The sequence below is a fragment of the Bradyrhizobium sp. MOS001 genome, from assembly GCF_004634465.1.
GTDB classification, from domain to species: Bacteria; Pseudomonadota; Alphaproteobacteria; order Rhizobiales; family Xanthobacteraceae; genus Bradyrhizobium; species Bradyrhizobium barranii.
Map to the genome: position 1 here is coordinate 57,672 of NZ_SPVJ01000028.1, position 47,757 is coordinate 105,428.

The following is a 47,757-nucleotide window of genomic DNA, read 5'->3' on the forward strand; positions in this document are numbered from 1 at the left end:
GGTGGTCTCGCCGATCGACGACACCCCCGCTTCGCGCGCCGGCGTCATGGCCAACGACATCATCACCAATCTCGACGACGAAGCCGTGCAGGGCCTGACCCTGAACCAGGCGGTCGAGAAGATGCGCGGTCCGGTCAACACCAAGATCAAGCTCAAGATCATCCGCAAGGGCCAGGACAATCCGATCGACGTCACCCTGGTGCGCGACAACATTCGCGTCCGCTCGGTGCGCGCGCGCATCGAGGCCGACGACATCGCCTATATCCGCATCACCACCTTCAACGAGCAGACCACCGAAGGCCTGAAGCGCGAGGTCGCCAACCTCTCGAATCAGATCGGCGACAAGCTCAAGGGCTACATCATCGACCTCCGCAACAACCCGGGCGGCCTGCTCGAGGAAGCGGTCACCGTCTCCGACTCGTTCCTGGAGAAGGGCGAGATCGTCTCGACCCGTGGCCGCAATGCCGAGGAGACCCAGCGCCGCACCGCGCATGCGGGCGACCTCACCAAGGGCAAGCCTGTCATCGTGCTGGTCAATGGCGGTTCCGCTTCGGCATCGGAAATCGTCGCCGGCGCGCTGCAGGACCACAAGCGCGCGACCATCGTCGGCACGCGCTCGTTCGGCAAGGGCTCGGTGCAGACGATCATTCCGCTCGGCTCTGGCAACGGCGCGCTGCGCCTGACCACGGCGCGCTACTACACGCCGTCGGGCAAGTCGATCCAGGCCAAGGGCATCGTGCCCGACATCGAAGTGCTCCAGGACGTGCCGGACGAGCTGAAGTCGCGCACCGACACCAAGGGCGAGGCTTCGCTGCGCGGCCATCTCAAGAACGACGGCGACGAGAAGACCGGCTCGCAGTCCTACGTCCCGCCGGACGCCAAGGACGACAAGGCGCTCAAGCTCGCGGACGATCTGCTCCACGGCATCAAGAACAGCGCCTCCGCGGCGCCGACGCCGGGCGACAACAAGGCCACGACCGACAAGCCCAAAGCGGCGAACTAAGTCGGCGCGTCACCTCATCTCTCGAAAAGGGCGGCTCCGGGAGCCGCCCTTTTTGCTTGGGGCTCCTGCTACCCCCGGCCTATCCCGGCCTGACGCCGCTTGACCTCGGCGTGGTATCGTCGGCGGGAGTGATTCGGGATCTCGCATGACTGAAACGGCCGATGATCTGAGCGCCCCGCTCGGACAGGACAAGCCGCGCCGGAAACGGCGGCTGCGGCTGCCGTTCACAGCCATGCAGGCCCTCGCGGTCATGCTCGGCCTGTTCCTGGTCGCCTTCGCCGGCTTCGCCATCTTCAACAAGGATCCGCTCGGCGGCGAGCCGATGACGCGGATTGCGATCCGCGAGCCCAGGGCCACCGACGAGAAGCCGGCCGCCGCGAGCCCTGGCCAGGAGAGCAAGCCAGAGAACAAGCACGAGGCCAAGGAAGCGCCGAAGCAGGCGGGCGAGCAGAAGACCGTCACCATGATCGACGGTTCCACCGGCACGCGCCACGACGTGGTGATCGGTGGCGGCGATGCCGCCGACAAGGGCGACGCGGCGGCCGCCTCCGCCCCTCCGCCCGTCATGGCCGGGATCGACCCGAAACTGCTGGAAAAATCGCGCTACGGCATGATCCCCGTGACGGCCGAGGGCGCGAAGCCGTTCAACGTCTACGCGGCGGATGCCGACCGCGCCAAGGCGGCAAAGATGCCTGTGGTCGCGATCCTGATCGGCGGCCTCGGCGTCGGCGCGGCCAAGACCACCGACGCGATCATGCGGCTGCCGCCGGCGGTGACGCTGGCCTTCACGCCCTATGGTGCCGACCCCGGCAAGCTCGCCGAGCGGGCCCGCGCCCAGCGCCACGAGATCTTCCTCCAGATCCCGATGGAGCCCTACGACTTCCCGGACAACGACCCGGGCCCGCAGACGCTGCTGACCTCGCTCACCACCGACCAGAACATGGACCGCCTGTACTGGCACCTGAGCCGGATGCAGGGCTATGCCGGCCTCACCAATTTCATGGGCGCCCGCTTCGTGGCGACCGACGCCGCGATGCAGCCGATCATCCGCGAGGCGGCCAAGCGCGGCCTCGGCTTCTTCGACGACGGCTCCTCGCCGCGCAGCATCGCGCCCCAGGCCGCGGGCAGCCAGGCGATGCCGTTCGGCAAGGGCGATATCGCGATCGACGTGGTGCCGACCCCGGCAGAGATCGACCGCGCCCTGAACAAGCTCGAATCAATGGCGCGCGAGCGCGGCGTCGCAATCGGCACCGCCTCCGCCCTGCCGGTCTCGATCGAGCGCATCAGCAGCTGGACCAAGACATTGAGCGACCGTGGTATCCTTTTGGTGCCGTTGACAACCGCGATGCTGAAATCAAAATCTAGCTAAATCAACGGATTGGTACGTTACGGGCCCTCGGGACCGGCATACCCACCAAAAGCACGCGAGAGGTCTGGCGGAATGGCACGTTACGAGGATCTGCCCTACCGTACCTGCGTCGGTGTGATGCTGATCAACATGAAGGGTCTGGTGTTCATCGGCCGCCGCGCCGGTGGCATCGAGCATGTCGACGACGCCCATGTCTGGCAGATGCCGCAGGGCGGCGTCGATCCCGGTGAGGACACCTGGGATGCCGCCAAGCGTGAGCTCTATGAGGAGACCAGCGTGCGCTCGGTCGAGCGGCTCGGCGAGGTCCCGGACTGGCTCGTCTACGACATCCCGCGCACGGTTGCCGGGCGCGCCTGGAAGGGCCGCTATCGCGGCCAGCGCCAGAAATGGTTCGCGGTCCGGTTCACCGGCAAGGACAGCGAGATCAATGTCGAGAAACCCGGCGGCGGCCACAAGGCCGAGTTCGTGAGCTGGCGCTGGGAGCCGATGAAGAACCTGACCGGTTTGATCATCCCGTTCAAGCGCCCGGTCTACGAGCGCGTGGTGAAGGAATTTTCCGCGCTGGCGGATGAATAAATCAAATCGTCATCCCGGGTTCGGTGCTAATGCATCGCCGGAATGACGATGAAAGACGCGCGCGTGACCAATCAAAAACCCTACCGTCCCAACGTGGGGATCGCCCTCTTCAATGCCGATGGCCGCGTGCTGATCGGCCACCGCTTCAAGGGCGACGGCCCCGAGATCATCCTGCCGGGCCTCGACTGGCAGATGCCGCAAGGTGGTGTCGATGAGGGCGAGAACCTGCGCGATGCGGCGCTGCGCGAACTTTGGGAAGAGACCAGCGTCAAGAGTGCGGACTATCTCGGCGAGACAGACTGGCTGACTTACGAGTTCCCGCCCTATGACGGGCCGCAGACGCACCGGCTGGCGAAGTTCCGCGGGCAGCGCCAGAAATGGTTCGCGCTGCGCTTCACCGGTCGCGATGACGAGATCGATCCGCTGACGCCGCGCAACGAACAGCCCGCGGAGTTCGACGCCTGGCGCTGGGAGCGGCTCGACCGCGTCACCGAGTTCGTGGTGCCGTTCCGTCGCGACGTCTACCGCGCGGTCGCGCAGCAGTTTGCGCCCTTCGCAAACTAAAACCGCGAAAACAACCCCATGCACAGTAGCCGGCGATTGCAGGCGCGGTGGGCGGTGGTCGTTGCGAAGTTTTTGAAGCGTCGGAGAGAATCGGCCGCACGGCGCAATCGTCGTGCCGGCCTATGTCCAGCAAGCTCTAATTGGTCGGTCCGACCGTGAACGGGCCGATCGCGATGACGTGGCAATCGCTGTCGCGCTTGGCGCAGTCGGCGAGCGCGGAATTGACGGCGGTCTGCTCGTCCGCGGCCTTCAGGCCGAGGCCCGGCCGGCCCGCGGTCCCGACCGCGACTGCGTTCCAGCCCATGCCATCGGCGAGCTTGCGCACGACCTCGGCGCGCGCGTCGGCGGCGATCGAGGCGTTGGAAGCGGCATGGAAGAAGCCGGTGATCCTAAGCAGGGTCGGGATCGGCACGACGAAATTGTCGTCGACCGCGACGATCAGACAGGCCATGCCGGCGATGGCGCCGCACGATTCCAGCGAACGCCGCGCCGAATCGTCGACGGATGACGCGCCCAGCACCATGAAATATTGACCGCCCGGCCCGAGCGCGATCGCGCGGGATTTCGCCGCCGGCACGAACATGTTCTCGAGCCGGACTTTTGCCGGATCGCGCACCATAGGAAAATCTTTCGGCACGAAGGCCCGCTCGGTCATGGCGTCGTGGCGCACCCAGGGCTGCGGCGGCATCGGCGGCTTGCCGTGCGTGTAGACGACGTCGTTGCCGACCGCATAGAGCTCGCAGCGCCGCGGCGATTGCGCGGCATCGGCGCGCTTCTGGCATTGCTCGAGCGCCATGTTGCGCGCGGCTTCCTCGGTCGGCTGGTTCAACGCCGCGCCTGTGAAGCCGCCGATATTGAGCGCGAAGGCCTTGTAGTCGCCGGAGGCGGAATAGTCGCCGGCCAGATAGTTGCGGATGCGCTCGTTGATGAAGGGCACGCTGTCGACGGCAAGCTTGCCTGACAGCGGCGCGGCGGATGGCGAGGGCGCAGGCATCGGCGCCATCGCAGCGCCGGCTGGGCTCATCGGAGCCATCGGCGCCTTTGCCATCTGGGTCGGCATCGGGCTCGGCGCCACGGCATCTGCCGGCGCTGCGCTCGGCGTCGCGGCCGGCGCGGCCGCGGCGGTGACCGCCTGCTTGAGCTTGGTGTTGTAGAGGAAGCCGGTGACAAGGATGGCGACGACCGAGACGACGGCGACCACCAGCGGCCACATCCACACCGGTGCCGCGGCCAGCTTGGAGGCGGGCTTCTTCACTTTCGGCGTGGCGTAAGTGCCGTCCTCGCGCCGCATCGCCACCATGTAGGCGTGCACCGGCGTCGGGATGTTCTTGACCTCCTGCGCGCCGATGTCGGCGAACTGCACCGACAGCTTGTTGGCGACCTGCTCGTGCACGGCGCGGGAGACGCAGATGCCGCCGACCTCGGCGAGGCCTTCGAGCCGGGCGGCGATATTGACGCCGTCACCGAGCAGATCGCCGTTGCGCTCGACCACGTCACCGATGGTGATGCCGATGCGGAACGACATCTGCCGGCTCGGCGGATAGGCCATGTTGCGGGTTCGCAGGGATTCCTGGATGTCGATCGCGCAGCGCACCGCATCGACCGCGCTCGGAAATTCCGCGAGCACGGCGTCGCCCGCCGTGTTGAAGATGCGTCCGTTGGCTTTCGCGATGAAGTCGTCGATGACCTCGCGATAGGAGGCGAGACGCCGCAGCGTCTCCTCTTCGTCTTCCGCGACCAGTCTTGAGTAACCGGCAATATCGGCTGCGAAAATCGCTGCGATCTTGCGTTTCATCTGCTGCCAGCCCCGAAACAAATTCGCGGGCGCAGAATGCCGCTATCGGCGGCGCGGTGCAACAAAGTTTCAGCGCCCGCCACTTCCGTGACGAGCGCTGAACCTGTTCAGGAATTTGTAGCTTGAGCCCCGGAGCAGTGCACCGGGGCTTAGTGCATAGCCGTGCTGTTGAGCTGCTGCTGGATGCTCTTGAAGTGGTCGAGCCGCTCGATGGCCTGATCGAGCTCGCCGCCTTCGTGCTCCTTCAGGCCGTCTTCCATCTCGGAGATGGTCGCGGCGAACTGGGCACGGTCGAGTTCGTCGAGCGACGTCGCGACGTCGGCGAGCACGGTGAGGCCCTTCTCGGAGACTTCGGCGATACCGCCGAGCACGATGATCTTCACGTGCCTGCCGCCCGTGGTCACGGTGAGGATGCCGGGCCGGATCGCAGCCACGACCGGCGCATGTCCCGCCAGCACGCCGAAGTCACCCTCGACGCCGGGGATATCGACCTGATCGACCTGACCCGAGAATGCGAGCTTTTCCGGCGAGACGAGATCGAAGTGGATGGTGGCCATTGGAAACCTGCGAATGGTGAGTAGCGAACGCGCGAGTGGCGAGCAGCGAATGGCGAATAGATTCTACTCGCCATTCGCTATTCGCCAGCTTAGGCGGCTTCCGCCGCCAGCTTCTTGCCCTTCTCGACTGCCTCTTCGATGGTGCCGACCATGTAGAAGGCTGCTTCCGGCAGGTGGTCATACTTGCCTTCGCAGAGGCCGCGGAAGCCCTTGATGGTGTCCGCGAGGTCGACGAACTTGCCGGGCGAGCCGGTGAAGATTTCGGCGACGTGGAACGGCTGCGACAGGAAGCGCTCGATCTTGCGGGCGCGGGCCACCGTCAGCTTGTCCTCTTCCGAAAGCTCGTCCATGCCGAGAATGGCGATGATGTCCTGGAGCGACTTGTAGCGCTGCAGCACCTGCTGGACCTGACGCGCGGTGTCGTAGTGCTCTTGGCCGACGACGAGCGGCGAGAGCATGCGCGAGGTCGAGTCGAGCGGGTCCACCGCGGGGTAGATGCCCTTTTCCGAGATCGCGCGGTTCAACACCGTGGTCGCGTCCAGATGCGCGAACGAGGTCGCGGGCGCCGGGTCGGTCAAGTCGTCGGCCGGAACGTAGATGGCCTGCACCGAGGTGATCGAGCCCTTCTGCGTGGTGGTGATGCGCTCCTGCAGCGCGCCCATGTCGGTGGCGAGCGTCGGCTGATAACCCACCGCCGAAGGAATACGGCCGAGCAGCGCCGACACTTCCGAGCCGGCCTGGGTGAAGCGGAAGATGTTGTCGACGAAGAACAGCACGTCCTGGCCCTGGTCGCGGAAGTGCTCGGCGACGGTGAGACCGGTGAGGCCGACGCGGGCGCGGGCGCCCGGCGGCTCGTTCATCTGGCCGAACACCAGCGCGCACTTGGATTTCACGCTCGGATCCGGATTGTGCGGATCGGCGTTGACCTTGGACTCGATGAACTCGTGATAGAGGTCGTTGCCTTCGCGGGTACGCTCGCCGACGCCGGCGAACACGGAGTAACCACCGTGCGCCTTCGCGACGTTGTTGATCAGCTCCTGAATCAGCACGGTCTTGCCGACGCCGGCGCCGCCGAACAGGCCGATCTTGCCGCCCTTCGCATACGGAGCAAGAAGATCGACGACCTTGATGCCGGTGACGAGAATTTCAGCTTCGGTCGACTGGTCGGTGTAGCTCGGCGCTTCCTGGTGGATGGCGCGGAGACCTTCGGACTTGATCGGGCCGGCTTCGTCGATCGGCTCGCCGATGACGTTCATGATGCGGCCGAGCGTGCCGTCACCCACCGGAACCGCGATCGGCTGGCCGGTGTCGGTCACTTCCTGGCCGCGCACCAGACCTTCGGTCACGTCCATCGCGATCGTGCGGACGGTGGACTCACCGAGATGCTGCGCAACTTCCAGCACGAGGCGGATGTTGCCGTTCCGGGTTTCCAGCGAATTGAGAATGGCGGGCAGGTGGCCCTCGAACTGCACGTCGACGACGGCGCCCATGACCTGGGTGACGCGACCGACCTGGTTAGCTGCTGTAGCCATGAATAGCTCTCCTTCGAAATTCTGGACTTGAACGACCGTCGTTTGGTTCGTGCGTCAGACCGCCTCGGCGCCGGAGATGATCTCGATCAGCTCCTTGGTGATCTGGGCTTGACGGGTTCGGTTGTAGATCTGGGTTTGCTTGCGGATCATTTCGCCGGCATTGCGGGTGGCGTTGTCCATCGAACTCATCTGCGCGCCATAGAACGAAGCGTTGTTTTCCAGCAGCGCGCGGAAGATCTGCACCGCGATGTTGCGCGGCAACAGGCCGGACAGCAGTTCGTCCTCCTCCGGCTCGTAATCGTAGGACGTCGTCGGCGCGTTCGCCGCCTTTTCCTCGACGACCAGCGGGATGATCTGCTGCGCGGTCGGGATCTGGGCGATCACCGACTTGAACTGCGCGTAGAACAGCGTGCAGACGTCGAACTCACCGTTGTCGAAACGGGCCAGCACCTTCTTGGCGATGTCCTCGGCGTTGACGAAGCCGAGCTGACGAACGCTACGCAGGTCGAGGTGCTCGACGATCTGCTTGTCGAACAGGCGGCGGAGCTGCTCATAGCCCTTGCGGCCGACACAGAAGAATTTCACTTCCTTGCCCTGCGCGATCAGCGCCTGGGCGCGCTCGCGGGCGAGGCGCACGATCGAGGAGTTGAAGGCGCCGGACAGACCGCGCTCGCCGGTGCAGACCAGCAGCAGGTGGACCTGGTCCCTGCCGGTGCCGGCCAGCAGCGCCGGCGCGCCGGGCGAACCCGCAGCGGCGCTGGCGATGTTGGAGATCACCGCGCTCATCTTGTCGGCATAGGGCCGCGCCGCCTCGGCCGCTTGCTGGGCACGGCGCAACCTCGACGCCGCGACCATCTGCATCGCCTTGGTGATCTTCTGCGTCGCCTTGGTGGAGGCGATGCGGACGCGCATGTCTTTAAGTGACGCCATTCTTCGTCCCCGACGATCCGACCCTTTGGCCTGATCGCAAACCTATCCAGTCGTCATGCCCGGGCTCGCCCCGGGCATCCACGCGGTGCCTCACACGCCGTTAGACGTGGATGGCCGGGACAAGCCCGGCCATGACGGCGTTTACGCGAAGCTCTTCGCGAAGCCTTCGACCACCGACTTCAGCTTGGCGGCGGTGTCGTCGGAGAGATCGCGGCTGTCGCGGATCGCGTTGAGGATCTCGGCGTTCTTGCCGCGCAGCAGCGACAGCAGACCGTCCTCGAACGCGCGCACCTTGTTGAGCGGGAGCGGATCGAGATAGCCGTTGGTGCCGGCCCAGATCACACAGACCTGCTCTTCCATCTTCAGCGGCGCGAACTGCGGCTGCTTGAGCAGCTCGGTCAGGCGCGAACCGCGGTTGAGCAGGCGCTGGGTCGAGGCGTCGAGATCGGAGCCAAACTGCGCGAACGCCGCCATTTCGCGGTACTGCGCGAGCTCGCCCTTGATCTTGCCGGCGACCTTCTTGGTGGCCTTGGTCTGCGCGGACGAACCGACGCGCGACACCGACAGACCGACGTTCACCGCGGGACGGATGCCCTGGAAGAACAGGTCGGTTTCCAGGAAGATCTGGCCGTCGGTGATCGAGATGACGTTGGTCGGAATGTAGGCCGACACGTCGTTGGCCTGGGTTTCGATGACCGGCAGCGCCGTCAGCGAGCCCGAGCCCTGGTCCTTGTTCAGCTTCGCCGCGCGCTCGAGCAGGCGGGAGTGCAGATAGAACACGTCGCCCGGATAGGCTTCGCGGCCCGGCGGGCGGCGCAGCAGCAGCGACATCTGGCGGTAGGCGACGGCCTGCTTGGACAGATCGTCATAGATGATGACGGCGTGCATGCCGTTGTCGCGGAAGTACTCGCCCATGGTGCAGCCGGTGAACGGCGCGATGTACTGCATCGGCGCCGGATCCGAAGCGGTGGCGGCGACGATGATCGAGTATTCGAGCGCGCCCTGCTCTTCCAGCACCTTCACGAACTGGGCGACGGTCGAACGCTTCTGGCCGATCGCGACATAGACGCAATACAGCTTGATGTTCTCGTCCGGCTGCGCGTTGAGCGGCTTCTGGTTCAGGATGGTGTCGAGCGCGATCGCGGTCTTGCCGGTCTGACGGTCGCCGATGATCAGCTCGCGCTGGCCACGGCCGATCGGGATCAGGGCGTCGATCGCCTTGAGGCCGGTCGCCATCGGCTCGCTCACCGACTTGCGCGGAATGATGCCGGGCGCCTTGACGTCGACGCGCATGCGCTTGTCGGCCTGGATCGGGCCCTTGCCGTCGATCGGGTTGCCGAGCGCGTCGACGACGCGGCCGAGCAGGCCCTTGCCGACCGGCGCGTCCACGATGGCGCGGGTGCGCTTGACGGTCTGGCCTTCCTTGATCTCGCGGTCGGCGCCGAAAATAACGATACCGACGTTGTCGGTTTCGAGGTTCAGCGCCATGCCGCGGGTGCCGTTCTCGAACTCGACCATTTCGCCGGCCTGGACGTTGTCCAGACCATAGACGCGGGCAATACCGTCGCCGACGGACAGCACCTGTCCGACTTCGGAGACTTCAGCTTCCTGGCCGAAATTCTTGATCTGGTCCTTGAGGATCGCGGAAATTTCCGCGGCGCGGATGTCCATCAGCCTGCCTCTTTCATCGCGTGCTTGATCGAATTGAGTTTGGTGCGAAGCGAACTATCGATCATGCGGCTGCCAAGCTTGACCACGAGGCCACCGATGATCGAGGGATCGACCTTCACGTTGAGCGCGACGTCCTTGCCGGTCACCGACTTCAGGGCAACCTTGAGGGCGTCGAGATTCTTGTCCGAAAGCGCCTCCGCCACGGTAACGTCGGCCGTCGTCTCGCCCTTGAACCTGGCGACGAGGGCGCGATAGGCGCGAATGACGTCAGCCACCGCGAACAGGCGGCGGTTGGCGGTCAGGACTTTCAGGAAATTGGCGGAGATGCCGGCGATACCCGCCTTGTCCAGCACGGCCGAGAGGGCCCTGGACTGGGTATCGGCCGCAAACACCGGGCTGCGGACGAGGCGCGTCAGATCGGCGCTTTCGCTTAGCAAACCCTCGAATTTGTCGAGATCGGCTTTGACCTCGTCGACCACATTCTGGTCGCGGGCCAGTTCAAACAAGGCCGTTGCATAACGGCCCGACACACCGGAAACGGACGTATCTTCTGCAGCCACAGACGCGCTCTTTTTGCTGTCAAACTCGCAAGGGAAAAACCGTCGCCACAAAGCGGCGCCAAGCGATCCAAGCCCTTGGAATTCAAGCGGGACTTCGATTTTCGGCCGACACGGGAGGTGCCGGGTCCGTTAAAATCGCGGCTTTGCTAACATAGCAGGCGCGCACGTGCAACATGACGCCAAATTAAAGGCACGACCTTCTGTCGCCAGTTCGTCGCAGCCGACGGCGCCGCGATAGCGGCCTGCCACGTCGCGGAATGACGCGCCCCCCTCGGCGGCATCGCGCCCATTCGTTCCTGCCATCAGCGCATAGCGGCCATGAACACGGATCGCTGAGGCGTGAGTCGGACGTGACGAGCGGCCTCCCCTGAATACTTTCCTAATTCTAAACATGAAGTATAATGACCTCGTTTTACAGTATTAGTGAGTAATAAAATAGTTAAAGAATTGTTAAAGCGAAAGATTCCAGAACATTGGCTGCAACATTGATGCCAATCACAGAATATTTCATGACGACACAGAATGGATTTACTGCCCAATTCACGCCTCATTAGGAATCGAAACGCGATCCCGCTCACAGACTTACGGGGGCTCCACTTGCCACATATGTGGCAATACTAGATTAGGGACCACTAAATGCTGTCTTTGAAGACGCTGGGCTCCGTGCCCCGGCCGCGCACGGCGATCGCTTTCGTTGCCGCCACTCTCCTCGTCGGTGGAACCGCCACCGAAGCTTCTGCCAAATCCCGGCATCACCACCGGTACTCTCACCATCATCACCGCCACCACGCCCAGAGCGATGCCAACACGACCTCCGATTGGCGCAACGCCAACGCGTCGATGACGCCGTCGTCGGGCACGGGCCGCAGCTTCTCCGGCATGGCCTCCTATTATGGCAACGAGTCCGGCAGCCGGACTGCGTCGGGCCAGCGCTTCAACCAGAATGCCATGACCGCGGCTCACCGTTCGCTGCCGTTCGGCACCAAGCTGCGCGTCACCCATGGCGGCTCGAGCGTCATCGTCACCATCAATGACCGTGGCCCGTTCATTCGCGGCCGTGTCCTCGACCTCTCCACGGGCGCTGCCCGCGCCATCGGCCTCACCGGCGCCGGCGTCGGCCGCGTCACCGCGGAAGTCGTCTCCTAAGGCGCCACCAGCGCCTCACCGACAAAGCGCAAATCTCGCCATCGTCCGCGGACGTGTGAGCGGCGAGACCAGTTCGGGCGAAACAAGCCCGCCGTCTTGGGGGACGGCGGGCTTTTTGTTTGCCCCGTCATTCCGGGGCGATGCGTAGCATCGAGCCCGGAATCCATCAGGCCGTAGAGTTGGTGGATGAATGGATTCCGGGTTCACGCTTCGCGTGCCCCGGAATGACGGGGGAACTACAAAAAGCTCTGCGGGTCGACGTCGACTTCGAGCTTTTGATTGCCCTTCGGCTTCGGGCAGACGGCCAGCCAGTTGCGCAAATAGTCCGACAGATCGAAACCGCGCGCCGATTTCACCAGGATGCGGAAACGGTAGCGGCCCTTGATCACGGCGAGCGGGGCCTCCGCCGGTCCCAGCACCACGACGCGCTCGTCGCGCGGTGCGAGCGCAACGAGGCGGCGGCCCAAACCTTCGGCGCTCGGACGGTCGCCTGCCGAAATGATCAGGCTCGCGAGCCGGCCGAACGGCGGATAGAGCGTGCGCTCGCGCAGATCGATCTCGCTGTCGTAGAAGGCCTCGCGGTCGCAGGCGATCAGCGCCTTCATCACGGGATGATCGGGCTGGTGGGTCTGGAGATAGCCGACGCCGCGGCCCTGCTCGCGCCCGGCACGGCCGATCACCTGGTTGAGCAACTGCCAGGTGCGTTCCGACGCGCGCGGATCGCCGTTGGACAGACCCAGATCCGCATCGACCACGCCGACGAGATTGAGCCGCGGAAAGTTGTGGCCCTTGGCGACGAGCTGCGTGCCGATGATGATGTCGACCCGACCCTCCGCGATCTCGGTAAGCTCGGAGCGCATCGTCTCGATCGAGGTGATGAGATCGCTCGACAGCACCATGGTGCGCGCCTCGGGGAACAGCGCGGCCGCCTCCTCCTGCAAGCGCTCGACGCCCGGCCCGACCGCGACCAGCGATTCCTCGGCCGCGCAATGCGGGCAGATCTGCGGGCGCGGCATCGAGAAGCCGCAATGGTGACAGACCAGCCGCTGGCGGAAGCGGTGATCGACCAGCCAGGCATCGCAGATGGTGCAGGCGAAGCGATGGCCGCAGGCACGGCACAGGGTCAGCGGCGCATAGCCGCGGCGATTGAGGAACAGCAGCGCCTGCTCGCGCTTTTCAATCGCTTTTCTGATCTCGGAAGCGAGCCGCGGCGAGATGAAGCGGCCGCGCGCCGGCGGCTCGCGGCGCATGTCGATGGCCTCGATATGCGGCATGTGCTGGCCGCCGAAGCGCGAGGGCAGCGCGATGCGCTGATAGCGGCTCTTGCGCGCATTGACCTCGGATTCGACCGACGGCGTGGCGGAGGCCAGCACGATCGGGATCTTTGCGATATGCGCGCGGACCACCGCCATGTCGCGGGCGTGATAATGCACGCCCTCGTCCTGCTTGTAGGCCTGGTCGTGCTCTTCATCGACCACGATGAGGCCGAGATTGGCGTAAGGCAGAAACAGCGCCGAGCGCGCGCCGACCACGACCGGCGCACTGCCTTCGGAGATCGCCGCCCAATTGCGCGCGCGGGTGCGCGGCGTCAGCTCGGAGTGCCATTCGATCGGACGCACGCCAAAGCGCTGCGCGAAGCGGTCGAGGAACTGGCCGGTCAGCGCGATCTCCGGCATCAGGATCAGAGTCTGCTTGCCGCGGCGGATGGTCTCCGCAATCGCCTCGAAATAGACCTCGGTTTTGCCCGAGCCGGTGACGCCGTCGAGCAGCGCAACGTGAAAGGTGCCGTTGGCGGCGAGCGCGCGCATTGCATCCACCCCGGCGCGCTGGAGCGGTGAAAAATCCGGCTGGCCAAAATCCGGATCGGGTGCCGGCGGCGGCGGAGGCGGCGGCATCGGCTCGACCGTGAGCGTGCCTTCGTCGACGAGGCCGTCGATCACGCCGGCCGAGACCCCTGCTTCCTTGGCGGCCTCGGACTTGCCGTGCAGCAGGCGATCCGACAGCAGCTCGATCACGCGCTGCCGCGCCGGCGTCAGCCGTCGCGGCGGATCGCCGACCAGGCGCACACCGGCGCGCACCCGCTCCGGGCCGAGATTCTCGCCCATGCGCAGGCACATCCGCAGCACCATGCCGCGCGGGCTCAGCGTGTAATTGGCGACCCAGTCGACGACCGAGCGCAGCTCAGGCTTCAGCGGAGGAAGATCGAGCTTTTCGCTGACCTCCTTGAGCCGGTTGTGCAGGCGCGGGTCGGGATTGGCGTTCTCCGCCCAGACCACGGCCAGCACCTCGCGCGGGCCGAGCGGCACGCCGACGAGATCGCCCGCCTTCAGCTCCATCCCGCGCGGCACCTTGTAGGAATAGGTCTGGTCGAGCGCGACCGGCACCAGCACGTCGACCATGCGGGTCGCGTTGGCGGGGGTGGTCGTGCTGCGCGACGAATGATCCATCAAAGATCTTTGGAGGGAGAATCGGAACCTTGGGGCCTTGAGGCTAGCGCCCAGGGGCGGCCTTAGCGAACAGTAAACGGGTGTGATGCGATATACTGAGTGGAATCATTACGTCCAGAGCGCATGAGCAAAGCGGCCGCCCCCCCAATCGAGCTCGCCAGCGCCGATCCCTCGATCGCGCAGGAGATGGCGCGCTGGCTGTCGCATCTCGGCGCCGAGCGGCGGCTGGCGCCGAAGACGTTGGAGGCCTATGGCCGCGACCTGCGGCAATGCCTGGATTTCCTTTGCGCCCATTGGGGCGAGCGCGTGACGCTGGCGCGCTTTGCCGCGCTGGAAGCCACCGACATCCGCGCCTTCATGGCGATGCGCCGCGCCGACGACATTGCCGGCCGCTCGCTGATGCGCGCGCTGGCGGGCCTGCGCTCGTTCGGCCGCTTCCTCGAGCGCGAAGGCAAGGGCAAGGTCGGCGCACTCTCGGCGATCCGCGCGCCCAAGGTGGCCAAGACTTTGCCGAAGCCGCTGCCGATGGCGTCCGCAAAGCGTCTTGCCGACGCCGACGAGCGCGCCGGCGAGGATCGCGAGACCTGGATTCTGGCCCGCGACGCCGCGGTGATGGCGCTGCTGTATGGCTCGGGTCTGCGCATCTCCGAAGCGTTGGGGTTGAAGCGCCGCGAGGTGCCGCGTCCCGGCGAAGGCGACGTGCTGATCGTGACAGGCAAAGGCAACAAGACCCGCATGGTGCCGGTGCTCCAGAACGTGCTCGCGCTCGTGCAGGAATACGTTGCGATGTGCCCCTATCCGCTGCCGGCGGAAGGCCCGATCTTCCTCGGCGCGCGCGGCGGGCCCTTGAGCCCGCGCATCATCCAGCTCGCGATGGAGCGGCTGCGCGGCGCGCTCGGCCTGCCCGACAGCGCGACGCCTCACGCGCTCCGCCATTCCTTCGCCACGCATCTGCTCTCGCGTGGCGGGGATTTGCGCGCAATCCAGGAGCTGCTGGGTCACTCCTCGCTCTCGACCACGCAGATCTACACCGGCATCGATTCGGAGCGGCTGCTCGAAGTCTATGCGAGCACGCATCCGCGGCGATGAACCTGACATGAAGCTGTCATAGCGCGCGTGCCTCTTGCGCGCCGCCCGCGGTTCGGTCAATCGTGGGGAACCGCGACTGGAGGGAATCATGAGCGCACACGAAAGCATGGAGCATGCCGAACACGCCGAGCACGCCTCCGGATCGAACAAGAAGATCGCTCTTCTGATCGCCGTGCTGGCGCTGTTCCTGGCGATCTCCGAGACGCTCGGCAAGGGCGCCCAGACTGAATCGATCAGCAAGAACGTCGAGTCCGCCAATCTCTGGGCGTTCTTCCAGGCCAAGACCATCCGCCGCACCGTGGTGCTGACCGCGTCCGAGCAGGGCAAGCTCACGCTGGGCGCCACCACCGACGACGCCCTGAAGGCGACGGTGCAGAAGCAGGTCGACGACTGGACCAAGACCGCGCAGCGCTACCGCTCCGAGCCCGAGACCGGCGAAGGCACCGAGCAGCTCGCCGAGAAGGCCAAGCACGCCGAGCACGAGCGCGACGAGGCGACCGCGAAATATCATCACTTCGAGCTGGCCTCCGCCGCCTTCCAGATCGGTATCGTGCTGGCCTCGGCCACCATCATCACCGGCATGATCGCGCTCGCCTATGTCGCCGGCGTCCTGACCCTGGCCGGCCTCCTCATGACCGCGCTCGGCCTGTGGTGGCCGCATCTGGTGCATTTGCATTGAGGGCGCTGATGCGGGGCGCATAAGGCCAACAACATCGACGGTGTCACGCCCCGGCTTGACCGGGGCATCCAGTACGCCGCGGCTTCTCCGTATTCGATTGACGTCTCTGGAATACTGGATCGCCCGGTCAAGCCGGGCGATGACATCGAGTGTGTGGCAATGACAGTGAGTCTATAACGAGCAGCTAGCGCGCCTGGTGCACGCTCTTGCGAAAGCGCTGGATCAGGCGGAGCGTACGGGAAGACCAGCCTTCGCCGTTGCCGGCGATCAGCTCGCGGATGCGCTGCTTGATCGGGTCGACCAGCTCGGCGGCCTTGGCGCGCAGCTTCATCACGAGATCGTAGAGCCGCTCGAACCAGCGCATCTCCATCAGCTTGTCGCGCGTCACGTCGAACACGAAGGCGGTGACGCCGACGCCGAGCAGCTTTGCGAACAGAAACGTGGATACGCCGCTCAGCCAGTATTCATGCGTGAGCAGATACAGGCCCATCAGCTTGAGCGGAAACAGCGGGATGATCGGCACCGCGAACACGATCAGCGTCATCGCCGGCGGCAGCGCATCGACGCGCTCCGTCAGCCATTGCTTGAAGCGTGCGAGCGGGACGGCTGCGACAACCCGCGCGACGATCGGCTCGAGATGGTCCCACAGCCAGGCTTCGATCAGGAAGATGATCGCCAGCAGGACCCAGACCGGTTGAAGTAGGCGGCGCAGCATGTGTTTCCCGCCCGATTCGACGCTAGGCGCGTCGCCTACATATGGATGGCCCGCTTGCCCACCGCAAGCGCGGCTTCCTTGATGGCCTCCGAGCGGGTCGGATGCGCGTGGCAGGTGCGCGCAAGATCTTCCGCGCTGCCGCCAAACTCCATGAGAACGCAGGCCTCATGGATCATTTCGCCGGCTTCACGGCCGATAATGTGCACGCCGAGCACGCGATCGGTCTTCGCATCTGCGAGAATCTTCACGAAGCCGTCGGTGGTCTGGTTGACCTTGGAGCGGCCGTTGGCGGTAAAAGGAAACTTCCCGACGGTATACGCCTGACCCGCCTGCTTCAGCTCCTCCTCGGTCTTGCCGACGGAGGATACTTCCGGCGTGGTATACACGACGCCTGGGATAACGTCGTAGTTCACGTGGCCGGCCTGGCCTGCGATGATCTCCGCAACGGCTACGCCTTCATCCTCGGCCTTGTGTGCGAGCATCGGGCCCGCGACGACGTCGCCGATGGCATAGACGCCCTTCACGCTGGTGGCGAAATGCGGATCGATCTGCACGCGGCCGCGATTGTCCAGCGCCACACCGGCTTCCTTCAGGCCGAGCCCATCGGTGTACGGCACGCGACCGATGCAGACGAGAACGACGTCGGCTTCCAGCGTCTCGGCAGCGCCGCCGGCCGCGGGCTCGATGGTCGCCTTCAGCGACTTGCCGGAGGTGTCGACGGCGGTGACCTTGGCGCCGAGCTTGAATCCAAAACCCTGCTTTTCCAGGATGCGCTGGAATTGCTTGGCGATTTCGCCGTCCATGCCGGGCAGGATGCGATCGAGGAATTCGACGACGACGACTTCAGCGCCGAGCCGCTTCCACACCGAGCCGAGCTCGAGGCCGATCACGCCGGCGCCAACGATCAGGAGCTTGCCGGGGACCTTGTCCAGCGACAGCGCGCCGGTCGACGACACGATGCGCTTCTCGTCGATCTCGATGCCCTTGAGACGCGCGATGTCGGAGCCGGTCGCGATCACGATGTTCTTGGTCTCGACCACTTGCGACTTGCCGTCGGCGGACACTTCGACCTTGCCTGTCCCTAAGATCTTGCCGGTGCCCTTGAGCACGTCGATCTTGTTCTTCTTCATCAGGAATTCGACGCCCTTGACGTTGCCGTCGATGCCCTGCTGCTTGAAGTTCATCATCGCCGGAAGCTCGAGCTTCGGCGCGGAAACGGAAACGCCCATCTTGGCGAAGGAGTGCGCGGCTTCCTCGAACATTTCGGACGCGTGCAGCAGCGCCTTCGACGGCATGCAGCCGACGTTCAGGCAGGTGCCGCCGAGCGTGGCGTCCTTTTCGACCACGGCGACTTTCATGCCGAGCTGGGCTGCGCGCACCGCGCAGACATAACCGCCCGGTCCGGTGCCGATGACGATGAGATCGTAGGTAGCCATGAGAGAAAGTCCCGTGAGTTTAGCGTGATGAGGATGTGTCAGCGTCCGCGCGGCGTGTCAGCGTCCGCCGGACACATCGAGAATGGCCGAGGTGACGTAGGAGGCTTCGTCCGACATCAGCCAGACGATGGCGTTGGCGATTTCGTCGGCAGTACCGACGCGCTTCATCGGCACCATATGGGCCAGACGATGGGCGCGGTCGGGCTCGCCGCCGGCGGCGTGGATTTCGGTGTCGATCAGGCCGGGGCGGATGCCTGCGACACGAATGCCTTCGCCTGCGACCTCATAGCCGAGACCGACGGTGAAGGAATCGATCGCGCCCTTGGACGCGGCATAGTCGACATAGGTATTCGGCGCACCAAGTCTGGCAGCGACCGATGACAGATTGACGATGACGCCGCCCTGGCCGCCGTGCTTGGTCGACATCCGCTTCACCGCTTCGCGCGCGCAGAGGATCGAGCCGGTGACGTTGACCGCCATCACGCGCCGGATGCGCTCCGCCGACATCTCGTCGACGCGCACGCCGCTCTGGCCGACGATGCCGCCATTGTTGACGAGTGCACCGAGCGTGCCGAACTTGTCGGCAGCCTTGAACAGCTCGATGATGTCGCTTTCCTCGGCGACATCGCATTTCACCGCGATGGCCTTGCCGTTGCTGGCCGCGATCTGGGCGACGACCTCGTCAGCAGCCGTTTTGTTGCTGGCGTAGCCGACGACGACACGGAAGCCGCGCGCGGCCGCCGCAATCGCGGTCGCCCGCCCGATGCCGCGGCTGCCGCCGGTGATGACAACGACCTTATCCGTCACGCGCGCCTCCATGGTTCGACCCGCGCCGTCGCACGATTAAGGCGACGGCGCTCGCAGAGCTTCAGGGATCAGAGATCGAGCACCAGGCGCGCCGGATCTTCCAGGCTCTCCTTGACGCGGACCAGGAAGGTGACGGCTTCCTTGCCGTCGATGACGCGGTGATCGTAGGACAGCGCCAGGTACATCATCGGGCGGACCTCGATCTTGCCGGCGACGACCATCGGCCGCTCCTGGATCTTGTGCATGCCGAGGATGCCGGACTGCGGCGCGTTCAGGATCGGGGTCGACATCAGCGAGCCGTAGATGCCGCCATTGGTGATGGTGAAGGTGCCGCCCTGCATCTCGTCGATCTTGAGCTGGCCGTCACGGGCGCGGCGACCGAAATCGGCGATACCCTTCTCGATGTCGGCGATCGACTTGTTGTCGCAGTCGCGCACGACGGGCACGACCAGACCCTTGTCGGTGCCGACGGCGACGCCGATGTGGTAATAGTTCTTGTAGATCAGATCGGTGCCGTCGATCTCGGCGTTGACGGCCGGGATGTCCTTCAGCGCCTGCACGACGGCCTTGGTGAAGAAGCCCATGAAGCCGAGCTTCGAGCCGTGCTTCTTCTCGAACGCATCCTTGTAGTGGGCGCGCAGCGCCATGACGTTGGTCATGTCGACCTCGTTGAAGGTCGTGAGCATGGCCGCGGTGTTCTGCACGTCCTTGAGGCGGCGCGCGATGGTCTGGCGCAGGCGGGTCATCTTGACGCGCTCTTCGCGGGCGGCGTCATCGGCCGGTGACGGCGCACGGACCTGGACGGCGGCCGCGGGCTGGTTGACCGGGGTCGGCGCCGAGGCCGCGCGCTCGATCGCTGCAAGCATGTCGCCCTTGGTGACGCGGCCGTCCTTGCCGGAGCCCGGAACGGTCGAGGCATCGATGCCGGTCTCGGCGGAGAGCTTGCGGACGGACGGGGCGAGCGGCGCATCGGCCGGCGGCGCCTTCGCGGCCGGAGCCGGCGCAGGAGCAGCAGCCACGGCGGCCGGAGCGGCGGCGGCGGGCTTCGCGGGAGCAGCGGCGGGCCTGGCAGCGCCGGCACCGTCGGTGATCTGGCCGAGCAGCGCACCGACCGCAACGGTCGCGCCATCGGCAGCGACGATCTCGCTCAGCGTGCCGGCGGAGGGCGCCGGGACCTCGATGGTGACCTTGTCGGTCTCGAGCTCCACCAAGGGCTCGTCGACGGCGACGGGATCGCCGGCCTTCTTGAACCAGCGGCCGATGGTAGCCTCGGTGACGGATTCGCCGAGCGTCGGCACACGAATTTCAGTCATGGTCTTTTCCTTAAGGGATCGCCGGTGCGGTCAAAAATTCGGTCGTCATCGGCCCGCGAAAGGCAAGCCATCCAGCAAGCCGGACGTTCGTATTCTGCACGGACGCCGCGGCGTACTGGTGCCCCGCTCCAGTGCGCGATTGCGCACGAGGCGGGGCATGACGCAGTTCAAAAAGATCAGCTCAGTGCTTCGTCCAGGAACGCCTTCAACTGCGCCTGATGCTTGGACATCAGACCAGTGGCGGTCGCGGCGGAAGCGGCGCGGCCGACGTAACGCGGACGCCGGCTCACACCGTGCACCTGGTTCAGCACCCATTCCAGATAGGGCTCGATGAAGTGCCAGGCGCCCATGTTGCGGGGCTCTTCCTGGCACCACACCACTTCAGCCTTCTTGAAGCGCGACAGTTCGGCCACCAGCGCCTTCAGCGGCACCGGATAAAGCTGCTCGACGCGCATCAGGTAGATGTCGTCGATGCCGCGCTTCTCGCGCTCCTCGTAGAGGTCGTAATAGACCTTGCCGGAGCAGAGCACGATGCGGCGGACCTTCTCGTCGGGCACGAGCTTGATCGCCTCGTTCGGCAGCATCTGGGCGTCATCATAGAGGATGCGGTGGAAGGTCGTTCCCTTCGCGAGCTCCTCGAGGCGCGACACCGCCCGCTTGTGGCGCAGCAGCGACTTCGGCGTCATCAGGATCAGCGGCTTGCGGATCTCGCGATGAAGCTGGCGGCGCAGCACGTGGAAGTAGTTCGCCGGCGTGGTCGGGTAGACCACCTGCATGTTGTCTTCGGCGCACATCTGCAGATAACGCTCCAGACGCGCCGAGGAGTGCTCCGGCCCCTGGCCCTCATAGCCGTGCGGCAAGAGGCAGACGAGGCCGGACATGCGCAGCCATTTGCGCTCGCCCGAGGAGATGAACTGGTCGAACACGACCTGCGCACCGTTGGCGAAGTCGCCGAACTGGGCTTCCCAGAGGGTCAGCGTGTTCGGCTCGGCGAGCGAGTAGCCGTATTCGAAGCCGAGCACGGCTTCTTCCGACAGCAGCGAGTTGATGACCTCGTAATGGCCCTGCTCGTGGCCGAGATGGTTGAACGGCGTGTAGCGGCTCTCGTCTTCCTGGTCGATCAGGACCGAATGGCGCTGCGAGAAGGTGCCACGCTCGGAATCCTGGCCCGACAGGCGAACATGGTGGTTCTCGTTGAGCAGCGTGCAGAACGCCAGAGCCTCGCCGGTCGCCCAATCGATGCCGGCGCCGGTGTCGATTGCCTTGGCGCGATTGTCGAGGAAGCGCTGGATGGTGCGGTGGACGCGGAAGCCATCCGGCACCTTGGTGATCTTGCGGCCGATTTCCTTCAGCTCTGCGGTGTCGACGCCGGTGACGCCGCGGCGCGCATCCTCTTCCTGGTCGGCGATCTTGAAGCCGGACCACTTGCCGTCGAGCCAGTCGGCCTTGTTCGGCTTGTAGGAGGTGCCGGCCTCGAACTCGGCATCGAGCCGTGCGCGCCAGTCGGCCTTGGCCTTGTCGACCTCGCCCTCGGTCATCACGCCTTCGCTGATCAGGCGGCGGGCGTAGAGCTCGAGCGTCGACGGATGGGCCGCGATCCTCTTGTACATCACCGGCTGGGTGAACGCCGGCTCGTCGCCCTCGTTATGGCCATGCCTGCGGTAGCAGAACATGTCGATGACGACGGGCTTGTGGAATTTCTGCCGGAACTCGGTCGCGACCTTGGCCGCGAAAACCACTGCTTCCGGATCGTCACCGTTCACATGGAAGATCGGCGCGTCGATCATCTTCGCCACGTCAGACGGATAGGGCGAGGAGCGCGAGTAGCGCGGATAGGTGGTGAAGCCGATCTGGTTGTTGACGATGAAGTGCACGGAGCCGCCGGTGCGGTAGCCCTTCAGGTCAGACAGGCCGAAGCATTCCGCGACCACGCCCTGGCCGGCGAACGCCGCGTCGCCATGCATCAAGAGCGGCATCACCGAGATGCGCTGGTCCGGCGGATCGCCGTGCTGGTCCTGCTTGGCGCGGACCTTGCCGAGCACCACGGGATCGACGATCTCGAGATGCGAGGGGTTGGCCGTCAGCGACAGATGGATGCGGTTGCCGTCGAACTCGCGGTCCGAGGAGGCGCCGAGGTGATATTTGACGTCGCCGGAGCCTTCGACCGCATCGGGGTTGGCCGAGCCGCCCTTGAATTCATGGAACAGGGCGCGGTGCGCCTTGCCCATCACCTGGGTCAGCACGTTGAGGCGGCCGCGATGCGGCATGCCGAGCACGACTTCCTTCACGCCGAGATTGCCGCCGCGCTTGATGATCTGCTCGAGCGCGGGAATCAGCGATTCACCGCCGTCGAGGCCGAAGCGCTTGGTGCCGGTGAACTTGGTGTCGCAGAACTTCTCGAAGCCTTCGGCTTCGACCAGCTTCGTCAGGATGGCGCGCCGGCCTTCGCGGGTGAACGAGATTTCCTTGTCCGGTCCCTCGATGCGCTCCTGGATCCACGCCTTTTGCGCGGCGTTGCTGATGTGCATGAATTCGACGCCGAGCGTCTGGCAGTAGGTGCGCTCGCAGATCGCGGTGATCTCGCGCAGCGTGGCGTATTCGAGACCGAGCACGTGATCGAGGAAGATCTTGCGGTCGAAATCGGCTTCGCTGAAGCCGTAGGTCCGCGGGTCGAGCTCTTCGCGGTTGCGCGGGGCTTCGATGCCGAGCGGATCGAGCTTGGCGTGGAAGTGGCCGCGCATGCGGTAGGAGCGGATCAGCATCAGCGCGCGGACGGAGTCGCGCGTGGCCTGGAGCAGGTCGGCGGACGAGAAATCAGCGCCCTTGTTGCCTGCCTGGGCCTTGGCGGCGATCTTGGCACCGACCGCCTTCTCGACCTGGGCCCAGTTGCCGTCGAGGGCGGAGGTGAGGTCGTCCTGCGGGGTCAGCGGCCAGTTGGCGCGCTCCCAGGACGGGCCTTCGGCGTTCTTGCTGATATCGCCGGGCTGGTCGTTGAGGCTCTTGAAGAACTCCTGCCACTCGGCGTCGACCGAGGACGGGTCCTTCTCGTAGCGGGCGTAGATTTCGTCGATGTAGGTGGCGTTGGTGCCCTGCAAAAAGGAAGAGAGGGCAAAGGCTGCGTTCGCGTCCTGGCGAGACATGCTTGAGTTCCTGGCGATTTCGGTTCGCGCATAACAAACGGCGCTGGCGCTGAGCTCCCCGGCAGAGGCCCAGCGCGACAGGCACCATTTATCCTATTTGCTACGAAACTTCGCCCGGAAAAGTACGAAGAAGTGAATTAGCCTTTCAATTTTTCGGCAAGCGTGTGGCCGAGGCGGGCGGGAGACGGAGACACTGTAATCCCAGCCGATTTCATCGCGTCGGTCTTGGAACCGGCGTCGCCCTTGCCGCCGGAGATGATCGCACCGGCATGGCCCATGCGGCGGCCGGGAGGCGCTGTGACACCGGCAATGAAACCGACCATCGGCTTCTTGCGGCCGCGCTTGGCCTCGTCCTTGAGGAACTGGGCGGCGTCCTCCTCGGCGGAACCGCCGATCTCGCCGATCATGATGATCGATTCGGTCTTGGGGTCGGCGAGCAGCATTTCCAGCACGTCGATGAACTCGGTGCCCTTGACCGGGTCGCCGCCGATGCCGACCGCGGTGGTCTGGCCGAGGCCTTCCTGCGAGGTCTGGAACACGGCTTCATAGGTCAGCGTGCCGGAGCGGGAGACGATGCCGACGCTGCCGGTCTTGAAGATGTTGGCGGGCATGATGCCGATCTTGCACTCGCCGGCGGTCATGACGCCCGGGCAGTTCGGCCCGATCAGGCGCGACTTGGAACCGGCCAGCGAGCGCTTCACGCGCACCATGTCGATAACAGGAATGCCCTCGGTGATGCAGACGATCAGCGGGATCTCCGCGTCGATGGCTTCGCAGATCGCATCGGCCGCGCCCGGCGGCGGCACGTAGATCACCGACGCATCGGCACCGGTCTTCTCACGCGCCTCGCGCACCGTGTCGAACACCGGCAGGCCCAGATGGGTGGCGCCGCCTTTGCCCGGCGAGGTGCCGCCGACCATCTTGGTGCCGTAGGCAAGCGCGGCCTCCGAGTGGAAGGTGCCGTTCTTGCCGGTGAAGCCCTGGCAGATGACCTTGGTGTTCTTGTCGATCAGGATGGACATGAGGTCTGCTTTCGCGAACTAACGAGTGAGAGGTCAGTGGATGCGGCGGTAGATGCCGGTGAGCACGTCGGCCCAGCCTTCCGCGTCCGGCGAGAACTGGATCTTCAACGAGTAGGAATTGTCGTCGATGATTTCGTAGACGTGGCGCGCATTGCCGCGGAGCGAGCCGCGCACCAGCGTCAGGGTCTTGCCGACCCAGCCGCCGGAGGCGGGCGAGGGCGGCGTGTAGCCGAGCGAGTCGTACCAGAACAATTTGTAGGTCCGGTCGTCGCGGTCGTAGGTGAAGAGGCCGTGGGTGGCGAAAGCCTGCTTGCCGTCGCGCATCTGGACACAGTCCTGGATCAGGTAGAACCCGTTTAGATCCATGCGCGCGACGACGTGCGAGGTCGCCGGCCCGCCGGCGACCCAGCGCGACGGAAAGACCACCTCTTCGCCATTCCATTCGCCGGCGAACGCGGCGAGGCGCGTGTGCTCTGCAAGCGGAGATGATGCAGCGAGATGGTCCTGGGTCATGGCCTCAGCCTCCCTTGACGGCCTTCACGATCTTCTGCGCGGCGTCGTCGAGATTGTCGGCCGGCACCACGTTCAGGCCGGATTCACGGATGATCTTCTTGCCGAGCTCGACATTGGTGCCTTCGAGGCGGACCACCAGCGGCACGCTGAGGCCGACCTCGCGCACGGCGGCCGTGACGCCCTCGGCGATCACGTCGCACTTCATGATGCCACCGAAGATGTTGACCAGGATGCCCTTCACGTTGGGATCGGCCGTGATGATCTTGAACGCGGCCGCGACCTTTTCCTTGCTGGCGCTGCCGCCGACGTCGAGGAAGTTCGCCGGCGCCATGCCGTAGAGCTTGATGATGTCCATCGTCGCCATCGCGAGGCCGGCGCCGTTGACCATGCAGCCGATGTTGCCGTCGAGGGTGACGTAGTTGAGGTCGTACTTGGACGCCTCGATTTCCTTGGCGTCTTCCTCGGTCTCGTCGCGCAGCGCGAGCACCTCGGGATGACGGAACAGCGCGTTGTCGTCGAACGACACCTTGGCGTCGAGCACGCGGAGCTGGCCCTGCTTGGTCACGACCAGCGGGTTGATCTCCAGCATCGACATGTCCTTGGCGACGAAGGCGGTGTAGAGCTGCGCGGTGAGCTTCTCGGCCTGCTTGGCGAGATCGCCGGAGAGCTTCAGCGCGTTGGCGACGGTGCGCCCGTGATGGCCCATGATGCCGGTCGCGGGATCGACGGAGAAGGTAACGATCTTCTCAGGGGTGTTGTGCGCGACGTCCTCGATGTTGACGCCGCCTTCGGTCGAGACGACGAAGGAGACGCGCGAGGTTTCGCGGTCGACCAGGAGCGAGAGGTAGAACTCCTTGTCGATGTCCGAGCCGTCCTCGATGTAGAGGCGGTTGACCTGCTTGCCAGCGGGGCCGGTCTGGATCGTCACGAGGGTCGCGCCCAGCATCTGCTTGGCAAATTCGGTGACCTCCGCGGCCGACTTGGCGATACGGACGCCGCCCTTGTCGCCGGCCGAGGCTTCCTTGAACTTGCCCTTGCCGCGGCCGCCAGCGTGGATCTGGCTCTTCACCACCCAGACCGGGCCCGGGAGGGCCTTGGCGGCGGCTTCCGCGTCCGCGGGCTTCAGGACGGGGACGCCCTTTGAGATCGCGACGCCGAACTCGTTCAGCAGCGCTTTGGCCTGATATTCATGGATATTCATATGGTCGCTCCCTGAACCCGCGGGCGGTGACCTCTAGGGCCCACCTCAGTCTTGTGGCTGGCATACCATATACCACAGGAACTGCAACCCGGATTCTTTGACATCGAGATCTCTGGACTGCGGACCCGGAACCCGCCCGACGCGGGGCCCGGAAATGAAACCGCCGAAGACCGGTTTTTCGATCTTCGGCGGGGATTGCTCTCGCTTAGCGGCCGAGAAGATCGGGTGCGATCTTCTTGCAGGCATCGACCAGGCCCTGTACGGCGCCGACCGACTTGTCGAACGCCTCGCGGTCCTTGCCGGTGAGCTCGATCTCGACGACGCGCTCGACACCCTTGGCGCCGATCACGACGGGCACACCGACATACATGTCCTTCACGCCGTATTCGCCGTTGAGGTAGGCGGCGCTGGCCAGCACGCGCTTCTTGTCCCGCAGATAGCTCTCGGCCATCGCGATCGCGGAAGCAGCAGGCGCGTAGAAGGCCGAGCCGGTCTTGAGCAGATTGACGATCTCGGCGCCGCCGTTGCGGGTGCGGTCGACGATCTCGTCGAGGCGCGCCTGCGAGGTCCAGCCCATCTTGACGAGGTCGGGCAGCGGAATGCCGGCGACGGTGGAGTACTTCACCAGCGGCACCATGGTGTCGCCGTGACCGCCGAGCACGAAGGCGGTGACGTCCTCGACCGAGACGTTGAACTCGTCGGCCAGGAAGTAGCGGAAGCGCGAGGAATCCAGCACGCCGGCCATGCCGACGACCTTCTTGTGCGGCAGGCCCGAAGCCTTCTGCAGCGCCCAGACCATCGCGTCGAGCGGGTTGGTGATGCAGATGACGAAGGCGTCGGGGGCGTATTTCTTGATGCCGGCGCCGACCTGCTCCATGACCTTGAGGTTGATGGAGAGGAGATCGTCGCGGCTCATGCCGGGCTTGCGCGGCACGCCGGCGGTGACGATGCAGACTTTTGCGTTGTCGAGGGCTTCGTACGAATTGGCGCCGGTGTAGTGCGCGTCAAAACCGTCGACCGGCGAGGACTGGGCGATGTCGAGCGCCTTGCCCTGCGGCACGCCCTCGGCGATGTCGAACATCACCACGTCGCCCAGTTCTTTCAGGCCGATGAGATGAGCCAACGTTCCGCCGATCTGACCGGAGCCAATCAAAGCAATCTTGTCGCGCGCCATGTGAACCTGTCCTTTAGACACGTTAAGGAGGGGAAAACTGAGACGGGTGGTTATCCCTTTCGCTCCCCCCGTTCAAGTCGGTGGATGCCCAATTGTCGGGCTTGGCGAACATTGAAGCGCATCCCTGTCATTCCGGGGCGCGACGAAAGTCGCGAGCTACGATGCGCAATTGCGCATCTGGGAATCCATAACCACCAGCGGGAGTATGGATTCCGGGCTCGTCGCTTTGCGACGCCCCGGAATGACAGCGCTGGCAAATAGGACTTAAGTCTCCACCAGACCCTTGGTGGAGCCGCTGGCGGTGGAATCCTTGCGGCCGTGAGGCAGCGCCAAATAGGATTCCGAGCTCATCTCGATCAGGCGCGAGGCCGTCCGCTTGAACTCCATGGCCTCGTTGCCCTCGTGGGCGAGGTAGAGCGAGATCGGATTGGCATCGGCCGAGGCCATCAGCTTCACGGCATTGTCATAGAGCGTATCGATCAGCGTGATGAAACGCTTGGCGGCGTTGCGCTGGGAAAAATCCATCACTGGAATATGGTCGACCAGGATGGTGTGATAGTCGTGCGCGAGGCGGAGGTAGTCGGACGCGCCGAGCGGTTTTTCGCAGAGATTCGCAAATCCGAACCGCGCCACGCCATGGGCCGAGCACGGCACGTGCAGGATGCGGCCCTTGAACGAAATATCGCGCGACTTGCATTTGGCGCCGCCGGTCATCTTCGACCAGGCGCGGTCGAGGGCCGCATCCGCGTCGCCGTCGGCCGGCGTCAGCCACATCGGCACGCCCTGAAGCTTTTCCAGGCGGAAATCCGTGCGCGCGTCGAGCCGCAGCACGTCCATGTAGTCGGTGATCTGCTTGATGAAGGGCAGGAACAGCGAACGGTTCAGGCCGCCCTTGTAGAGATCGTCGGGCGCGACGTTGGAGGTCGCGACCACCACGGTGCCGAGCTCGAACAGCTTTGCGAACAGGCGGCCGAGGATCATTGCGTCCGCGATGTCGGTGACGTGGAATTCGTCGAAGCAGAGCAGCCAGCTCTCCTCGAAGATCGCGTTCGCAGTCAGCGCGATGACGTCGCCATCGGCGATCTCGCCGCGCGAGATGCCCTGGCGATAATCGTAGATGCGCTCATGCGCTTCCGCCATGAACTCGTGGAAATGCGCGCGGCGCTTGTGCTCGACGGTGCTGTGCTGGAAGAACAGGTCCATCAGCATGGTCTTGCCGCGGCCGACCTCGCCATGGACGTAGAGCCCGTGCGGCGCCTCGTCCTTGTCGCCGCTGAACAGACGACTGAGCAGGCCCTGCTTGCGCTGCGGCTTGTAGTTCGCGAGCCGCTGGTCGAGCGCCGCATAGGCTTCGGCGATTTCGGCCTGCGCAGCATCGGGCTCGATCGCGCCGGACGCGATCTGGGCCTGGTATGCCTCGCGGAATGAGGAACTGGGGGTGGAGAGCATGGCTCTTTACCGCCAGAGATGCGCGGAAATTGCAAGCCGTGAATTGGTGGGCGGGGTATGCGTTCCGCGTCCCGGACGCGCTACGGGAAGCAGTGACGCTGCGCAGAGCGGGGACCCACTATTTCGTACATCCATCGTGGAGCGATGGGCCCCGGCTCAGCAGCGCACCGCCCTAGCGTGTCGAAGACGCGCGTAAACGCGCTGATGGCGCTGCGCCGCGTCCGGGGCACGAGAGCTAGCTCACTCACACAGCTCGTAGGCGTCCTCGACCACATAGGGGCCGCCGCCGGTCGATGCGCGGGACGAGAACAAGACAAAACGTTCGGCCATGAACGCCTTGCTCGGGAAGTAACCGCGCAGCGAGAGATAGTCGGCGACGTCGCGGTCGGACGCGTCGTGCAGCCGGGCCAGCGTGACATGCGGGGTGAACTTGCGGCCTTCGGGATCGAGGCCGATCCGCTGCATCATGCGTTCGAGCTCGGCCTGCAATTCCATCAGCGGCTTGCTCGGCGCGATGGTCGCGACCACCGCGCGCGGCTTGCGGCCGCCGAAGCTCGTGAGCCCCTGCACCTTCACCTCGAAGGGCTTGCGATCAACGCGAAACAGCATCGATGCGATCTCGTTGGCGGACATGCCGTCGATATCGCCGATGAAGCGCAGGGTAACATGATAATTTTCGGGATCGACCCAGCGGGCGCCGGGAAGGCCGCCCCGTAAATTGGAAAGCGTCTGGCCGATCTCGGCCGGAATTTCCAGACCAGTGAACAAACGCGGCATCGTTTCGCACTCCCGATGCTTGGGCATGATCCCTGGGAAGGATCATATCCAAATTGTAGAGCCGGCGACGAATCACCGGTACCCTGATTCCTATCGCAGTTGTGTGACTCTGCGAAGCATCGCGCGCCTCACCCCGGTAAAACCCTGGGAATTACGGTTAGCGCTGCCCGCTTTTCAGCGGCGCTGCTCGCTTATGTTGCGCAAAAATGCCTCCACGCTGGGCATGATGTTGTTAACGATGATGTCGACGCCGGCCGCGGTCGGATGAATGCCGTCGGCCTGGTTGAGCTTGGCGTCGGCCGCGACGCCGTCGAGGAAGAACGGATAGAGCGGCACGTCGAATTTTTTCGCAAGATCCGGATAAATCGAATTGAAGCGCGCGGCGTATTCCGCGCCGTAATTCGGCGGCGCCAGCATGCCGCACAGCATCACCGCGATCTTGCGTGCCTTCAATCGCTGGACAATGTCGGTCAACGCGGTACGCGTCAAATCGGGGTCGATGCCGCGCAGCGCGTCGTTGGCGCCGAGCTCGACGATCACGCCGTCGGTTCCGTCCGGGACCGACCAGTCGAGCCGCTCACGGCCGCCGGACGAGGTGTCGCCGGACACGCCGGCATTGGTCATCTCGACCGCTATGCCTTTGGCCTGCAAGGCTTTTTGAAGTCTTGTGGGGAATGCGTCCTGGGCCGGGAGGCCGAGGCCGGCGCTCAGGGAATCGCCGAGAACGACCAGCTTGACCGGTTTTGCCGCTTCGGCCCATGCCGGATCAACCGCCGTCATCAAAGCGATCATCAACACGGCTATGTGCATGAAGAATCCGTAACGCCTCTCGACCGCGTATGCGGAGTTGCCATATGACCGGACCATGGATAGTCGCATCGAAACCTCTTCGCTCGCCGGCACCGCGCCGGACACCATCGCCATCTCCAACGTCAATCTTTCATTGGGTACGGGCGCGGCACGCGTTCACATCCTCAAGGATATCAGCCTGCGGGTCGCCTCGGGCGAGACGATCGGCCTGATCGGCCCGTCAGGCTCGGGCAAATCCACGCTGCTGATGGTGATGGCGGGGCTGGAGCGTCCTGATAGCGGAGAGGTGGTGGTGTCAGGCACGCCTTTCAATGCCCTCGACGAGGACGCGCTCGCCCGCTTCCGCGGCCGCCAGGTCGGCATCGTCTTCCAGTCCTTCCATCTGATCCCGACCATGACGGCGCTCGAGAACGTCGCCGTGCCGCTCGAACTCGCCGGCAACCCTGACGCTGCAAGACGCGCGGCGCAGGAGCTGCAATCGGTCGGGCTCGGCGATCGCCTGCATCACTATCCGACGCAGCTGTCCGGCGGCGAGCAGCAGCGCGTCGCGCTCGCCCGCGCGCTGGCGCCCGATCCCGCCATCCTCGTCGCGGACGAGCCGACCGGCAATCTCGACGAGGCGACGGGAAAGCAGATCGTCGATCTTCTGTTCAACAAACATGCCGAGCGCGGCATGACGCTGGTGCTGGTCACGCACGATTCCTCGCTCGCGCAGCGCTGCGATCGCGTGATCCGGCTGCGCTCCGGCCGCATCGACACCCAGTCTGCGCCAGCATGAGCATCGCGGCCGAACCGTTCGCGAAACCCAACGGCGTCGCGCTGTCGCTGCGCTACGCGCTGCGCGAATTGCGCGGAGGCCTGCGCGGCTTCTATGTCTTCATCGCCTGCATCGCGCTCGGCGTGATGGCCATCGCGGGCGTCGGCTCGGTCTCGGCGAGCCTGAGCGACGGTCTCGCGCGCGAGGGCCGCACGCTGCTCGGCGGCGACGTCTCCTTCGTGCTGTTCCAGCGCGAGGCGAAGCCCGAGGAAGTCTCCTTCCTGCGCTCGCGCGGCACCGTGTCCAGCGCCGCCACCTTGCGCGGCATGGCGCGCTCCGCCGACGGCCAGCTCGCGCTGGTCGAGATGAAGGCGGTCGACGACACCTATCCGATGCTGGGTCAGCTGACGCTGGCGCCGCCGCTGCCGATGTCCGACCTGCTCGCGGAGCGCGACGGCGCGTTCGGTGCCGCCGCCGATCCGACGCTGCTGGCGCGGCTGTCGCTGAAAACCGGCGACCGCGTCACCATCGGGAGCGCAACGTTCCAGATCCGCAGCACCGTCGAAGCCGAGCCCGACAAGCTCGCCGGCGGCATCGGTTTCGGGCCGCGCTTCCTGATCAGCGAGGCGGGCCTGCGCGCCACCGGCCTGATCCAGCCCGGCAGCCTGGTGCGCTGGGTCTACCGGGTGAAGCTGCCTGATACCGGCAACAGCGAGCGCGCCACCGACACCTTCATCGCGGACGCGCGCAACGCTGCGCCGCAGGCCGGCTGGGAGATCCGCAGCCGCTCCAATGCCTCGCCGCAGCTCGAGCGCAACATCAACCGCTTCACGCAATTCTTGACGCTGGTCGGCCTCGCCGCGCTCCTGGTCGGCGGCGTCGGCGTCGCCAATGCCGTCAAGAGCCATATCGACCGCCGGCTCGAGGTCATCGCGGCCTTCAAGGCGGTCGGCGCCACCGGCCGCGACGTGTTCGGTATCTATCTGGCGCAGGTCCTCCTGCTGGCGGGAATTGGCTCGGTGATCGGCCTTGCGCTCGGCGCCGCCATGCCGTTCGCCATCGTCGGCCTGTTCGGAAAACTGCTGCCGCTGCCGGTGGTGCCGGCCGTGCATGCCGACGAGCTCGCGCTGTCCTTCGTCTATGGCCTGCTCACGGCGCTCGCCTTCGGCCTGTGGCCGCTCGGGCGCGTGCACGACGTGCCGGTCGCCGCGCTGTTCCGCGACACCATCAGCTCCGAATGGCATCGGCCGCGCTGGAGCTATGTCATGTTCATGGCCGTCGTGATCGCGCTGCTGATCGCGGTCGTGATCGGATTGTCCTTCGACAAGCGCATCGCCGCGGTGTTCGTGGCCTCCTCCGTCGTCGTGTTCGCCCTGCTCCGCGGCATCGCCGCCCTGCTGATGATGATCGCGCGCCGGCTGCCGCGCACGCGCCTGCCGATGCTGCGGCTGGCGATTGCCAACATCCACCGGCCCGGCGCGCTGACGCCCTCCGTCGTGCTGTCGCTCGGGCTCGGGCTCGCCGTGCTCGTCACCATCACCCAGATCGACGGCAATCTGCGCCGGCAGTTCCTTGCGGCCCTCCCTGAGCACGCGCCGTCGTTCTTCTTCATCGACATCCCGAGCACGCAGGCCGAGCAGTTCGACGGCTATCTGCGCCGGATCGCGCCGGGCGCAAAGGTCGAGGACGTGCCGATGCTGCGCGGCCGCATCGTTGCTGCGCGCGGCGTGCGTGCCGAGGACCTCAAGCCCACCACCGATTCCGAATGGGTGCTGCAAAGCGACCGCGGCCTGACCTATACCGCCGAGCTGCCGAAGGGTTCCAAGGTGGTCGAGGGCGAATGGTGGAGCGCCGACTATTCCGGCCCCCTGCTGGTCTCGATGGAGAAGAAGATCGCCGACGGACTCGGTCTCAAGCTCGGCGACGAGATCGTGGTCAACGTGCTCGGCCGCGACATCCCGGCCAAAATCGGCAATCTGCGAACCATCGACTGGCAGGGCATGGGCATCAATTTCGTGCTGGTGTTCTCGCCCAACGCCTTCAAGGGCGCGCCGCACACCCATATCGCGACGCTGACCGAGGCCGGCGGCACTGCGGCCGGCGACGGCAAGATCATCAGGCAAGTCGCCGACACCTATCCGATGGTGACGAGCGTGCGCGTGCGCGAGGTGATGGAGACGGTCGGCTCGGTCGTGACCAATCTGGCGCTCGCGATCCGCGGCGCCAGCGCGGTGACCCTGATCTCGGCGATCCTGGTGCTGGGCGGCGCGCTCGCCGCCGGCCACCGCCACCGGGTCTACGATGCGGTGATCCTCAAGACCCTCGGCGCGACCCGGCTGCGGCTGCTCGGCGCCTATGCCCTCGAATACCTGCTGATCGGACTTGCCACCGCGGTGTTCGGCGTGATCGCCGGCAGCGTCGCGGCCTGGATGATCGTGACGCGGCTGATGACGCTGAGTTTCGTTTGGCAGGCCGGCAGCGCGGCCGGCGTGGTCGCGGCGGCCCTGGTCGTCACGGTCGGACTTGGGCTCGCCGGGACGCTGCTGGCATTGAACAAAAAGCCCGCCACGGTGTTGCGGAATTTGTGACAAATGGTAGCGGGCGAGCCCGCGATGTCGGAATCGCACGATTCCAGCGATTAACCACGTCTGCTCGCCAGGATTGCGGGCGAGGGCGACATTCAGCCGCGCGTGGACGGTTGCAGCGAATGTGTTAGTTTCCCACATATCCAATGGGTTCGGACCCCCGATTATGAGCCAGAATTTAGTCGGCACAGATCGGTATCCGAGATAGAATTTGACGAACCGGCGGCATGGCGACCCTCATGCCGGACCGGGCTAACCAACGGGAATTCGACCATGTCGGACCTAGACCGTAACTACGCTTCTCCTTTCGGCAGGGCCGCCGGGCGTGTTGACGCCGCGACGGTCGATGCCGGCCTGCGCGCCTATATGCTGCGCATCTACAATTACATGAGCATCGGCCTCGCCATCACCGGCCTGGCCGCGCTCGGCGTCTATATGGCCGCCGTGACCGACGTTCCGACCCCGGAAGCCGTCCGCGTCGGCAAGCTGTTCCTGACGCCGTTCGGCTACGCGATGTTCGTCAGCCCCCTGAAGTGGCTGTTCATGCTCGCGCCGCTCGCGATGGTGTTCGTGATCTCGGCGGGCATCAACCGTCTCGCCCCCTCGACCGCGCAGATCCTGTTCTGGGTGTTCGCGGCGCTGATGGGCATCTCGCTGTCCTCGATCTTCCTGGTGTTCACGCACACCTCGATCGTGCGGGTGTTCTTCATCACCGCGGCCACGTTTGGCGCACTGAGCCTCTACGGCTACACCACCAAGCGTGATCTGACCGGGATGGGCTCGTTCCTGTTCATGGGCCTGATCGGCATCATCATCGCGAGCCTGGTCAACCTGTTCCTGGCCAGCACGATGCTGCAGTTCATCGTGTCCGTGGTCGGCGTGCTGGTGTTCGCCGGCCTCACCGCCTGGGACACCCAGCGGCTGAAGAACGACTACATCTACGGCTACGCCTCGGCCGGCGGTGACATCGCAGAGCGTGCGGCCATCACCGGCGCGCTGTCGCTGTACCTGAACTTCATCAACCTGTTCACGCTGCTCCTGCAGCTCCTCGGCCAGCGCGACTAAGCGCTTCGACGAGGGAACGGATACGAACCCCGGCCGAGAGGCCGGGGTTTTTGTTTGGGCCGGGATGCGCGACGCCCCCCCCCCCGGCTTGTCATCGCCCGCCTTGTGCGCAATTGCGCACTGGGGCGGGCGATCCAGTACGCCGCAGCGGCTCGGTTCTAGCCGCGCTGTCTCGGAGTACTGGATGCCCCGCCTGCGCGGGGCATGACAGCGGAGAAGATTGGAGGGCTGCTGCGCTGGCAATGACGGAGCATGGGGAAGCGGCGTTGCCCCTTCCAGTGACCGCGGGAAGGCTCTAATCTCGCCGCCATGTCCGCACCTGAGATCAGGCCCGCCATTGAGGCCGACCTTCCCGCCATCACCGCCATCTACAAGCAGGCCGTCCGCGAGGGCACCGCGACATTCGAGCTGGCGCCGCCGGATCTGGCCGAGATGACGCGCCGCTACCGCGCGCTGGTCGACGGTGGCTACCCCTATTTCGTCGCCATCCTCGATCGTAGCGTCGCCGGCTATGCCTATGCCGGCGCCTACCGGCCGCGGCCGGCCTACCGCTTCACGGTCGAGAACTCGATCTATCTCGATCCCACGTTCCACCGCCGCGGCATCGGCTCGTTGCTGCTGGACCGGCTGATCGCCGAATGCGAGGCGCGCGGCTTCCGCCAGATGATCGCGGTGATCGGCGATTCCGCCAATGCCGGTTCGATCGGCGTGCACACGCGCGGCGGTTTCAAGATGATCGGCACGCATCCCAATGTTGGCCTGAAATTCGGCCGCTGGCTCGACACGGTGATGATGCAACGCGACCTCGGCGAGGGCGCGAGCACGGTGCCGAAATAACCTCGGTCTCGTAGGGTGGGCAAAGCGACTTGTCCGCCGTAGCTCGGAGAGCGAAGGCGGAAACGTGCCCAGATGCCCGGCGATTGAGGAAAGATGGTGGGCACGGCGCGGTGCGCATTTGCCCACCCTACGGCACCGTCCGTAAGGCTAAACCACCGCCAACTTGCGATCGATCACCAGCAGCACGCGCTCGAGCTCGTGGCCGCGGCGCAGGATCAGGCCGGTCGCCGAGATCACGCTGTACATGCCCTGCTTGCGCGCCAGCCGCGGGTCCTTCTCGATGCGATAGATCGGCACTTCCGAGGCGCGGCGGAAGACCGAGAACACCGCGCGGTCCTTCAGGAAGTCGATGGCATAGTCGCGCCACTCGCCGTCGGCGACCATGCGGCCGTAGAGGTTGAGGATGCGGTTCAGTTCCAGCCGGTTGAATGTCACCCGGTTGGGTTGGGCATTCGCAGCGGTGGGGCGCGCCACTGCGCGCTGCTCGCTCGGATCGGCATCCTCCGGCGTCAGACTCATCGAGCGCCTCCTCATCTCGCGGCATGATCGCATCCGCGAAGGACCGTCCCCGGAACCGCGGATCATGACAGTTGCATGATCGCGCCAACTGTTCCCCGCCGCAAGGGGCTCTTCACTCAACTGATTGAATCGGGGGCGAATCGGAGCACACGCAGGAGTGGAATTCTATCGCGGCAAACCGTCACGGGATCGTTAGAAGGAATCTTGATATCGCCGCTTTTCCGCCAAGCGCCTGCCGCCCTGCATTGCGAAAAGACCTGTGTGCGTTGACCCGGTCCTTCCGGTTCCGGATTCCTCAGCCCCCAGCCCCCCGGGGCCGTCAGGATCGGGTCTGTACGCGCGACAAGGAGGGCCAACGCAAGTTGGTCCTTTTTGGTTTGTGCCGAGATGTTTCCGGCACGATCAACTTCCCTCTGATTGACGCGAAGACGACTCTCTCCCCTCATCCTGGGGAGCCGCGAGGCGGCGTCTCGCAGGATGGAAGGCCGCTGCATCAGCCGCGCCTGCATGGTTCTCGCGGCGACGCGTAGCATCGTCCGCCTCGCGCGCAAGGGCGCTCCTCACCATGAGGCGTGAGAGCGAGTACGACGCTGGCGAGAGAAATCTGATCTAGTGCAGCGACGTGTAAGCTGCGCCGAGCATCGCACCCGGCTTCTCACGGCTGCCGTCCTGGACATAGACCACAGCGCCGTCGACGCCGTCGCGCGTGAGATTTTCCAACGGCACCGTCCAGCTTTCCGGACGCCCGTTCCAGTCGCCGACCTTGAGCAGGTTGCGCACGACGTTGTGATAGGTGATCTGCTGTCCGCGATTTTCGCCGCGGCTGATTGCGATCGGCACCGATTTCGTGATCGAGCAGATCCAGACCTCACCGTGCGAGACCGCCGACTCCTTGCTCGCCGCCACCGACACGTTGATCTGCTTGCCTGCAAGCGACATCGTCACCGGCACGCTCATTACGCCTGCGCCGTTGTCGGTCTTGCCGATCGCGCTCTCGATGCCGGCGCGATCGCTGCCGATGACATGCGTCGAACCGTTGACCACGACTTGCGGCGTATAGACCTCGCGGTCGCCGCGCATGCGCGAATAGGCGCGCTGCCGCGCCGAGAAGCGCGAATCCGCAAGCGTGTCCTTCCAGCCGAGATAATCCCAATAGTCGATCGGCATGCTCAGCGCGATGATCGACGGGTCGTTGGAGAGATCGCCGATGACCTGGTCGGCGGGCGGGCAGGAGGAGCAGCCCTGCGATGTGAAGAGCTCGACTACGGCGCGAGGATCAGCCTCGGCGGGACGGATGACGGCGACGATGGCGCAGATACCAAGTGCTCCCGACCAGAGTGCACCGGACCAGCGCGAAACCAGATTAGAAGCCATCATTGCAGTCATTTTGAACGTCACACCTCGCACGCGTGGGGGAAGATCCTATCGCCTGATGGTCACCGTAGTCTTACGGGCATCGTACATTCAACCGTCCGGGGCGAGGTTTTCCGCCGGGCGGGACCATCGGACGCGTGTTCTAACGCACGAAGGCGGCCTTGTGATAGGCCGCCCTCGTTTAACCTTCTACTCACGTCGCGGTGAGCCACCGTTCACAAATTCGCGCTTAGGCCGCGAGCTTGCGCAGCACGTAGTGCAGAATGCCGCCGTTCCGGTAGTAATCGAGCTCATCCAGCGTATCGATGCGGCAAAGCAGCGAAACCCGCTGCAACGAACCGTCGCCGGAGACGATCTCCGCGGTCAGCTTCTGACGCGGCTTCAGGTCGCCGACCAGGCCGCGCAGCGTGACCTTCTCGTCGCCCTTCAGGCCGAGCGACGACCAGGAGGTGCCCTCTTCGAAGGTCAGCGGCAGCACGCCCATGCCGACCAGGTTGGAGCGGTGGATGCGCTCGAAGCTCTGGCAGATCACGGCGCGGACGCCGAGCAGGCGCGTGCCCTTCGCAGCCCAGTCGCGCGAGGAACCGTTGCCGTATTCGGCGCCGGCGAACACCACCAGCGGCACCTGCTCCTGCTGGTACTTCATCGCGGCGTCGTAGATCGACATCTGCTCGCCGTCGGGCCAGTGCTTGGTGAGACCGCCTTCCGGGATATTTCCGTCAGCGCCCTTCAGCATGAAGTTCTTGATGCGGATGTTGGCGAAGGTGCCGCGCATCATCACTTCATGGTTGCCGCGACGCGTGCCGTACTGGTTGAAGTCGGCCGGACGCACCTGGTGTTCGCTGAGATATTTGCCGGCGGGCGAGGTGAGCTTGATCGAACCGGCCGGCGAGATGTGGTCGGTGGTGATCTTGTCGCCGAACATGGCGAGGATGCGCGCCTCGATGATGTCGGTGACCGGCTCCGGCTCCTTCTTCATGCCGTCGAAATAGGGCGGGTTCTGCACATAGGTCGAGCTCATGTTCCAGCGATAGGTCTCGCTCTCGACCGTCTTGATCTTGCGCCAGTTGGTGTCGCCCTTGAACACGTCGGCATACTTCTTCTTGAAGATCGACGCGGTCACGAACTTCTTCATGAAGGCGTTGATCTCCTTCGTCGTCGGCCAGATGTCCTTGAGGTACACCGGCTTGCCGTCCTTGCCTTCACCGAGCGGCTCGACGGCGAGGTTCTTGGTGACGCTGCCCGCGAGCGCGTGGGCGACGACCAGCGGCGGCGAAGCGAGATAATTCGCCTGCACGTCCGGCGAGACGCGGCCTTCGAAGTTGCGGTTGCCGGAGAGCACGGCGGCCGCGACGATGCCGTTGTCGTTGATCGACTTCGAGATCTCCTCGGGCAGCGGACCGGAATTCCCGATGCAGGTGGTGCAGCCGAAGCCGACCAGGTTGAAGCCGACCTTGTCGAGATCAGCCTGCAGACCGGAATCGGCGAGATAGGCCGCGACCACCTGGCTGCCCGGCGCGAGTGACGTCTTCACCCACGGTTTTGCCTTGAGGCCCTTGGCGGCAGCGTTGCGCGCAAGCAGGCCGGCGCCGATCAAGACGCTCGGATTCGAGGTGTTGGTGCAGGAGGTGATGGCGGCGATCACGACGTCGCCATGACCGATCTCGAAGTTCTTGCCGTCGACGGCAAAGCGCTTCCCGGGCTCGTCGGTCTTCTTGTACTCGGTGCCGAGCGCGAGCGAAAAGCCTTCGGCGACCGACGGCAGCGCGATGCGGCCTTCGGGACGCTTCGGACCGGCCATCGAGGGAACGACGTCGCCGAGGTCGAGGGTCAGCGTTTCCGTGAACACCGGATCGGCCGACTTGGCGGTGCGGAACAGGCCCTGCGCCTTGGCATAGGCCTGCACCAGCGCGACGCGCGCCGGAGCGCGGCCGGAGGTCTTGAGGTAATCGAGCGCAGCAGCGTCGACCGGGAAGAAGCCGCAGGTCGCGCCATATTCCGGCGCCATGTTGGCGATGGTCGCCTTGTCGGCGACGGACAGGTGATCAAGGCCGGGACCGAAGAACTCGACGAACTTGCCGACCACGCCGAGCTTGCGCAGCATCTGCGTCACGGTCAGCACGAGGTCGGTCGCGGTGACGCCTTCCTTCATCGCGCCCTTCAGCTTGAAGCCGACGACGGTAGGCAGCAGCATCGACAGCGGCTGGCCGAGCATGCAGGCTTCCGCCTCGATGCCGCCGACGCCCCAGCCGAGCACGGCGAGACCGTTGACCATGGTGGTGTGGGAGTCGGTGCCGACCAGCGAGTCGGGATAGGCGACCTCGAAGGTGCCGGTCTTCTTGCCGACCGTCATCTTCTCCTTCTTGGTCCAGACCGTCTGGGAGAGATATTCGAGATTGACCTGATGGCAGATGCCGGTGCCGGGCGGCACGACCGAGAAGTTCGAGAACGCCTTCTGGCCCCACTTCAGGAACTCGTAGCGCTCCTGGTTCTGCTTGTATTCCTCGGTGACGTTCTTGCCGAAGGCCTTGTTGTCGCCGAAGAAGTTCACGATCACGGAGTGGTCGATGACGAGGTCGACCGGAACCAGCGGGTTGATCTTCTCGGCATCGCCGCCGAGCTTCTGCATCGCGTTGCGCATCGCGGCGAGATCGACCACGGCCGGCACGCCGGTGAAATCCTGCATCAGCACGCGGGCCGGGCGGAATGCGATCTCATGCTCCAGCGACTTCTTGCGCAGCCACTTCGACACCGCCACGATGTCTTCCTTCTTGACCGTGCGGCCGTCCTCGTTGCGCAGGAGGTTCTCGAGCAGAACCTTCATCGAATAGGGGAGTTTCGAAATTCCCTTCAGACCATTCTTCTCGGCCGTGGGCAGGCTGTAATAGACATAGGTCTTGGCGCCGACCTTGAGGGTCTTTTTGCATTTGAAGCTGTCGAGCGAGGTCATGTAGGAAATCCCAATTGTTAGTTATACCCGGCAAGGGGTATTTTAACACCGTCAGCGAGTCCGGCTGGGTCGCTTGCAGGGGCAGGTTGAGTTGCTGCATCAAGTAGTTCCGGGCTTATAGAAGCTTTCTAACCGCGCCGCCACAGCCACAAACGTGCCGCAGCAATCCGCGAGCCAAAAATTCCCATGCGCTACCCCAAGATTTCCTGAGGCCAGGCTTTGAGCGGATTGAACCAAGGCAAGATGCAGCTGTCCGGACGCGGGGTCGTTTGCGTGCGCGGCGGGCGCGAGGTGTTTTCCGGGCTCGATTTCGAGGCGGTCTCGGGCGAAGCCGTGGCGGTCGTGGGCCGGAACGGCTCGGGCAAGACCTCGCTGCTGCGGCTGATCGCGGGCCTGCTGATTCCGGCCGGCGGGACAATCGCGCTCGATGGCGGCGATGCCGAGCTGACGCTGCCGGAGCAGTGCCACTATCTCGGCCATCGCGACGCCCTGAAGCCGGCACTGAGCGTGGCGGAAAACCTGTCATTCTGGGCTGATTTTCTGGGCGGCGAGCGCAGTGATGCGGCCAAGAGCCTCGCCATCGTCGGGCTCGATCACGCCACTCACCTGCCCGCGGCCTTCCTGTCCGCCGGCCAGCGCCGCCGCCTGTCGCTGGCCCGGCTGCTGACGGTGCGCCGCCCGGTCTGGCTGCTGGACGAGCCGACCACGGCGCTGGACGTGGCCGGCCAGGGCATGTTCGAGGGCCTGATGCGGGAGCATCTCGGCCGCGGCGGCCTGATCATCGCTGCGACCCATGCGCCGCTCGGCATCGATTCGCGGGAGCTGAGGATTGGGGAAATGACATGATTCCGACGGACCCTCAGCTTTCTAAGCGGCTGGGCTCCGCCCTCTCCGTTCCCTCCCCCCTCCTGTCCGCCGAAGCCTTGGCGAAGGCGGATGCGGGGGAGGGTCAGGGAGAGGGGTGCCACACGGCGCGCTCTATCGGCTTAAGCAGTTGGGAAGCGGCTGCTCTGTTGCGGACAATCTGCCCGAAACAGACATCTCTCCCGGGGCTACCCCCCTCCCCGACCCTCCCCCGCAAGGGGGGAGGGAGTGCAGCCGTGCCCATCGAGGCCACCCCATGACCGCCCTGTCCGCCCTCATCCGCCGGGACATCCGGATCGCGCTCCGTGTCGGCGGCGGGGCATTGATCGGGGTGCTGTTCTTCCTGACCGTCGTCGTGCTGATGCCGTTCGCGGTGGGGCCGGATCTGGCGCTGCTGTCGCGGCTGGGGCCGGCGATCCTGTGGCTCGGCGCGCTGCTGGCGAGCCTGCTCACCCTGGACCGGCTGTTCATGGCCGACCACGAGGACGGCTCGCTCGACCTGATCACGATGAGCCGGACGCCGCTGGAACTCGCCTGCGCCGCCAAGGCGCTGGCGCATTGGCTGGCCGCGGGCCTGCCACTGATTGTCGCAACCCCGGTGCTCGGCCTGCTGCTCAACCTCGACATGGTCGCGACCGGGGCGGTGGCGCTGACGCTCCTGGCCGGTACGCCGGCGCTGACCTTCACCGGCATGATCGGCGCGGCGCTGGCGGTGACGCTGCACCGGGGCGGACTGTTGATGGCCGTGCTGGTGCTGCCGCTGTCGATCCCGGTGCTGATTTTCGGCGTCGCGGCCTCGCAGGCCGTGATCGTCGGTCCGATGACGTTCGGCGCGCCGTTCTCGATCCTGTGCGCGCTGTCGCTGGTCAGCCTCGTCATCGGCCCTTTCGCGGCGGCGGCGAGCTTGCGCCATGGTCTCGACTGAAATGGGCTGGATTACCCTTGACCCCGATCAACTTTCGCTGCGCGCTTTTATGCTGATTGCGTGAGTGCTGACCTGTGATTATCAGAATACCATGACGCTGATCGATCTCGCCAATCCGACACGGTTCCTCGCGCTGACGGCGCGGGTGCTGCCGTGGCTTGTGGCCGCGACCGTCATCCTGCTCACCATCGGCCTCTACCAGTCTGCCCTCGCGCCCGACGACTACCAGCAGGGCGCGACGGTGAAGATCATGTTCATCCACGTGCCCAACGCCTGGCTGTCGATGTTCGTCTGGGGCGTGATGAGCATCGCCTCATTGGGCACGCTGGTGTGGCGGCATCCGCTCGCCGACGTCGCCGCCAAAGCCGCCGCGCCGATCGGCGCCGCCTTCACCTTTCTCGCGCTGCTCACGGGATCGCTGTGGGGCCGGCCGATGTGGGGCACCTATTGGGAATGGGACGCGCGGCTGACCTCGGTGCTGATCCTCTTCGTGATGTATCTCGGCCTGATGGCGCTGTGGCGCGCGGTCGAGGATCCCTCGCGCGCGGCACGCGCGGCCGCGGTGCTGACGCTGGTCGGCGCGATCAACCTGCCCATCATCAAATTCTCGGTCGATTGGTGGAACACGCTGCACCAGCCGGCGTCGGTGATGCGCATGGGCGGCTCGACGCTCGACAAATCGTTCCTGATCCCGCTGCTGCTGATGGCCATCGCGTTCACGCTGCTGTTCGTCACGTTGCACCTGGCGGCGATGCGCAACGAGATCTTGCGCCGCCGTGTCCGCTCCTTGCAGATGATGCAGGCGAGCCAGAAGGCCGCATGACGATGTCACTTGGTCCCTACGCGTCCTTCATCGTGACGTCCTATGCTGCGGCGGCGCTCGTGGTCGTGATCCTGATCGGCTGGATCGTGCTCGACTATCGCAGCCAGACCGAGCGCCTGCGCGAGCTCGACCGCAGCGGCGTCACGCGCCGCTCCGGACGCAGCGCAACGGACACGCCGTGAGCGATCAATCATGAGCGATCAACCGACGTCCGCTCCGCCGCAGCGCCGCACCTTCCTGATGGTGCTGCCGCTGATCGCCTTCATCGCCCTGGCGCTGCTGTTCTGGTTCCGGCTCGGCAGCGGCGATCCCTCGCGGATTCCGTCCGCGCTGATCGGCCGGCCGGCGCCACAGACCGCGCTGCCGGCGCTCGAGGGATTGCAGGCCGACAATTCGCAGGTGCCGGGCCTCGATCCCGCCGCGTTCAAAGGCAAGGTCAGCCTCGTCAATGTCTGGGCGTCCTGGTGTGTGCCCTGCCATGACGAGGCGCCGCTCCTGACCGAGCTCGCCAAGGACAAACGCTTCCAGCTCGTCGGCATCAACTACAAGGACGCGGCCGACAACGCGCGCCGTTTCCTCGGCCGCTACGGCAACCCGTTCGGCCGCGTCGGCGTGGACGCCAACGGCCGCGCCTCGATCGAATGGGGCGTCTATGGCGTGCCGGAGACGTTCGTGGTCGGGCGCGAAGGCACCATCGTCTACAAGCTGGTCGGACCGATCACGCCGGACAATCTGCGGACGGTGCTGCTCCCGCAGATGGAGAAGGCGTTGAAGGCGGGGAGCTGACGTCGTCGTCAGTGCGAGCGAACAAGCCAGCTACAAACACCGCTGTCATGCCCCGGCTTGACCGGGGCATCCAGTACGCCGCGGCCTCACCGTATCTCACGACTGTCTCTGGAATACTGGATCGCCCGGTCAAGCCGGGCGATGACAGTTGAGTGTTTGGCCGCATTTCAGCTCGCAATGACGAGCTGAGCGACCGTCAGCCCTTCCTTACATCCCCCGCGTCGGCCTCGCTCGCCTCCAGCGACGCCGGCTCGATCCCGTAGCGCTTGGTCAGCGGCATCTGGGCGATGGCGAAGATCATCGTGATCGGGGTGACGCCGAACACCTTGAAGTTCACCCAGAAATCCGTGCTCTGGGTGCGCCAGACGATCTCGTTCAGGATGGCCATGCCGGCGAAGAACAGCGCCCAGCGCAGCGTGAGGATGCGCCAGCCCTGCGGGGTCAGGTTGAACATCTGGTCGAACATCACGGCGATGAAGGAGCGGCCGAACAACAGCCCGCCGCCGAGGATCGCCGCGAACAGGCCGTAGATGATGGTCGGCTTGACCTTGATGAAGGTCTCGTCGTGCAGCACCAGCGTCAGCGTGCCGAACACCAGCACGATCACGCCTGTCACGATCGCCATGATCGGGATGTGGCGCGTCACCACATAGGACGCGATCATCGCCGCGACGATCGCGACCATGAAGGCGCCGGTCGCGGCGAACAGATTGAACTTCGCATTCACGAAGAAGAACACGAGCAGCGGACCGAGCTCGGTCGCGAGCTTGAACAGCGGATGCGGCTGGGTCTTGTCCATTCTCAGCTTTCGATTCCGGCGATCGCACGGGCGAAATCGCGCGCGGTGAACGGCGCGAGATCGTCGACGCCTTCGCCGACGCCGATGAAATGCACCGGCAGTTTGAATTTCTCCGCGAGCGCCACCAGAATGCCGCCGCGCGCGGTGCCGTCGAGCTTCGTCATCACGAGGCCGGTGACCCCCGCCGTGCGATGGAAGGCCTCGACCTGCGACAGCGCGTTCTGGCCGACGGTGGCGTCGAGCACAAGCAGCACGGCATGCGGCGCAGTGTCATCCACCTTGCGGATCACGCGCACGACCTTTTCGAGCTCGTTCATCAGCTCGGCCTTGTTCTGCAGGCGGCCGGCCGTGTCGATCAGGAGCACGTCGATGGCCTGCTCCTTCGCTGCCGTCAGCGCGTTGAAGGCTAGGCTTGCCGAATCCGAGCCCTGCGTGCCGGCGATGACCGGCGTCCTGGTGCGCTCGCCCCAGACCTTGAGCTGCTCGATCGCTGCCGCGCGAAACGTATCGCCGGCGGCCAGCATCACCTTGCGGCCTTCGGATGCGAATTTTTGCGAGAGCTTTCCGATGGTTGTGGTCTTGCCGGAGCCGTTGACGCCGACGACGAGGATGACGAACGGCTTCCTGCCCGCGTCGATCTCGAGCGGCTTTGCCACCGGCGCCAGCACCTTCTCGACCTCGGTGGCGACGACGTCCTTGACCTCGTCCGCCGAGATCGCCTTGTCGTAGCGGCCCGTGCCGACGGCGTCCGCGATCCGCACCGCGACCGACGTGCCGAGGTCGGCGCGCAGCAGCACGTCCTCGATGTCGTCGAGCATGGCGCGGTCGAGCTTGCGCTTGGTGACGAGGTCGGCGACCGCGGTCCCGAGCGAGGACGAGGTGCGCTTCAGCCCGTTGGACAGGCGGCGCCACCAGCTCAGCTTGGGGGGATCTGACGTGGTATCGTTCATGGTGGCGGTGTGTTAGCCGTTCCGGCTCCCAAACGAAAGTGTTGACCGAAAGTCTTGCAATTGCTCGATGTTCCCGAATTGACCGCCGACGAGATCCTGGCGCGCGTGCTCCATCGCGACGGGCTGATGCTGGTCATCGACAAGCCCGCCGGCCTGCCGGTGCACCGCGGCCCCAAGGGTGGGGCCAATCTGGAAACGTCGTTCGACGCGCTTCGTTTCGGCCTGCCGCGGCCGCCGGTGCTGGCCCACCGGCTGGACAAGGACACCTCAGGCTGCCTCGTGCTCGGCCGTCACCGCAAGGCGACGGCCTCACTCGGCCTCCTCTTCAAGCACGGCAAGATCGGCAAGACCTACTGGACCGTGGTCGAGGGCGGCCCTGCCGAAGACGAAGGCACCATCGACATGCCACTCGGCCGGCTCAATGCCGAGCGCGGCTGGTGGCAGAAACCCGATCCCGAGGGCCAGAAGGCGATCACCAACTGGAAAGTGATGGGCCGGGGCGACGGGCTGGCTTGGCTCGCCATGGAACCGGTGACCGGCCGAACCCATCAATTGCGGGTGCATTCGGCCGCGACCGGCTGGCCGATTTTCGGCGATAACATTTACGGCAACGGCCCGCGCTTCGGCGAGCCGCGGCTGCACCTGCATTCCCGCGAGATCGTGGTGCCGATCTCCCGGAACAAGGAGCCGATCCGCGTGGTCGCGCCGGCCCCGCCCCACATGCATGAGAAGCTCCGCGCCTGCGGGTGGAATGGGGAATGACGTTGCCAGACCCTCATGGTGAGGAGGCCGCGTAGCGGCCGTCTCGAACCATGAAGGCCCGCTGGTTGCAGCCGGGCCTCGATCCTTCGAGACGCCCGCTTCGCGGGCGCCTCAGGATGAGGAGCAGTGGCCGGTCGGGGAGCAAAGCAGTGCTCGCCTTCCGCCCCGTGGTTTACGAAACGTTCAGTGCTCGTCTCTATTGATAGCGATTGCTTAGAACAAGCTTCCGTCATTCGCTCAGGACGAGCAACGCGTCATGTCCACGGCCGAGTTTTCGATCATCGATGAAGTCGAATCAGCGATTCGGCTCGGCTCGGCGGAAAAGGGCCTGGAAACGGCCCGCCGCGTCACCGACCTGTTCCTCTCCTCCGCCGGAAGTTTTGGCAACGAGCAGATCGCGCTGTTCGACGACGTGCTCGAGCGCCTGATCGGCACCATCGAGCTGCGCGCCATCGCCGACATGGGCGCACGAATTGCGCTGGCCGAGATCAGCGCGCAGCTTGCGCCGATCGCGCAGGCGCCGCCCTCCGTGATTCGCCGCCTCGCCAATAATGACGAGATTCGCATCGCCGGCCCCGTGCTCCAGGAATCCGCGCGCCTCGACGATGGCGAGCTGGTGAAGATCGCCTCCAGCAAGGGCGAGTCGCATCTGCTCGCGGTCGCCGGGCGCTGGTGGCTGAAGGAGATCGTCACCGATGCGCTGCTGGCGCGGCGCTATCCCAGCGTCAGCCGGCGGCTTGCCGCCAATCCCGGCGCGCGCGTTTCCGGAAACGGATTTGCCGTCATCGTCGGGCAGGCCGAGGCCGATCCCGAGCTCGCCGTGAGCGTCGGCGTCCGCGTCGACCTACCGTCCGACTTGCGCCGCCGGTTGCTGCGCTCGGCCACGGATACCGTGCGCACCCGGCTGCTGTCGCGCGCACCGCCGCATCTGTTCGAGGAGATCCAGGGCGCGATCGCCGCCGTGACCGTCGGTGTCGAGCGCGAGATGTCGGTCGTGCGCGATTTCGAAGGCGCCAAGCGGGCCATCGCAAATCTCAAGGCGACTGGCCAGCTGACCGAAGCGACGCTGCTCGGCTTCGCCACGCAGCGGCGCTACGAGGAAGCCGTGGCTGCATTGGCGGCACTGTCCGGATCGACCATTGAGGTGATTCGCCCGTTGATGCAGAGCCTGCGCGAGGACGGCCTGCTGGTGCCGTGCAAGGCGGCCCAGCTCAGCTGGGAAACCACAGCCGCCGTGCTCGAGAGTCGCTTTGCCACCGGCGCGATGAAACCCGCTGATATCGCGAGGGCGAAAAGCAATTACGCGCGAATGACGTCAGAGAACGCGCGGCGGACGCTGCGATTCTGGCAGGTGCGGGCGTTGTAGGCTCTTCCCCTCTCCCCTTGTGGGCCTGTTGCGTAATTCGTCAATTGTGATTCCCTAGGGCAAAGCCTTGGAGGGTAGCGATGGCGGTCAAGCGGACGGGACAGCCGAGCTTTGTGGAAG

At 65.2% G+C, this 47,757-nt stretch carries 42 protein-coding genes (1 of these 42 cut by a window edge); 18 read left to right on the forward strand and 24 right to left on the reverse strand.

What is annotated here, in order from left to right:
• From CT676_RS27965 to CT676_RS27980, 4 genes are all read left to right on the forward strand, one after another.
• On the forward strand, positions 1 to 1,003 hold the 3' portion of the coding sequence (locus CT676_RS27965) for a S41 family peptidase (RefSeq protein WP_014490597.1). Its footprint begins 353 nt before the window's first position; the window shows 1,003 of its 1,356 coding nt (coding positions 354-1,356); its start codon lies beyond the left edge, outside the window; it ends in the stop codon at positions 1,001 to 1,003.
• A gap of 145 nt (positions 1,004 to 1,148) precedes the next feature.
• Positions 1,149 to 2,372, forward strand: a complete 1,224-nt coding sequence (locus CT676_RS27970; protein WP_135215821.1) for a divergent polysaccharide deacetylase family protein — start codon at positions 1,149 to 1,151, stop codon at positions 2,370 to 2,372.
• Between the two features lie 72 nt (positions 2,373 to 2,444).
• Positions 2,445 to 2,948 (forward strand): RNA pyrophosphohydrolase, encoded by a 504-nt coding sequence (locus CT676_RS27975; RefSeq protein WP_063980427.1) that lies wholly within the window; start codon positions 2,445 to 2,447, stop codon positions 2,946 to 2,948.
• A 63-nt stretch (positions 2,949 to 3,011) separates the two neighbouring features.
• Positions 3,012 to 3,512: an RNA pyrophosphohydrolase gene (locus CT676_RS27980; protein WP_063985996.1), complete on the forward strand. Its 501-nt coding sequence runs from the start codon at positions 3,012 to 3,014 to the stop codon at positions 3,510 to 3,512.
• 136 nt (positions 3,513 to 3,648) lie between these two features.
• Here the strand turns inward: CT676_RS27980 and CT676_RS27985 are convergent, their stop codons facing one another.
• From CT676_RS27985 to CT676_RS28010, 6 genes are all read right to left on the reverse strand, one after another.
• A complete protein-coding gene (locus tag CT676_RS27985; protein WP_085399707.1) occupies positions 3,649 to 5,307 on the reverse strand; it encodes an adenylate/guanylate cyclase domain-containing protein in 1,659 nt (552 codons plus the stop codon).
• A 149-nt stretch (positions 5,308 to 5,456) separates the two neighbouring features.
• Positions 5,457 to 5,864 carry a F0F1 ATP synthase subunit epsilon gene (locus tag CT676_RS27990; protein ID WP_071908637.1) on the reverse strand — a complete coding sequence of 136 codons (408 nt, stop codon included), beginning with the start codon at positions 5,862 to 5,864 and terminating at the stop codon, positions 5,457 to 5,459.
• Between the two features lie 89 nt (positions 5,865 to 5,953).
• Positions 5,954 to 7,396: a F0F1 ATP synthase subunit beta gene (atpD, locus tag CT676_RS27995; RefSeq protein WP_063980424.1), complete on the reverse strand. Its 1,443-nt coding sequence runs from the start codon at positions 7,394 to 7,396 to the stop codon at positions 5,954 to 5,956.
• Between the two features lie 54 nt (positions 7,397 to 7,450).
• Positions 7,451 to 8,326, reverse strand: coding sequence for a F0F1 ATP synthase subunit gamma (locus tag CT676_RS28000; RefSeq protein WP_063980423.1), 876 nt, complete (start codon positions 8,324 to 8,326; stop codon positions 7,451 to 7,453).
• 141 nt (positions 8,327 to 8,467) lie between these two features.
• Positions 8,468 to 9,997 carry a F0F1 ATP synthase subunit alpha gene (gene atpA, locus CT676_RS28005; RefSeq protein ID WP_063980422.1) on the reverse strand — a complete coding sequence of 510 codons (1,530 nt, stop codon included), beginning with the start codon at positions 9,995 to 9,997 and terminating at the stop codon, positions 8,468 to 8,470.
• Entirely contained in the window at positions 9,997 to 10,557 is a 561-nt protein-coding gene (locus CT676_RS28010) for a F0F1 ATP synthase subunit delta (RefSeq protein WP_063980421.1), read from the reverse strand. The genes atpA and CT676_RS28010 overlap by 1 nt, the downstream gene beginning before the upstream one ends.
• A 636-nt stretch (positions 10,558 to 11,193) precedes the next feature.
• On the opposite strand from CT676_RS28010, the gene CT676_RS28015 reads away from it, so the two are divergent.
• Positions 11,194 to 11,703, forward strand: a complete 510-nt coding sequence (locus CT676_RS28015; protein ID WP_028150468.1) for a septal ring lytic transglycosylase RlpA family protein — start codon at positions 11,194 to 11,196, stop codon at positions 11,701 to 11,703.
• Between the two features lie 236 nt (positions 11,704 to 11,939).
• Here CT676_RS28015 and CT676_RS28020 read toward each other — a convergent pair whose 3' ends face one another.
• On the reverse strand, positions 11,940 to 14,150 hold the full coding sequence (locus tag CT676_RS28020) for a primosomal protein N' (protein WP_135215822.1): 2,211 nt from the start codon (positions 14,148 to 14,150) through the stop codon (positions 11,940 to 11,942).
• Between the two features lie 123 nt (positions 14,151 to 14,273).
• Here CT676_RS28020 and CT676_RS28025 point away from each other — a divergent pair, with 123 nt between their 5' ends.
• Positions 14,274 to 15,239, forward strand: coding sequence for a tyrosine recombinase XerC (locus tag CT676_RS28025; protein ID WP_135215823.1), 966 nt, complete (start codon positions 14,274 to 14,276; stop codon positions 15,237 to 15,239).
• Between the two features lie 88 nt (positions 15,240 to 15,327).
• Positions 15,328 to 15,918: a DUF4337 domain-containing protein gene (locus CT676_RS28030; RefSeq protein WP_071908641.1), complete on the forward strand. Its 591-nt coding sequence runs from the start codon at positions 15,328 to 15,330 to the stop codon at positions 15,916 to 15,918.
• Between the two features lie 184 nt (positions 15,919 to 16,102).
• Here the strand turns inward: CT676_RS28030 and CT676_RS28035 are convergent, their stop codons facing one another.
• The 12 genes from CT676_RS28035 to CT676_RS28090 all read right to left on the reverse strand — a co-directional run bounded on the left by CT676_RS28035 (position 16,103) and on the right by CT676_RS28090 (position 30,275).
• On the reverse strand, positions 16,103 to 16,633 hold the full coding sequence (locus CT676_RS28035) for a hypothetical protein (RefSeq protein WP_135215824.1): 531 nt from the start codon (positions 16,631 to 16,633) through the stop codon (positions 16,103 to 16,105).
• Positions 16,634 to 16,668: 35 nt separating this feature from the next.
• Positions 16,669 to 18,069 (reverse strand): dihydrolipoyl dehydrogenase, encoded by a 1,401-nt coding sequence (lpdA, locus tag CT676_RS28040; protein ID WP_135215825.1) that lies wholly within the window; start codon positions 18,067 to 18,069, stop codon positions 16,669 to 16,671.
• Between the two features lie 57 nt (positions 18,070 to 18,126).
• On the reverse strand, positions 18,127 to 18,888 hold the full coding sequence (locus tag CT676_RS28045) for an SDR family oxidoreductase (protein ID WP_094183824.1): 762 nt from the start codon (positions 18,886 to 18,888) through the stop codon (positions 18,127 to 18,129).
• A 56-nt stretch (positions 18,889 to 18,944) separates the two neighbouring features.
• Positions 18,945 to 20,189, reverse strand: coding sequence for a 2-oxoglutarate dehydrogenase complex dihydrolipoyllysine-residue succinyltransferase (gene odhB, locus CT676_RS28050; RefSeq protein WP_135215826.1), 1,245 nt, complete (start codon positions 20,187 to 20,189; stop codon positions 18,945 to 18,947).
• A gap of 176 nt (positions 20,190 to 20,365) precedes the next feature.
• Positions 20,366 to 23,329: a 2-oxoglutarate dehydrogenase E1 component gene (locus tag CT676_RS28055; RefSeq protein ID WP_071908645.1), complete on the reverse strand. Its 2,964-nt coding sequence runs from the start codon at positions 23,327 to 23,329 to the stop codon at positions 20,366 to 20,368.
• Between the two features lie 137 nt (positions 23,330 to 23,466).
• On the reverse strand, positions 23,467 to 24,351 hold the full coding sequence (gene sucD, locus CT676_RS28060; protein WP_025575976.1) for a succinate--CoA ligase subunit alpha: 885 nt from the start codon (positions 24,349 to 24,351) through the stop codon (positions 23,467 to 23,469).
• 33 nt (positions 24,352 to 24,384) lie between these two features.
• Positions 24,385 to 24,864, reverse strand: coding sequence for a DUF1579 family protein (locus CT676_RS28065; protein WP_028150481.1), 480 nt, complete (start codon positions 24,862 to 24,864; stop codon positions 24,385 to 24,387).
• 4 nt (positions 24,865 to 24,868) lie between these two features.
• Positions 24,869 to 26,065 carry an ADP-forming succinate--CoA ligase subunit beta gene (gene sucC, locus CT676_RS28070; protein WP_135215827.1) on the reverse strand — a complete coding sequence of 399 codons (1,197 nt, stop codon included), beginning with the start codon at positions 26,063 to 26,065 and terminating at the stop codon, positions 24,869 to 24,871.
• A 205-nt stretch (positions 26,066 to 26,270) separates the two neighbouring features.
• Positions 26,271 to 27,239 carry a malate dehydrogenase gene (gene mdh, locus CT676_RS28075; RefSeq protein WP_063980412.1) on the reverse strand — a complete coding sequence of 323 codons (969 nt, stop codon included), beginning with the start codon at positions 27,237 to 27,239 and terminating at the stop codon, positions 26,271 to 26,273.
• A 264-nt stretch (positions 27,240 to 27,503) separates the two neighbouring features.
• Positions 27,504 to 28,688, reverse strand: coding sequence for a cell division protein ZapE (gene zapE, locus CT676_RS28080; RefSeq protein WP_135215828.1), 1,185 nt, complete (start codon positions 28,686 to 28,688; stop codon positions 27,504 to 27,506).
• Between the two features lie 240 nt (positions 28,689 to 28,928).
• The gene (gene thpR / locus CT676_RS28085; protein ID WP_028150485.1) at positions 28,929 to 29,465 is read right to left on the reverse strand and encodes an RNA 2',3'-cyclic phosphodiesterase; all 537 of its coding nucleotides are present in this window, start codon (positions 29,463 to 29,465) and stop codon (positions 28,929 to 28,931) included.
• Between the two features lie 174 nt (positions 29,466 to 29,639).
• On the reverse strand, positions 29,640 to 30,275 hold the full coding sequence (locus CT676_RS28090) for an arylesterase (RefSeq protein WP_167768188.1): 636 nt from the start codon (positions 30,273 to 30,275) through the stop codon (positions 29,640 to 29,642).
• 55 nt (positions 30,276 to 30,330) lie between these two features.
• On the opposite strand from CT676_RS28090, the gene CT676_RS28095 reads away from it, so the two are divergent.
• The 4 genes from CT676_RS28095 to CT676_RS28110 all read left to right on the forward strand — a co-directional run bounded on the left by CT676_RS28095 (position 30,331) and on the right by CT676_RS28110 (position 35,519).
• Positions 30,331 to 31,053 (forward strand): ABC transporter ATP-binding protein, encoded by a 723-nt coding sequence (locus CT676_RS28095; protein ID WP_071908649.1) that lies wholly within the window; start codon positions 30,331 to 30,333, stop codon positions 31,051 to 31,053.
• Positions 31,050 to 33,620 (forward strand): FtsX-like permease family protein, encoded by a 2,571-nt coding sequence (locus tag CT676_RS28100; RefSeq protein ID WP_135215830.1) that lies wholly within the window; start codon positions 31,050 to 31,052, stop codon positions 33,618 to 33,620. The genes CT676_RS28095 and CT676_RS28100 overlap by 4 nt, the downstream gene beginning before the upstream one ends.
• 270 nt (positions 33,621 to 33,890) lie before the next feature.
• Positions 33,891 to 34,682, forward strand: coding sequence for a Bax inhibitor-1/YccA family protein (locus CT676_RS28105; protein WP_014490629.1), 792 nt, complete (start codon positions 33,891 to 33,893; stop codon positions 34,680 to 34,682).
• Between the two features lie 309 nt (positions 34,683 to 34,991).
• On the forward strand, positions 34,992 to 35,519 hold the full coding sequence (locus tag CT676_RS28110) for a GNAT family N-acetyltransferase (protein ID WP_135215831.1): 528 nt from the start codon (positions 34,992 to 34,994) through the stop codon (positions 35,517 to 35,519).
• Between the two features lie 147 nt (positions 35,520 to 35,666).
• Here the strand turns inward: CT676_RS28110 and CT676_RS28115 are convergent, their stop codons facing one another.
• The 3 genes from CT676_RS28115 to acnA form a co-directional block, all read right to left on the reverse strand.
• Positions 35,667 to 36,038, reverse strand: coding sequence for a DUF2794 domain-containing protein (locus CT676_RS28115; protein ID WP_063980407.1), 372 nt, complete (start codon positions 36,036 to 36,038; stop codon positions 35,667 to 35,669).
• A 609-nt stretch (positions 36,039 to 36,647) separates the two neighbouring features.
• Positions 36,648 to 37,424 (reverse strand): DUF1223 domain-containing protein, encoded by a 777-nt coding sequence (locus CT676_RS28120; protein ID WP_135215832.1) that lies wholly within the window; start codon positions 37,422 to 37,424, stop codon positions 36,648 to 36,650.
• A gap of 217 nt (positions 37,425 to 37,641) precedes the next feature.
• On the reverse strand, positions 37,642 to 40,362 hold the full coding sequence (gene acnA / locus CT676_RS28125) for an aconitate hydratase AcnA (protein WP_063980406.1): 2,721 nt from the start codon (positions 40,360 to 40,362) through the stop codon (positions 37,642 to 37,644).
• Between the two features lie 243 nt (positions 40,363 to 40,605).
• Between acnA and ccmA the strand changes: the two genes are divergently transcribed.
• From ccmA to CT676_RS28150, 5 genes are all read left to right on the forward strand, one after another.
• Complete coding sequence (gene ccmA, locus CT676_RS28130) at positions 40,606 to 41,208, forward strand: heme ABC exporter ATP-binding protein CcmA (protein WP_135215836.1); 603 nt, start codon at positions 40,606 to 40,608, stop codon at positions 41,206 to 41,208.
• 274 nt (positions 41,209 to 41,482) lie between these two features.
• Positions 41,483 to 42,151, forward strand: a complete 669-nt coding sequence (gene ccmB / locus CT676_RS28135; protein WP_028150494.1) for a heme exporter protein CcmB — start codon at positions 41,483 to 41,485, stop codon at positions 42,149 to 42,151.
• Between the two features lie 91 nt (positions 42,152 to 42,242).
• The gene (locus tag CT676_RS28140) at positions 42,243 to 42,974 is read left to right on the forward strand and encodes a heme ABC transporter permease (protein ID WP_135215837.1); all 732 of its coding nucleotides are present in this window, start codon (positions 42,243 to 42,245) and stop codon (positions 42,972 to 42,974) included.
• A complete protein-coding gene (gene ccmD / locus CT676_RS28145) occupies positions 42,971 to 43,156 on the forward strand; it encodes a heme exporter protein CcmD (RefSeq protein ID WP_014490637.1) in 186 nt (61 codons plus the stop codon). Before CT676_RS28140 ends, ccmD begins: the two co-directional genes overlap by 4 nt.
• Positions 43,157 to 43,166: 10 nt before the next feature.
• Entirely contained in the window at positions 43,167 to 43,760 is a 594-nt protein-coding gene (locus tag CT676_RS28150) for a DsbE family thiol:disulfide interchange protein (RefSeq protein WP_135215833.1), read from the forward strand.
• A gap of 196 nt (positions 43,761 to 43,956) precedes the next feature.
• Here CT676_RS28150 and CT676_RS28155 read toward each other — a convergent pair whose 3' ends face one another.
• Positions 43,957 to 44,559, reverse strand: a complete 603-nt coding sequence (locus CT676_RS28155; RefSeq protein WP_135215834.1) for a septation protein A — start codon at positions 44,557 to 44,559, stop codon at positions 43,957 to 43,959.
• A 2-nt stretch (positions 44,560 to 44,561) separates the two neighbouring features.
• Positions 44,562 to 45,509 carry a signal recognition particle-docking protein FtsY gene (ftsY, locus tag CT676_RS28160; RefSeq protein WP_071908655.1) on the reverse strand — a complete coding sequence of 316 codons (948 nt, stop codon included), beginning with the start codon at positions 45,507 to 45,509 and terminating at the stop codon, positions 44,562 to 44,564.
• 60 nt (positions 45,510 to 45,569) lie between these two features.
• Here ftsY and CT676_RS28165 point away from each other — a divergent pair, with 60 nt between their 5' ends.
• Both CT676_RS28165 and CT676_RS28170 read left to right on the forward strand, forming a co-directional pair.
• Entirely contained in the window at positions 45,570 to 46,271 is a 702-nt protein-coding gene (locus tag CT676_RS28165; RefSeq protein ID WP_167768189.1) for an RNA pseudouridine synthase, read from the forward strand.
• A gap of 256 nt (positions 46,272 to 46,527) precedes the next feature.
• Positions 46,528 to 47,637, forward strand: a complete 1,110-nt coding sequence (locus tag CT676_RS28170; protein WP_135215835.1) for a DUF2336 domain-containing protein — start codon at positions 46,528 to 46,530, stop codon at positions 47,635 to 47,637.
• Positions 47,638 to 47,757 lie beyond the last annotated feature (120 nt).

Coding starts and splice junctions, on each gene's coding strand:
- ccmA (WP_135215836.1), top strand. CDS start 40,606: ATGCAGCTGTCCGGACGCGGGGTCGTTTGCGTGCGCGGCGGGCGCGAG.
- CT676_RS27975 (WP_063980427.1), top strand. CDS start 2,445: ATGGCACGTTACGAGGATCTGCCCTACCGTACCTGCGTCGGTGTGATG.
- CT676_RS27990 (WP_071908637.1), bottom strand. CDS start 5,864: ATGGCCACCATCCACTTCGATCTCGTCTCGCCGGAAAAGCTCGCATTC.
- atpA (WP_063980422.1), bottom strand. CDS start 9,997: ATGGACATCCGCGCCGCGGAAATTTCCGCGATCCTCAAGGACCAGATC.
- odhB (WP_135215826.1), bottom strand. CDS start 20,189: ATGACTGAAATTCGTGTGCCGACGCTCGGCGAATCCGTCACCGAGGCT.
- sucD (WP_025575976.1), bottom strand. CDS start 24,351: ATGTCCATCCTGATCGACAAGAACACCAAGGTCATCTGCCAGGGCTTC.
- CT676_RS27970 (WP_135215821.1), top strand. CDS start 1,149: ATGACTGAAACGGCCGATGATCTGAGCGCCCCGCTCGGACAGGACAAG.
- CT676_RS28105 (WP_014490629.1), top strand. CDS start 33,891: ATGTCGGACCTAGACCGTAACTACGCTTCTCCTTTCGGCAGGGCCGCC.
- ccmD (WP_014490637.1), top strand. CDS start 42,971: ATGACGATGTCACTTGGTCCCTACGCGTCCTTCATCGTGACGTCCTAT.
- CT676_RS28015 (WP_028150468.1), top strand. CDS start 11,194: ATGCTGTCTTTGAAGACGCTGGGCTCCGTGCCCCGGCCGCGCACGGCG.
- zapE (WP_135215828.1), bottom strand. CDS start 28,688: ATGCTCTCCACCCCCAGTTCCTCATTCCGCGAGGCATACCAGGCCCAG.
- CT676_RS28100 (WP_135215830.1), top strand. CDS start 31,050: ATGAGCATCGCGGCCGAACCGTTCGCGAAACCCAACGGCGTCGCGCTG.
- CT676_RS28025 (WP_135215823.1), top strand. CDS start 14,274: ATGAGCAAAGCGGCCGCCCCCCCAATCGAGCTCGCCAGCGCCGATCCC.
- atpD (WP_063980424.1), bottom strand. CDS start 7,396: ATGGCTACAGCAGCTAACCAGGTCGGTCGCGTCACCCAGGTCATGGGC.
- CT676_RS28120 (WP_135215832.1), bottom strand. CDS start 37,424: ATGACTGCAATGATGGCTTCTAATCTGGTTTCGCGCTGGTCCGGTGCA.
- mdh (WP_063980412.1), bottom strand. CDS start 27,239: ATGGCGCGCGACAAGATTGCTTTGATTGGCTCCGGTCAGATCGGCGGA.
- thpR (WP_028150485.1), bottom strand. CDS start 29,465: ATGCCGCGTTTGTTCACTGGTCTGGAAATTCCGGCCGAGATCGGCCAG.
- CT676_RS28155 (WP_135215834.1), bottom strand. CDS start 44,559: ATGGACAAGACCCAGCCGCATCCGCTGTTCAAGCTCGCGACCGAGCTC.
- acnA (WP_063980406.1), bottom strand. CDS start 40,362: ATGACCTCGCTCGACAGCTTCAAATGCAAAAAGACCCTCAAGGTCGGC.
- CT676_RS28045 (WP_094183824.1), bottom strand. CDS start 18,888: ATGGAGGCGCGCGTGACGGATAAGGTCGTTGTCATCACCGGCGGCAGC.
- CT676_RS28055 (WP_071908645.1), bottom strand. CDS start 23,329: ATGTCTCGCCAGGACGCGAACGCAGCCTTTGCCCTCTCTTCCTTTTTG.
- CT676_RS28110 (WP_135215831.1), top strand. CDS start 34,992: ATGTCCGCACCTGAGATCAGGCCCGCCATTGAGGCCGACCTTCCCGCC.
- CT676_RS27985 (WP_085399707.1), bottom strand. CDS start 5,307: ATGAAACGCAAGATCGCAGCGATTTTCGCAGCCGATATTGCCGGTTAC.
- CT676_RS28065 (WP_028150481.1), bottom strand. CDS start 24,864: ATGACCCAGGACCATCTCGCTGCATCATCTCCGCTTGCAGAGCACACG.
- CT676_RS28035 (WP_135215824.1), bottom strand. CDS start 16,633: ATGCTGCGCCGCCTACTTCAACCGGTCTGGGTCCTGCTGGCGATCATC.
- CT676_RS28090 (WP_167768188.1), bottom strand. CDS start 30,275: ATGCACATAGCCGTGTTGATGATCGCTTTGATGACGGCGGTTGATCCG.
- lpdA (WP_135215825.1), bottom strand. CDS start 18,069: ATGGCTACCTACGATCTCATCGTCATCGGCACCGGACCGGGCGGTTAT.
- CT676_RS28115 (WP_063980407.1), bottom strand. CDS start 36,038: ATGAGTCTGACGCCGGAGGATGCCGATCCGAGCGAGCAGCGCGCAGTG.
- ccmB (WP_028150494.1), top strand. CDS start 41,483: ATGACCGCCCTGTCCGCCCTCATCCGCCGGGACATCCGGATCGCGCTC.
- CT676_RS28140 (WP_135215837.1), top strand. CDS start 42,243: ATGACGCTGATCGATCTCGCCAATCCGACACGGTTCCTCGCGCTGACG.
- CT676_RS28000 (WP_063980423.1), bottom strand. CDS start 8,326: ATGGCGTCACTTAAAGACATGCGCGTCCGCATCGCCTCCACCAAGGCG.
- sucC (WP_135215827.1), bottom strand. CDS start 26,065: ATGAATATCCATGAATATCAGGCCAAAGCGCTGCTGAACGAGTTCGGC.
- ftsY (WP_071908655.1), bottom strand. CDS start 45,509: ATGAACGATACCACGTCAGATCCCCCCAAGCTGAGCTGGTGGCGCCGC.
- CT676_RS28030 (WP_071908641.1), top strand. CDS start 15,328: ATGAGCGCACACGAAAGCATGGAGCATGCCGAACACGCCGAGCACGCC.
- CT676_RS28170 (WP_135215835.1), top strand. CDS start 46,528: ATGTCCACGGCCGAGTTTTCGATCATCGATGAAGTCGAATCAGCGATT.
- CT676_RS28020 (WP_135215822.1), bottom strand. CDS start 14,150: ATGGATCATTCGTCGCGCAGCACGACCACCCCCGCCAACGCGACCCGC.
- CT676_RS28095 (WP_071908649.1), top strand. CDS start 30,331: ATGGATAGTCGCATCGAAACCTCTTCGCTCGCCGGCACCGCGCCGGAC.
- CT676_RS28150 (WP_135215833.1), top strand. CDS start 43,167: ATGAGCGATCAACCGACGTCCGCTCCGCCGCAGCGCCGCACCTTCCTG.